General features: G+C 42.6%; 70 protein-coding genes, 1 pseudogene and 2 other annotated features. All 71 genes and pseudogenes read left to right on the forward strand.

Features of this window, described 5'->3' with window-relative positions; genetic code table 11:
- The first annotated feature begins 225 nt into the window (after positions 1-225).
- The 71 genes and pseudogenes from ctsR (at position 226) to MOC09_RS15335 (ending at position 55,294) form a co-directional block, all read left to right on the forward strand.
- Entirely contained in the window at positions 226-690 is a 465-nt protein-coding gene (gene ctsR, locus MOC09_RS14990; RefSeq protein WP_014475590.1) for a transcriptional regulator CtsR, read from the forward strand.
- Positions 691-703: 13 nt separating this feature from the next.
- The gene (gene mcsA, locus MOC09_RS14995) at positions 704-1,261 is read left to right on the forward strand and encodes a protein-arginine kinase activator protein McsA (protein WP_268371007.1); all 558 of its coding nucleotides are present in this window, start codon (positions 704-706) and stop codon (positions 1,259-1,261) included.
- The gene (locus MOC09_RS15000; protein ID WP_061188087.1) at positions 1,261-2,352 is read left to right on the forward strand and encodes a protein arginine kinase; all 1,092 of its coding nucleotides are present in this window, start codon (positions 1,261-1,263) and stop codon (positions 2,350-2,352) included. The genes mcsA and MOC09_RS15000 overlap by 1 nt, the downstream gene beginning before the upstream one ends.
- Complete coding sequence (clpC, locus tag MOC09_RS15005) at positions 2,349-4,781, forward strand: ATP-dependent protease ATP-binding subunit ClpC (RefSeq protein ID WP_268362008.1); 2,433 nt, start codon at positions 2,349-2,351, stop codon at positions 4,779-4,781. Before MOC09_RS15000 ends, clpC begins: the two co-directional genes overlap by 4 nt.
- Before the next feature lie 91 nt (positions 4,782-4,872).
- Positions 4,873-6,249, forward strand: a complete 1,377-nt coding sequence (gene radA / locus MOC09_RS15010; RefSeq protein ID WP_268371009.1) for a DNA repair protein RadA — start codon at positions 4,873-4,875, stop codon at positions 6,247-6,249.
- 3 nt (positions 6,250-6,252) lie between these two features.
- A complete protein-coding gene (gene disA, locus MOC09_RS15015; RefSeq protein ID WP_268371011.1) occupies positions 6,253-7,335 on the forward strand; it encodes a DNA integrity scanning diadenylate cyclase DisA in 1,083 nt (360 codons plus the stop codon).
- Between the two features lie 115 nt (positions 7,336-7,450).
- A complete protein-coding gene (locus tag MOC09_RS15020; RefSeq protein WP_268362010.1) occupies positions 7,451-8,551 on the forward strand; it encodes a PIN/TRAM domain-containing protein in 1,101 nt (366 codons plus the stop codon).
- A 14-nt stretch (positions 8,552-8,565) separates the two neighbouring features.
- On the forward strand, positions 8,566-9,264 hold the full coding sequence (gene ispD / locus MOC09_RS15025) for a 2-C-methyl-D-erythritol 4-phosphate cytidylyltransferase (RefSeq protein ID WP_268362011.1): 699 nt from the start codon (positions 8,566-8,568) through the stop codon (positions 9,262-9,264).
- Positions 9,257-9,733, forward strand: coding sequence for a 2-C-methyl-D-erythritol 2,4-cyclodiphosphate synthase (ispF, locus tag MOC09_RS15030; RefSeq protein WP_014475594.1), 477 nt, complete (start codon positions 9,257-9,259; stop codon positions 9,731-9,733). The genes ispD and ispF overlap by 8 nt, the downstream gene beginning before the upstream one ends.
- Positions 9,734-9,823: 90 nt before the next feature.
- Positions 9,824-11,275, forward strand: coding sequence for a glutamate--tRNA ligase (gltX, locus tag MOC09_RS15035; RefSeq protein WP_268362014.1), 1,452 nt, complete (start codon positions 9,824-9,826; stop codon positions 11,273-11,275).
- Positions 11,276-11,277: 2 nt separating this feature from the next.
- Positions 11,278-11,509: a binding site (T-box leader), on the forward strand.
- A 70-nt stretch (positions 11,510-11,579) separates the two neighbouring features.
- Positions 11,580-12,233: a serine O-acetyltransferase gene (gene cysE, locus MOC09_RS15040; RefSeq protein ID WP_003225749.1), complete on the forward strand. Its 654-nt coding sequence runs from the start codon at positions 11,580-11,582 to the stop codon at positions 12,231-12,233.
- On the forward strand, positions 12,230-13,630 hold the full coding sequence (gene cysS, locus MOC09_RS15045; protein ID WP_268362016.1) for a cysteine--tRNA ligase: 1,401 nt from the start codon (positions 12,230-12,232) through the stop codon (positions 13,628-13,630). Before cysE ends, cysS begins: the two co-directional genes overlap by 4 nt.
- Positions 13,631-13,633: 3 nt before the next feature.
- Complete coding sequence (locus MOC09_RS15050; RefSeq protein WP_268371013.1) at positions 13,634-14,065, forward strand: mini-ribonuclease 3; 432 nt, start codon at positions 13,634-13,636, stop codon at positions 14,063-14,065.
- Entirely contained in the window at positions 14,049-14,798 is a 750-nt protein-coding gene (gene rlmB, locus MOC09_RS15055) for a 23S rRNA (guanosine(2251)-2'-O)-methyltransferase RlmB (protein ID WP_268362019.1), read from the forward strand. Before MOC09_RS15050 ends, rlmB begins: the two co-directional genes overlap by 17 nt.
- A gap of 6 nt (positions 14,799-14,804) precedes the next feature.
- Entirely contained in the window at positions 14,805-15,317 is a 513-nt protein-coding gene (rae1, locus tag MOC09_RS15060) for a ribosome-dependent mRNA decay endonuclease Rae1/YacP (protein WP_268362022.1), read from the forward strand.
- A gap of 62 nt (positions 15,318-15,379) precedes the next feature.
- Positions 15,380-16,036, forward strand: a complete 657-nt coding sequence (gene sigH / locus MOC09_RS15065) for an RNA polymerase sporulation sigma factor SigH (protein WP_003225758.1) — start codon at positions 15,380-15,382, stop codon at positions 16,034-16,036.
- A 79-nt stretch (positions 16,037-16,115) separates the two neighbouring features.
- Complete coding sequence (gene rpmG, locus MOC09_RS15070; protein ID WP_003156421.1) at positions 16,116-16,265, forward strand: 50S ribosomal protein L33; 150 nt, start codon at positions 16,116-16,118, stop codon at positions 16,263-16,265.
- A gap of 33 nt (positions 16,266-16,298) precedes the next feature.
- Positions 16,299-16,478 (forward strand): preprotein translocase subunit SecE, encoded by a 180-nt coding sequence (secE, locus tag MOC09_RS15075; protein WP_003242024.1) that lies wholly within the window; start codon positions 16,299-16,301, stop codon positions 16,476-16,478.
- Positions 16,479-16,660: 182 nt separating this feature from the next.
- Positions 16,661-17,194 carry a transcription termination/antitermination protein NusG gene (gene nusG, locus MOC09_RS15080; protein WP_003225764.1) on the forward strand — a complete coding sequence of 178 codons (534 nt, stop codon included), beginning with the start codon at positions 16,661-16,663 and terminating at the stop codon, positions 17,192-17,194.
- A gap of 167 nt (positions 17,195-17,361) precedes the next feature.
- Complete coding sequence (gene rplK / locus MOC09_RS15085) at positions 17,362-17,787, forward strand: 50S ribosomal protein L11 (protein ID WP_003156430.1); 426 nt, start codon at positions 17,362-17,364, stop codon at positions 17,785-17,787.
- A 94-nt stretch (positions 17,788-17,881) separates the two neighbouring features.
- Complete coding sequence (gene rplA, locus MOC09_RS15090; protein WP_268362031.1) at positions 17,882-18,580, forward strand: 50S ribosomal protein L1; 699 nt, start codon at positions 17,882-17,884, stop codon at positions 18,578-18,580.
- Positions 18,581-18,625: 45 nt separating this feature from the next.
- Positions 18,626-18,766: a sequence feature (ribosomal protein L10 leader region), on the forward strand.
- A 65-nt stretch (positions 18,767-18,831) separates the two neighbouring features.
- Positions 18,832-19,332, forward strand: a complete 501-nt coding sequence (gene rplJ / locus MOC09_RS15095) for a 50S ribosomal protein L10 (RefSeq protein WP_014662526.1) — start codon at positions 18,832-18,834, stop codon at positions 19,330-19,332.
- A 45-nt stretch (positions 19,333-19,377) separates the two neighbouring features.
- Positions 19,378-19,749, forward strand: a complete 372-nt coding sequence (gene rplL, locus MOC09_RS15100; protein ID WP_003156436.1) for a 50S ribosomal protein L7/L12 — start codon at positions 19,378-19,380, stop codon at positions 19,747-19,749.
- A gap of 88 nt (positions 19,750-19,837) precedes the next feature.
- Complete coding sequence (locus tag MOC09_RS15105) at positions 19,838-20,443, forward strand: class I SAM-dependent methyltransferase (protein ID WP_268371014.1); 606 nt, start codon at positions 19,838-19,840, stop codon at positions 20,441-20,443.
- A 249-nt stretch (positions 20,444-20,692) separates the two neighbouring features.
- On the forward strand, positions 20,693-24,274 hold the full coding sequence (gene rpoB / locus MOC09_RS15110; RefSeq protein WP_268371016.1) for a DNA-directed RNA polymerase subunit beta: 3,582 nt from the start codon (positions 20,693-20,695) through the stop codon (positions 24,272-24,274).
- Between the two features lie 61 nt (positions 24,275-24,335).
- Positions 24,336-27,935 carry a DNA-directed RNA polymerase subunit beta' gene (gene rpoC, locus MOC09_RS15115; RefSeq protein WP_268367362.1) on the forward strand — a complete coding sequence of 1,200 codons (3,600 nt, stop codon included), beginning with the start codon at positions 24,336-24,338 and terminating at the stop codon, positions 27,933-27,935.
- Positions 27,936-28,113: 178 nt separating this feature from the next.
- On the forward strand, positions 28,114-28,362 hold the full coding sequence (locus MOC09_RS15120) for a 50S ribosomal protein L7ae-like protein (RefSeq protein ID WP_268367361.1): 249 nt from the start codon (positions 28,114-28,116) through the stop codon (positions 28,360-28,362).
- A gap of 113 nt (positions 28,363-28,475) precedes the next feature.
- Complete coding sequence (gene rpsL / locus MOC09_RS15125) at positions 28,476-28,892, forward strand: 30S ribosomal protein S12 (RefSeq protein WP_003225781.1); 417 nt, start codon at positions 28,476-28,478, stop codon at positions 28,890-28,892.
- A 41-nt stretch (positions 28,893-28,933) separates the two neighbouring features.
- On the forward strand, positions 28,934-29,404 hold the full coding sequence (gene rpsG / locus MOC09_RS15130) for a 30S ribosomal protein S7 (protein WP_003225784.1): 471 nt from the start codon (positions 28,934-28,936) through the stop codon (positions 29,402-29,404).
- Positions 29,405-29,457: 53 nt separating this feature from the next.
- The gene (gene fusA / locus MOC09_RS15135; RefSeq protein WP_268361319.1) at positions 29,458-31,536 is read left to right on the forward strand and encodes an elongation factor G; all 2,079 of its coding nucleotides are present in this window, start codon (positions 29,458-29,460) and stop codon (positions 31,534-31,536) included.
- A gap of 119 nt (positions 31,537-31,655) precedes the next feature.
- A complete protein-coding gene (tuf, locus tag MOC09_RS15140; protein ID WP_268361322.1) occupies positions 31,656-32,846 on the forward strand; it encodes an elongation factor Tu in 1,191 nt (396 codons plus the stop codon).
- Positions 32,847-32,944: 98 nt separating this feature from the next.
- On the forward strand, positions 32,945-33,904 hold the full coding sequence (locus MOC09_RS15145) for an alpha/beta fold hydrolase (RefSeq protein ID WP_268371017.1): 960 nt from the start codon (positions 32,945-32,947) through the stop codon (positions 33,902-33,904).
- 233 nt (positions 33,905-34,137) lie between these two features.
- On the forward strand, positions 34,138-34,446 hold the full coding sequence (rpsJ, locus tag MOC09_RS15150; RefSeq protein ID WP_003156464.1) for a 30S ribosomal protein S10: 309 nt from the start codon (positions 34,138-34,140) through the stop codon (positions 34,444-34,446).
- A 39-nt stretch (positions 34,447-34,485) separates the two neighbouring features.
- Positions 34,486-35,115 carry a 50S ribosomal protein L3 gene (rplC, locus tag MOC09_RS15155; RefSeq protein ID WP_268371019.1) on the forward strand — a complete coding sequence of 210 codons (630 nt, stop codon included), beginning with the start codon at positions 34,486-34,488 and terminating at the stop codon, positions 35,113-35,115.
- Between the two features lie 27 nt (positions 35,116-35,142).
- Positions 35,143-35,766 (forward strand): 50S ribosomal protein L4, encoded by a 624-nt coding sequence (gene rplD / locus MOC09_RS15160; RefSeq protein WP_004399658.1) that lies wholly within the window; start codon positions 35,143-35,145, stop codon positions 35,764-35,766.
- Positions 35,766-36,053, forward strand: coding sequence for a 50S ribosomal protein L23 (gene rplW, locus MOC09_RS15165; RefSeq protein ID WP_003156467.1), 288 nt, complete (start codon positions 35,766-35,768; stop codon positions 36,051-36,053). The genes rplD and rplW overlap by 1 nt, the downstream gene beginning before the upstream one ends.
- A 31-nt stretch (positions 36,054-36,084) precedes the next feature.
- Positions 36,085-36,918 (forward strand): 50S ribosomal protein L2, encoded by an 834-nt coding sequence (rplB, locus tag MOC09_RS15170; RefSeq protein WP_003225795.1) that lies wholly within the window; start codon positions 36,085-36,087, stop codon positions 36,916-36,918.
- A gap of 57 nt (positions 36,919-36,975) precedes the next feature.
- Entirely contained in the window at positions 36,976-37,254 is a 279-nt protein-coding gene (rpsS, locus tag MOC09_RS15175; protein WP_268361328.1) for a 30S ribosomal protein S19, read from the forward strand.
- Positions 37,255-37,270: 16 nt separating this feature from the next.
- Positions 37,271-37,612, forward strand: a complete 342-nt coding sequence (gene rplV, locus MOC09_RS15180) for a 50S ribosomal protein L22 (protein ID WP_003156475.1) — start codon at positions 37,271-37,273, stop codon at positions 37,610-37,612.
- A 3-nt stretch (positions 37,613-37,615) separates the two neighbouring features.
- Positions 37,616-38,272, forward strand: coding sequence for a 30S ribosomal protein S3 (rpsC, locus tag MOC09_RS15185; protein WP_003242001.1), 657 nt, complete (start codon positions 37,616-37,618; stop codon positions 38,270-38,272).
- 1 nt (position 38,273) lies between these two features.
- Complete coding sequence (gene rplP / locus MOC09_RS15190; protein ID WP_003225801.1) at positions 38,274-38,708, forward strand: 50S ribosomal protein L16; 435 nt, start codon at positions 38,274-38,276, stop codon at positions 38,706-38,708.
- Positions 38,698-38,898 carry a 50S ribosomal protein L29 gene (gene rpmC / locus MOC09_RS15195; RefSeq protein WP_003156482.1) on the forward strand — a complete coding sequence of 67 codons (201 nt, stop codon included), beginning with the start codon at positions 38,698-38,700 and terminating at the stop codon, positions 38,896-38,898. The genes rplP and rpmC overlap by 11 nt, the downstream gene beginning before the upstream one ends.
- Positions 38,899-38,920: 22 nt before the next feature.
- A complete protein-coding gene (rpsQ, locus tag MOC09_RS15200; RefSeq protein WP_003225804.1) occupies positions 38,921-39,184 on the forward strand; it encodes a 30S ribosomal protein S17 in 264 nt (87 codons plus the stop codon).
- 40 nt (positions 39,185-39,224) lie between these two features.
- On the forward strand, positions 39,225-39,593 hold the full coding sequence (rplN, locus tag MOC09_RS15205; RefSeq protein ID WP_003225805.1) for a 50S ribosomal protein L14: 369 nt from the start codon (positions 39,225-39,227) through the stop codon (positions 39,591-39,593).
- A 36-nt stretch (positions 39,594-39,629) separates the two neighbouring features.
- Entirely contained in the window at positions 39,630-39,941 is a 312-nt protein-coding gene (gene rplX / locus MOC09_RS15210; RefSeq protein ID WP_003156486.1) for a 50S ribosomal protein L24, read from the forward strand.
- A gap of 26 nt (positions 39,942-39,967) precedes the next feature.
- Complete coding sequence (gene rplE / locus MOC09_RS15215; RefSeq protein WP_003225809.1) at positions 39,968-40,507, forward strand: 50S ribosomal protein L5; 540 nt, start codon at positions 39,968-39,970, stop codon at positions 40,505-40,507.
- A gap of 22 nt (positions 40,508-40,529) precedes the next feature.
- A complete protein-coding gene (rpsN, locus tag MOC09_RS15220) occupies positions 40,530-40,715 on the forward strand; it encodes a 30S ribosomal protein S14 (protein WP_003156488.1) in 186 nt (61 codons plus the stop codon).
- A 31-nt stretch (positions 40,716-40,746) separates the two neighbouring features.
- Complete coding sequence (rpsH, locus tag MOC09_RS15225; protein ID WP_003241998.1) at positions 40,747-41,145, forward strand: 30S ribosomal protein S8; 399 nt, start codon at positions 40,747-40,749, stop codon at positions 41,143-41,145.
- Positions 41,146-41,174: 29 nt separating this feature from the next.
- Entirely contained in the window at positions 41,175-41,714 is a 540-nt protein-coding gene (gene rplF, locus MOC09_RS15230) for a 50S ribosomal protein L6 (RefSeq protein ID WP_004399690.1), read from the forward strand.
- A gap of 32 nt (positions 41,715-41,746) precedes the next feature.
- Positions 41,747-42,109 (forward strand): 50S ribosomal protein L18, encoded by a 363-nt coding sequence (gene rplR / locus MOC09_RS15235; protein WP_003225816.1) that lies wholly within the window; start codon positions 41,747-41,749, stop codon positions 42,107-42,109.
- Between the two features lie 24 nt (positions 42,110-42,133).
- Entirely contained in the window at positions 42,134-42,634 is a 501-nt protein-coding gene (gene rpsE / locus MOC09_RS15240; protein ID WP_100276429.1) for a 30S ribosomal protein S5, read from the forward strand.
- Between the two features lie 13 nt (positions 42,635-42,647).
- Positions 42,648-42,827 (forward strand): 50S ribosomal protein L30, encoded by a 180-nt coding sequence (gene rpmD, locus MOC09_RS15245; RefSeq protein WP_003156497.1) that lies wholly within the window; start codon positions 42,648-42,650, stop codon positions 42,825-42,827.
- 30 nt (positions 42,828-42,857) lie between these two features.
- Complete coding sequence (rplO, locus tag MOC09_RS15250) at positions 42,858-43,298, forward strand: 50S ribosomal protein L15 (RefSeq protein WP_003225819.1); 441 nt, start codon at positions 42,858-42,860, stop codon at positions 43,296-43,298.
- 1 nt (position 43,299) lies between these two features.
- Positions 43,300-44,595: a preprotein translocase subunit SecY gene (secY, locus tag MOC09_RS15255; protein WP_268362102.1), complete on the forward strand. Its 1,296-nt coding sequence runs from the start codon at positions 43,300-43,302 to the stop codon at positions 44,593-44,595.
- 54 nt (positions 44,596-44,649) lie between these two features.
- Positions 44,650-45,303, forward strand: a complete 654-nt coding sequence (locus tag MOC09_RS15260; protein WP_268371021.1) for an adenylate kinase — start codon at positions 44,650-44,652, stop codon at positions 45,301-45,303.
- The gene (gene map, locus MOC09_RS15265; RefSeq protein WP_003225828.1) at positions 45,300-46,046 is read left to right on the forward strand and encodes a type I methionyl aminopeptidase; all 747 of its coding nucleotides are present in this window, start codon (positions 45,300-45,302) and stop codon (positions 46,044-46,046) included. Before MOC09_RS15260 ends, map begins: the two co-directional genes overlap by 4 nt.
- A gap of 87 nt (positions 46,047-46,133) precedes the next feature.
- Positions 46,134-46,379 (forward strand): annotated as a pseudogene (locus tag MOC09_RS20180) (RNA-binding protein); the annotation flags it as partial.
- Positions 46,357-46,575: a translation initiation factor IF-1 gene (gene infA, locus MOC09_RS15270; RefSeq protein ID WP_003156508.1), complete on the forward strand. Its 219-nt coding sequence runs from the start codon at positions 46,357-46,359 to the stop codon at positions 46,573-46,575. The pseudogene MOC09_RS20180 and the gene infA, both read left to right, overlap by 23 nt.
- Positions 46,576-46,608: 33 nt before the next feature.
- Positions 46,609-46,722, forward strand: coding sequence for a 50S ribosomal protein L36 (rpmJ, locus tag MOC09_RS15275; RefSeq protein WP_003156543.1), 114 nt, complete (start codon positions 46,609-46,611; stop codon positions 46,720-46,722).
- Positions 46,723-46,744: 22 nt separating this feature from the next.
- A complete protein-coding gene (rpsM, locus tag MOC09_RS15280; RefSeq protein WP_003235095.1) occupies positions 46,745-47,110 on the forward strand; it encodes a 30S ribosomal protein S13 in 366 nt (121 codons plus the stop codon).
- Between the two features lie 20 nt (positions 47,111-47,130).
- Positions 47,131-47,526 carry a 30S ribosomal protein S11 gene (gene rpsK / locus MOC09_RS15285; protein ID WP_009966385.1) on the forward strand — a complete coding sequence of 132 codons (396 nt, stop codon included), beginning with the start codon at positions 47,131-47,133 and terminating at the stop codon, positions 47,524-47,526.
- 176 nt (positions 47,527-47,702) lie between these two features.
- The gene (locus MOC09_RS15290) at positions 47,703-48,647 is read left to right on the forward strand and encodes a DNA-directed RNA polymerase subunit alpha (RefSeq protein ID WP_003225835.1); all 945 of its coding nucleotides are present in this window, start codon (positions 47,703-47,705) and stop codon (positions 48,645-48,647) included.
- A gap of 77 nt (positions 48,648-48,724) precedes the next feature.
- The gene (gene rplQ / locus MOC09_RS15295) at positions 48,725-49,087 is read left to right on the forward strand and encodes a 50S ribosomal protein L17 (protein WP_003225836.1); all 363 of its coding nucleotides are present in this window, start codon (positions 48,725-48,727) and stop codon (positions 49,085-49,087) included.
- A 129-nt stretch (positions 49,088-49,216) separates the two neighbouring features.
- Complete coding sequence (locus MOC09_RS15300) at positions 49,217-50,062, forward strand: energy-coupling factor ABC transporter ATP-binding protein (protein ID WP_268371024.1); 846 nt, start codon at positions 49,217-49,219, stop codon at positions 50,060-50,062.
- Positions 50,038-50,907 carry an energy-coupling factor ABC transporter ATP-binding protein gene (locus MOC09_RS15305; protein ID WP_268371025.1) on the forward strand — a complete coding sequence of 290 codons (870 nt, stop codon included), beginning with the start codon at positions 50,038-50,040 and terminating at the stop codon, positions 50,905-50,907. Before MOC09_RS15300 ends, MOC09_RS15305 begins: the two co-directional genes overlap by 25 nt.
- Positions 50,904-51,701 carry an energy-coupling factor transporter transmembrane component T family protein gene (locus tag MOC09_RS15310; protein WP_268371026.1) on the forward strand — a complete coding sequence of 266 codons (798 nt, stop codon included), beginning with the start codon at positions 50,904-50,906 and terminating at the stop codon, positions 51,699-51,701. Before MOC09_RS15305 ends, MOC09_RS15310 begins: the two co-directional genes overlap by 4 nt.
- 9 nt (positions 51,702-51,710) lie before the next feature.
- Positions 51,711-52,454 (forward strand): tRNA pseudouridine(38-40) synthase TruA, encoded by a 744-nt coding sequence (truA, locus tag MOC09_RS15315; RefSeq protein WP_268362111.1) that lies wholly within the window; start codon positions 51,711-51,713, stop codon positions 52,452-52,454.
- A 161-nt stretch (positions 52,455-52,615) separates the two neighbouring features.
- On the forward strand, positions 52,616-53,053 hold the full coding sequence (gene rplM, locus MOC09_RS15320) for a 50S ribosomal protein L13 (RefSeq protein ID WP_003241966.1): 438 nt from the start codon (positions 52,616-52,618) through the stop codon (positions 53,051-53,053).
- A gap of 20 nt (positions 53,054-53,073) precedes the next feature.
- Positions 53,074-53,466, forward strand: coding sequence for a 30S ribosomal protein S9 (gene rpsI, locus MOC09_RS15325; RefSeq protein ID WP_004399691.1), 393 nt, complete (start codon positions 53,074-53,076; stop codon positions 53,464-53,466).
- Positions 53,467-53,910: 444 nt separating this feature from the next.
- Entirely contained in the window at positions 53,911-54,678 is a 768-nt protein-coding gene (locus MOC09_RS15330; protein WP_268362114.1) for a class I SAM-dependent methyltransferase, read from the forward strand.
- Between the two features lie 172 nt (positions 54,679-54,850).
- The gene (locus MOC09_RS15335) at positions 54,851-55,294 is read left to right on the forward strand and encodes a YbaK family protein (RefSeq protein ID WP_268362116.1); all 444 of its coding nucleotides are present in this window, start codon (positions 54,851-54,853) and stop codon (positions 55,292-55,294) included.
- Positions 55,295-55,309 lie beyond the last annotated feature (15 nt).

The raw sequence follows: 55,309 nt of genomic DNA on the forward strand, positions 1-55,309 counted from the left end.
TCATTGAGCTGGGTTTTTTGTATTCTGGTTTATTGGTATCATAAAACTTCATTTAATTGTATAATATAATAACTTTACACTCAATTTTAAATCGGCAATCAGGTTTTATGGGCCGGGAAAATGGAAATAATAAAGGATAGAGCGAGAAAGTTGAAAATTCTCGAGAAACGCCTTATAGTAAGATTAAAGTCAAATATAGTCAAAGTCAGTAAAGGAGGGGGTTGAGTGGGACATAATATTTCTGACATCATTGAACAATATTTAAAACAAGTGTTAGATCAAAACGGTAAGGAAATTTTAGAAATTAAACGAAGTGAAATTGCAGATAAATTTCAATGCGTTCCTTCCCAAATAAATTATGTCATCAACACCAGATTTACAAGCGAGAGAGGATATATTGTTGAAAGTAAACGCGGGGGCGGCGGTTACATCAGAATCATTAAAATTAAAATGAACAATGAAGTTGTCCTGATCAATAATATTATTTCTCAAATTAATACCCATTTATCTCAAGCAGCCTCTGACGACATTATTTTAAGGCTATTAGAAGACAAGGTGATTTCAGAAAGAGAAGCAAAAATGATGGTCAGCGTGATGGACCGCTCTGTATTACACATTGACTTGCCTGAACGTGATGAATTAAGAGCGAGAATGATGAAGGCTATGCTGACTTCTTTAAAATTAAAATAAGCGGGTGAAAAGATTGATTTGTCAAGAGTGCCACGAGAGACCAGCCACTTTTCACTTTACAAAGGTTGTTAACGGAGAAAAAATAGAAGTTCATATTTGTGAACAATGTGCCAAAGAAAATAGTGATTCATATGGTATAAGTGCAAATCAAGGTTTCTCTATTCATAATTTACTTTCGGGTTTGCTGAACATGGATTCTTCATTCCAAAAAGCAGGAACTCAAATGTTCAGTCACTCGGAGCAAATATCTGCGTGTCCGAAATGCGGAATGACCTTTCAGCAATTTAGGAAAATCGGCCGTTTTGGATGTTCTGAATGTTATAAAACATTTCAGACCAACATTACACCTATCTTACGCAAAGTGCACAGCGGAAACACTGTGCATGCTGGAAAAATACCAAAACGTATAGGCGGTAATCTCCATGTCAGACGGCAGATTGAAATGCTGAAAAGAGAATTAGAATCCTTAATCCATCAAGAAGAATTTGAAACCGCAGCTCATGTGAGAGATCAAATCCGTTCATTAGAACAATCACTCAAAAGTACAGATAGTGAGGAGGAACAGGAGTAATGTCGCTCAAGCATTTTATTCAGGACGCACTAAGCAGTTGGATGAAGCAGAAAGGACCTGAAAGTGACATTGTACTCAGCAGCCGCATACGTTTAGCTAGGAACTTTGAACATATAAGATTTCCTACGCGGTATTCCAATGAAGAAGCCTCATCCATCATACAACAATTTGAAGATCAGTTTTCTGAACAAGAAATTCCCGGAATCGGCAAATTTGTTTTGATTAGAATGAATGATGCACAGCCTTTAGAAAAGCGTGTACTTGTTGAAAAGCATCTCATCAGTCCGAATCTGACAGAGTCTCCTTTCGGCGGCTGTTTGCTTTCTGAAAATGAGGAAGTAAGCGTCATGTTAAATGAGGAGGATCATATTAGAATTCAATGTCTTTTTCCTGGGTTTCAGCTCTTAGAGGCAATGAAGGCCGCAAATCAGGTCGATGACTGGATTGAAGAAAAAGTTGATTATGCATTCAATGAGCAAAGAGGATACTTAACCAGTTGTCCTACAAATGTAGGTACGGGTCTAAGGGCTTCAGTCATGATGCATCTGCCGGCACTGGTTTTAACTAGGCAAATAAATCGAATTATACCGGCAATTAATCAATTAGGCTTAGTTGTTAGAGGAATTTATGGGGAAGGCAGCGAAGCAGTAGGGAATATCTTTCAAATTTCAAATCAGATCACGCTTGGCAAGTCAGAGCAGGATATTGTGGATGACCTTAACAGTGTTGCTGCCCAGCTGATTGAACAAGAACGATCTGCCCGAGAAGCGCTTTATCAAACCTCTAAGATTGAGCTTGAGGATAAGGTGTATCGGTCTTATGGGGTCTTGTCCAATTGCCGGATGATAGAATCGAAAGAAACTGCAAAGTGCCTTTCAGATGTCCGGTTAGGCATAGATCTAGGAATTATTAAAGGACTTTCAAGCAATATACTTAACGAACTAATGATTTTGACACAGCCAGGATTTTTACAGCAGTACTCGGGAGGCGCTTTGCGTCCGAATGAAAGGGACATTCGAAGAGCGGCTCTCATCAGAGAACGGCTTCACTTAGAAATGAACGGGAAAAGACAGGAGGATGAATCGATATGATGTTTGGAAGATTTACAGAACGAGCTCAAAAAGTATTGGCGCTTGCACAGGAAGAAGCACTTCGTCTCGGTCATAATAACATTGGCACTGAGCATATTTTATTAGGACTGGTACGAGAAGGAGAAGGAATTGCTGCTAAAGCTCTTCAAGCGCTTGGGCTTGGTTCAGATAAAATTCAAAAAGAAGTTGAAAGTTTAATCGGCCGCGGACAGGAAATGTCTCAAACGATTCATTATACTCCAAGAGCTAAAAAAGTCATTGAGCTTTCAATGGATGAGGCAAGAAAACTCGGTCATTCTTATGTAGGAACAGAACATATTCTTCTTGGCCTGATTCGCGAGGGTGAAGGCGTTGCTGCAAGAGTTCTGAATAACCTCGGTGTCAGCTTAAATAAGGCAAGACAGCAAGTGCTCCAGCTTCTTGGAAGCAATGAAACAGGTTCATCAGCGGCAGGAACAAACAGCAATGCGAATACGCCTACGCTTGACAGCTTGGCAAGAGACTTAACTGCTATTGCGAAGGAAGACAGTCTTGATCCTGTTATCGGCAGAAGCAAGGAAATCCAGCGTGTAATCGAAGTGCTAAGCCGCAGAACGAAAAACAATCCTGTTCTCATTGGTGAACCAGGTGTAGGTAAAACAGCTATCGCAGAGGGTTTGGCACAGCAAATTATTAATAATGAAGTTCCGGAAATCTTGCGCGATAAACGCGTGATGACGTTAGACATGGGAACAGTAGTTGCCGGCACAAAATATCGCGGGGAATTTGAGGACCGCCTGAAGAAGGTCATGGATGAAATTCGCCAGGCAGGAAACATCATACTCTTCATTGATGAGCTTCATACATTGATTGGAGCGGGCGGAGCAGAAGGTGCAATTGATGCATCTAACATTTTAAAACCTTCACTTGCTCGCGGCGAACTTCAATGTATCGGAGCGACAACTCTTGACGAGTACCGTAAATATATTGAAAAAGATGCTGCGTTGGAACGGCGTTTTCAGCCGATCCAGGTTGATCAGCCATCTGTAGATGAAAGTATTCAAATTTTAAAAGGTCTGCGTGACAGATACGAAGCTCATCACCGCGTTTCAATTACTGATGATGCCATTGAAGCTGCGGTTAAGCTTTCTGACAGATATATTTCTGATCGCTTCCTTCCGGACAAAGCCATTGACTTGATCGATGAAGCGGGCTCAAAGGTGAGACTTCGCTCCTTTACAACGCCTCCTAATTTAAAAGAGCTTGAACAGAAGCTTGATGAGGTTCGCAAAGAGAAGGACGCGGCAGTACAAAGCCAGGAGTTTGAAAAAGCTGCTTCCCTGCGTGATACTGAGCAGCGTCTGCGCGAGCAAGTAGAGGATACGAAGAAATCATGGAAAGAGAAGCAAGGGCAGGAAAACTCAGAGGTTACTGTTGATGATATTGCGATGGTTGTCTCCAGCTGGACTGGGGTGCCTGTATCGAAAATCGCTCAAACTGAAACAGATAAGCTTCTCAATATGGAAAGCATTCTTCACTCCCGTGTTATCGGCCAGGATGAGGCAGTTGTAGCTGTTGCAAAAGCAGTCAGACGTGCAAGAGCAGGGTTAAAAGACCCTAAACGCCCAATCGGCTCATTCATTTTTTTAGGCCCTACAGGCGTAGGCAAAACAGAGCTTGCGCGCGCACTTGCTGAATCTATTTTCGGCGATGAAGAATCCATGATTAGAATTGATATGTCTGAATACATGGAAAAACACTCTACTTCAAGACTTGTCGGTTCACCTCCGGGATATGTGGGATACGACGAAGGCGGCCAATTAACAGAGAAAGTCAGAAGAAAACCTTACTCTGTTGTGCTTCTTGATGAGATTGAGAAAGCGCACCCTGACGTATTCAATATTTTATTGCAAGTTCTTGAAGACGGACGATTGACTGATTCTAAAGGGCGTACAGTCGATTTCCGCAATACCATTCTGATCATGACGTCAAACGTCGGAGCAAGTGAGCTGAAACGCAATAAATATGTCGGCTTTAACGTTCAGGATGAGACGCAAAATCATAAAGACATGAAAGATAAAGTGATGGGTGAGCTGAAACGTGCATTCAGACCGGAGTTCATCAACCGTATCGATGAAATCATCGTCTTCCATTCACTTGAGAAAAAACATCTCACTGAAATCGTGTCATTAATGTCTGATCAATTAACGAAACGCCTGAAAGAACAGGATCTTTCTATCGAATTGACAGATGCTGCAAAAGCGAAAGTCGCGGAAGAGGGCGTAGACTTGGAATACGGTGCCCGTCCGTTAAGAAGAGCGATCCAAAAACATGTCGAGGATCGTTTATCTGAAGAACTCCTTAGAGGAAATATTCATAAAGGACAGCATATTGTTCTCGATGTAGAAGATGGCGAATTTGTCGTAAAAACGACTGCCAAAACGAATTAATATAGAAGACGGAAATGAGGCATACAGCATGTAAGTGTATGCCTCACTTTCATATCAAGAAATAGAACAAGGGAGAGGTCTTACACTATATATGGCTAAAACAAAATCGAAATTCATCTGCCAATCCTGCGGTTACGAGTCTCCAAAATGGATGGGGAAATGTCCGGGCTGCGGTGCTTGGAATACCATGGTGGAAGAAATGATTAAAAAAGCACCGGCCAATCGGAGAGCGGCTTTTTCTCATTCTGTTCAAACTGTACAGAAACCTTCACCTATTACATCAATCGAAACATCAGAAGAACCCCGAGTAAAAACCCAGCTTGGCGAATTTAACAGAGTGCTCGGCGGGGGCGTTGTTAAAGGGTCCCTCGTTTTAATCGGCGGCGATCCCGGTATCGGAAAGTCAACGTTATTACTGCAGGTTTCCGCTCAATTATCAGATTCATCGAATAGTGTACTGTATATTTCGGGAGAAGAATCAGTCAAACAAACGAAACTGAGAGCAGACCGTCTCGGCATAAATAATGCGTCGCTGCACGTTTTATCTGAAACCGATATGGAGTATATTTCGTCTGCTATACAAGAGATGAATCCATCATTTGTTGTTGTTGACTCTATTCAAACGGTTTACCAAAGCGATATCACATCAGCTCCGGGCAGTGTGTCACAGGTCAGAGAATGTACGGCTGAGCTGATGAAAATTGCAAAAACAAAAGGCATTCCGATTTTTATCGTAGGGCACGTGACGAAAGAAGGGTCTATTGCAGGTCCGAGACTGTTGGAGCATATGGTTGACACTGTTTTATATTTTGAAGGTGAACGTCATCATACGTTCCGTATTTTGCGGGCTGTAAAAAACCGTTTCGGATCAACAAACGAAATGGGCATTTTCGAAATGCGGGAAGAGGGGCTCACAGAGGTTATGAATCCTTCAGAAATTTTCTTGGAAGAACGCTCTGCGGGTTCTGCAGGCTCGAGCATAACAGCTTCTATGGAAGGCACAAGACCGATTCTCGTTGAAATCCAGGCGCTCATCTCGCCAACAAGCTTTGGCAATCCGCGGCGTATGGCAACGGGAATAGACCATAACAGGGTTTCACTGTTAATGGCTGTATTAGAAAAAAGAGTCGGGCTGCTGCTGCAAAATCAGGATGCTTATTTGAAAGTGGCCGGCGGCGTTAAGCTTGATGAACCGGCAATTGACCTTGCTATCGCGATCAGTATCGCGTCAAGCTTTAGAGATACACCTCCAAATCCTGCAGATTGTTTTATAGGAGAAGTGGGATTAACCGGAGAGGTCCGGCGGGTTTCAAGAATTGAACAGCGTGTAAAAGAAGCGGCTAAGCTTGGTTTTAAACGCATGATCATACCCGCAGCAAATCTGGATGGATGGACAAAACCAAAAGGGATTGAGGTTATCGGAGTAGCAAATGTTGCAGAGGCGCTTCGTACTTCATTAGGAGGATAATAGATGGAAAAAGAGAAAAAAGGGGCGAAACACGAGTTAGACCTGTCATCTATATTGCAGTTTGTTGCTCCGGGTACACCGCTCAGAGCGGGAATGGAAAACGTCTTGAGAGCAAATACAGGCGGTCTGATTGTTGTTGGATATAACGATAAAGTAAAAGAAGTGGTCGACGGCGGCTTTCACATCAACACGGCTTTTTCTCCGGCCCATTTATATGAGCTGGCTAAAATGGATGGGGCGATCATTTTAAGTGATTCAGGCCAAAAAATCCTCTACGCCAATACACAACTGATGCCGGATGCCACAATTTCTTCGTCAGAAACAGGAATGCGGCACCGCACTGCCGAAAGAGTAGCTAAGCAAACTGGCTGTCTCGTGATCGCTATTTCAGAAAGAAGAAATGTTATAACGTTATATCAGGAAAACATGAAGTATACACTAAAAGATATAGGCTTTATTTTAACCAAAGCGAACCAAGCCATTCAAACACTTGAAAAATATAAAACAATCCTCGACAAAACAATTAACGCACTGAATGCATTAGAGTTTGAGGAGCTTGTCACCTTCAGCGATGTCTTGTCTGTCATGCACCGTTATGAAATGGTGCTGCGAATCAAAAACGAAATCAACATGTATATCAAAGAACTGGGGACAGAAGGCCATCTGATCAAACTGCAAGTCATTGAATTGATTACGGATATGGAAGAAGAGGCCGCATTATTTATTAAGGATTATGTGAAAGAAAAAATCAAAGATCCATTTGTTCTCTTGAAAGAGCTGCAGGACATGTCCAGTTATGATCTGCTTGATGATTCCATTGTTTATAAGCTGCTCGGTTATCCAGCTTCTACAAATCTTGATGATTATGTATTGCCTAGAGGATACAGGCTGTTAAATAAAATACCGCGTCTTCCGCTGCCGATTGTTGAAAATGTTGTAGAAGCATTCGGAGTCCTTCCAAGGATTATTGAGGCGAGTGCAGAAGAATTAGATGAAGTAGAGGGAATCGGTGAAGTACGAGCCCAAAAGATCAAAAAAGGACTAAAACGCCTGCAAGAGAAGCATTATTTAGACAGACAGCTGTGATTTCGGTTAAAACCTTATGAATACGGGTATATTAATGATGGTTTTTGTTTATTCTGATATTCGTAGGATGCATAAAACCTTGTGAAATAAAATGTTAAAAAAGGAGGTGGGGGGTATGTTAAAACGAATAGTTCAGGCGTTCTTCATTATCTTTGGCGGCGTTGTTGGTATATTTTTAATACCTGAATTGTTTGTACTGTTAAGTTTACAGGACATACCTTTAATAACAAACGCATATACGTCTGCGGCAATAGGTGCAATTATCTTTTTTCTCATCAGTATATGGGGTACAGATTACGTTGTGAACTGGGTGAAGTGGATAGAGGATTCATTGTTAAAAGCGCCGGTTCCAGATTTGTTATTTGGAAGTCTTGGCCTAGTTTTTGGACTTATAATCGCTTATCTTATCGTAAATGTTATTCCTTTAGACAATATACCTTACCGCATATTCAGTACAATTATCCCTGTATTTTTAGCATTCTTCCTCGGTTATCTCGGCTTCCAGGTGGGCTTTAAGAAAAAGGATGAACTGATCAACCTGTTCTCTATTTCCTCCAGAATGCAAAAGAAAAAAGGAACAGCCGATGAAGAACACGAGGTTCAGGACAAGAAGCTGAAAATTTTGGACACAAGTGTTATTATTGATGGAAGAATAGCAGATATTTGTCAGACTGGTTTTTTAGAAGGAGTTATCGTGATTCCGCAGTTTGTCCTTGAGGAATTGCAGCATATTGCTGACTCTTCAGATGTTTTAAAACGAAACAGAGGACGCCGCGGCCTTGATATCCTGAATCGCATTCAAAAGGAATTAGACATTGAAGTTGAGATTTACGAAGGCGACTTTGAAGATATACAGGAGGTTGACAGCAAGCTCGTCAAACTCGCTAAGCTGACTTCCGGGGTCGTCGTGACAAATGATTTTAATTTAAATAAAGTATGCGAGCTTCAGAAGGTAGCAGTATTAAACATTAATGACCTTGCCAATGCAGTTAAGCCTGTTGTGCTTCCTGGCGAGGAAATGAATGTTCAGGTCATTAAGGACGGGAAAGAGCATAATCAGGGAGTTGCCTACTTGGATGACGGTACGATGATTGTCGTTGAAGAAGGACGCAATTATATCGGCAAGCATATTGATGTACTCGTTACAAGTGTGCTGCAGACAGCAGCGGGACGAATGATTTTTGCTAAGCCTAAGCTGTTGGAGAAGGCGCTGTAAAGGGAGAAAAAACAATGAGTTATGATGTGGTCATTCCTGCAGCCGGACAGGGAAAACGGATGAAAGCAGGGAGAAATAAACTGTTCATTGAGCTGAAAGGAGATCCGGTGATCATTCACACGTTAAGAGTGTTTGACAGCCACCGGCCGTGTGAAAAAATCATTTTGGTGATTAACGAGCGCGAGCGGGAGCACTTTCAGCAATTGCTCACCGACTATCCGTTTCAAACCGCTATTGAGCTTGTGGCAGGCGGAGATGAACGCCAGCACAGTGTGTATAAGGGGCTGAAAGCCGTGAAACAAGAAAAGATAGTCCTTGTTCACGACGGCGCCCGGCCTTTTATAAAGCATAAACAAATTGACGAACTAATCGCTGAAGCGGAACAGACAGGAGCGGCTATCCTCGCTGTCCCGGTAAAAGATACGATTAAACGCGTTCAAGATCTCCAAGTCAGTGAGACGATTGAACGTTCAAGCTTGTGGGCTGTCCAAACGCCACAAGCTTTTCGTCTTTCTTTATTGATGAAGGCACATGCTGAGGCCGAGCACAAGGGATTTTTAGGGACGGATGACGCCAGTCTCGTTGAACAGATGGAAGGCGGTTCGGTCCGTGTTGTAGAAGGCAGCTATACAAATATTAAGCTGACGACACCAGACGATTTGACGTCAGCTGAAGCTATCATGGAATCAGAAAGTGGGAATAAACATGTTTAGAATTGGACAAGGATTTGATGTGCATCAATTAGTGGAGGGCCGTCCTTTGATTATTGGCGGAATTGAAATCCCTTATGAAAAAGGGCTGCTCGGCCATTCTGATGCGGACGTATTGCTGCATACCGTCGCTGACGCCTGCCTCGGAGCTGTGGGAGAAGGCGACATCGGCAAGCATTTTCCTGATACGGATCCTGAGTTCAAGGACGCTGACTCTTTCAAATTACTTCAGCATGTCTGGGGGATTGTGAAACAGAAGGGATATGTCCTTGGAAACATTGACTGCACCATCATTGCGCAGAAGCCGAAGATGCTGCCGTATATAGAAGATATGAGAAAAAGAATTGCTGAAGGGCTTGAGGCAGAGGTTTCTCAAGTGAATGTAAAAGCAACAACGACAGAAAAGCTTGGATTTACAGGCCGAGCGGAAGGAATAGCGGCTCAGGCGACAGTGCTGATACAAAAAGGCTAACTTGTTTTGATGCCGGGTCTATTTGGTGGTAGAATAGATTCATACATTTTTGCATGAGGCCATACATGACATGAAAGGAAGTATTTGAAAATGGGAAACGAAGTACGCGTCCGTTATGCACCGAGTCCAACCGGACATTTGCATATTGGAAATGCCAGAACGGCGCTTTTTAATTATTTATTTGCCCGCAATCAAGGCGGTAAGTTCATTATTCGTGTTGAGGACACTGATAAAAAGCGCAACATTGAGGGCGGAGAACAAAGCCAGCTGAATTATCTGAAGTGGCTTGGTATCGACTGGGATGAGAGTGTGGATGTCGGCGGTGAGTACGGCCCATACCGTCAGTCAGAGCGTAATGATATCTACAAAGTGTACTATGAAGAGCTTCTTGAAAAAGGGCTTGCTTATAAATGTTACTGTACGGAAGAAGAGCTTGAAAAAGAGCGTGAAGAACAGATTGCCCGCGGAGAAATGCCGCGTTATTCCGGAAAACACAGAAATCTGACTCAGGAAGAACAGGAGAAGTTTATTGCTGAAGGCAGAAAACCAAGTATTCGTTTCCGCGTGCCGGAAGGAAAAGTGATTGCCTTTAACGATATCGTAAAAGGTGAAATTTCTTTCGAATCAGATGGCATTGGCGACTTTGTTATTGTGAAAAAGGACGGAACGCCGACTTACAACTTCGCGGTAGCTATTGATGACTACTTAATGAAAATGACACACGTGCTGCGCGGTGAGGATCATATTTCTAACACACCGAAACAGATTATGATTTATCAAGCATTCGGATGGGATATTCCTCAGTTCGGACACATGACGCTGATCGTAAATGAAAGCCGTAAAAAGCTCAGCAAACGCGATGAGTCCATTATTCAATTCATTGAGCAGTATAAAGAGCTTGGCTACTTGCCAGAAGCGCTGTTCAACTTTATCGGCCTGCTTGGCTGGTCACCGGTTGGAGAAGAAGAGCTTTTCACTAAAGAACAGTTTATTGACATTTTTGATGTAAACCGTTTATCTAAATCACCAGCTTTGTTTGATATGCATAAGCTAAAATGGGTTAACAACCAATACGTGAAGAAGCTGGATCTTGATCAGGTTGTTGAACTTACTCTGCCGCATTTGCAAAAAGCCGGCAAAGTAGGCACTGAGCTTTCTGCTGAAGAACAAGAATGGGTTCGTAAACTGATTTCCCTGTATCATGAGCAATTAAGCTACGGTGCGGAAATTGTTGAGTTGACTGATTTGTTCTTTACGGATGAGATCGAGTATAATCAAGAGGCGAAAGCTGTTCTGGAAGAAGAACAGGTTCCTGAAGTGCTCAGCGCATTCGCTGCAAAGCTTGAAGAGCTTGAGGAGTTCACTCCGGATAACATCAAAGCAGCAATCAAAGCAGTGCAGAAAGAAACTGGCCATAAAGGGAAAAAACTGTTTATGCCGATCCGTGTCGCTGTAACAGGGCAAACTCACGGTCCGGAACTGCCGCAATCAATTGAATTGATCGGTAAAGAGACTGCAATTCAGCGTTTAAAAAACATCTAAATAGATGATTGTTGACAGGGAAGAGTATAAAGCTTAAGGCCATTACAGAAAGGATCTTCATTGGCTGAGAGAGATCCATGAGCCGGGTTTTAGAAGTGCGCCCTTAAGACCTTTGAAGAACGTTTTTTCAAAATCAGTATTCAAAGGCGGCCGCCGCCGTTACAGGCTGAAGTTGGGAGAGCAGAAGTCTGCTTTTCAAACAGAGTGGAACCGCGCGGTTAAAGCGTCTCTGTCATGTTTTCATGCAGAGGCGCTTTTTTTATTGGGTGAAGAGGAAATCAGATAGAGAAATGGGGGGAAGCATGTGTTTTTTAGAATGCTCAAAGAAGACATTGATACTGTGTTCGATCAAGATCCTGCAGCAAGAAGCTATTTTGAAGTGATTTTAACTTATTCCGGTTTACATGCTATATGGGCGCATCGGATTGCACATGCTTTATATAAACGAAAATTTTATTTCCTTGCACGCCTTATATCTCAGGTAAGCCGATTTTTTACCGGAATAGAAATACACCCCGGCGCTACAATCGGGAGAAGATTTTTCATAGACCATGGTATGGGGGTTGTCATTGGGGAGACATGTGAAATCGGCAATAACGTAACCGTTTTTCAGGGGGTTACCCTCGGGGGAACGGGGAAAGAAAAGGGAAAAAGGCACCCAACCATTAAAGATGACGCATTGATAGCCACAGGTGCTAAAGTGCTCGGTTCAATTACTGTCGGTGAGGGCTCAAAGATTGGCGCTGGATCAGTAGTGCTGCACGATGTTCCTGATTTTTCAACAGTTGTCGGCATCCCTGGACGGGTCGTTGTACAAAATGGGAAAAAAGTAAGACGCGATTTAAACCACCAGGATTTGCCCGATCCGGTTGCTGATCGCTTTAAGTCTTTGGAACAGCAGATTTTAGAGCTGAAGGCAGAACTTGAAGACAGAAAAGAAAGGATCAATCAAAAATGACAATCACACTTTATAATACATTGACTAGACAGAAGGAAACGTTTGTTCCTCTTGAAGAGGGGAAAGTAAAAATGTACGTGTGCGGACCGACGGTTTACAATTACATTCACATTGGGAACGCACGTCCGGCTATCGTTTACGATACGATTCGAAACTATCTGGAGTATAAAGGCTATGATGTGCAATACGTCTCTAACTTTACTGATGTAGACGATAAATTAATTAAAGCGGCAAATGAACTTGGTGAGGATGTACCTACCATTTCAGAGCGTTTTATTAAAGCATACTTTGAAGATGTAGGTGCGCTCGGCTGCCGAAAAGCCGATCTTCATCCGCGAGTGATGGAAAACATGGATGCGATTATCGAATTCGTAGATCAGCTCGTGAAAAAGGGTTACGCTTATGAATCAGAAGGCGACGTTTATTTCAAAACAAGAGCATTTGAAGGATACGGAAAGCTTTCTCAGCAATCAATTGATGAACTGAGATCAGGTGCACGCATCCGGGTCGGCGAGAAAAAAGAAGATGCTCTTGATTTCGCGCTGTGGAAAGCGGCGAAAGAAGGAGAAATCTCTTGGGATAGCCCTTGGGGAAAAGGACGTCCGGGCTGGCACATTGAATGCTCAGCGATGGTGAAAAAGTATCTGGGTGACCAGATTGATATCCATGCGGGCGGACAGGATTTAACCTTCCCGCACCATGAAAACGAAATTGCACAATCTGAGGCGCTGACAGGCAAAACGTTTGCGAAATACTGGCTCCATAATGGCTATATCAATATTGATAACGAAAAAATGTCAAAATCACTAGGCAACTTTGTGCTTGTGCATGACATCATTAAACAGCATGATCCGCAGCTTTTGAGATTCTTTATGCTTTCGGTTCATTATCGTCATCCGATTAACTATTCTGAAGAACTTCTGGAGAATACAAAAAGCGCGTTTAACCGTTTAAAAACGGCGTACAGCAACCTTCAGCACCGTCTGAACAGCAGTACGAATTTAACGGAAGATGACGATCAATGGCTGGAGAAGGTCGAAGAGCACCGCAAAGCATTCGAAGAAGCGATGGACGATGATTTTAATACGGCGAATGCCATTTCTGTCTTGTTCGACTTAGCGAAGCATGCCAATTACTATCTTCAGAAAGATCATACGGCTGATCATGTGATTAAGGCGTTTATTGAAATGTTTGACCGCATTGTTTCTGTCCTCGGGTTTTCATTGGGTGAGCAGGAGCTGCTCGATCAAGAGATTGAAGACTTAATCGAAAAAAGAAATGAAGCGCGCCGGAATCGCGATTTTGCATTGTCAGATCAGATCCGCGACCAGCTGAAAAGCATGAATATCATTCTTGAAGATACGGCTCAAGGCACTCGCTGGAAACGGGGAGAATAACGAATGCTTGATTTTGAGACGATAAAAGATTCAAAGCAGCTTAACGGTCTTGCACTTGCTTATATAGGTGATGCCATTTTTGAAGTGTATGTCAGGCATCACCTGCTTAAGCAGGGTTTTACCAAACCAAATGATCTTCATAAGAAATCTAGCCGGATCGTTTCGGCAAAGTCACAGGCTGAGATCCTTTTCTTTCTGCAGGATCAATCATTTTTTACGGTAGAAGAGGAAGCGGTGCTGAAAAGAGGCAGAAATGCCAAGTCGGGAACAACACCTAAAAATACAGATGTTCAGACGTACCGCTATAGTACAGCATTTGAAGCGCTGCTGGGCTACCTTTTTCTAGAGAAAAAAGAGGAAAGACTTAGTCAGCTCGTTGCCGAAGCCATACAATTCGGGACGTCAGGGAGGAAAACTAATGAGTCAGCAACATGATTACGTCATAGGGAAAAATGCAGTGATCGAGACGTTAAAGTCAGATCGTAAGCTGTATAAGCTGTGGATGGCGGAAAACACCGTAAAGGGGCAAGCACAGCAGGTGATTGAACTTGCGAAAAAGCAGGGAATTACAATTCAATATGTCCCGAGAAAAAAACTCGACCAAATGGTGACAGGGCAGCATCAAGGCGTAGTGGCACAGGTTGCAGCGTATGAATATGCGGAGCTGGATGATTTATATAAAGCAGCCGAAGAAAGAAATGAACAGCCTTTCATCCTCATTCTGGACGAGCTTGAAGACCCTCATAATCTTGGCTCCATTATGAGAACAGCTGATGCGGTCGGCGCCCATGGCATCGTGATTCCAAAACGGAGAGCTGTCGGGCTGACAACAACAGTGGCAAAAGCTTCAACAGGGGCAATTGAGCACATTCCTGTAGCAAGAGTCACTAATTTAGCACGGACGTTAGAAGAGATGAAAGAGCGGGGAATCTGGGTTGTCGGAACGGATGCATCCGCGCGTGAAGATTACCGCAATATGGACGGCAATATGCCTTTGGCTTTAGTCATTGGAAGTGAAGGAAAAGGGATGGGCCGTCTCGTTAAAGAAAAATGTGATTTTCTCATTAAACTCCCGATGGCCGGGAAGGTAACTTCACTGAATGCATCTGTCGCGGCTGGTCTATTGATGTATGAAGTCTACCGGAAACGAAACCCTTTGGGAGAATAAAGACCCATGGATATCCTGTTAGTAGACGGATACAACATGATTGGAGCCTGGCCGCAGCTGAAGGATTTAAAAGCGAACAGTTTTGAAGAGGCGCGAGACGTACTGATTCAGAAAATGGCGGAATATCAATCGTATACAGGAAACAGGGTGATTGTTGTTTTTGACGCACATCTCGTTAAAGGGCTTGAGAAAAAACAGACCAACCACAGAGTTGAAGTGATTTTCACAAAAGAAAATGAGACGGCTGATGAGCGGATAGAAAAGCTTGCTCAGGCTTTGAATAATGTGGCGACTCAAATTCATGTTGCGACCTCTGACTACACTGAGCAGTGGGCGATTTTCGGACAAGGGGCATTGCGGAAATCGGCCCGGGAGCTTTTGAGAGAGGTAGAAGCAATTGAAAGGCGAATAGAGAGACGAGTAAGGAAAATCACTTCCGAAAAGCCGGCGGGTAAAATTGCTTTATCGGAAGAGGTTTTGAAAACGTTTGAAAAGTGGAGGCGTGGGGACTTAGATTAAGTTGACGCTTTTTTGCCCAATACTGTATAATATTTCTATCTACGTGCGCCGGGGGGATCGGAGTGAATCTACAGAACAACAAGGGAAAATTCAACAAAGAGCAGTTTTGCCAGTTGGAGGACGAGCAGGTCATTGAAAAGGTTCATGTTGGGGACAGTGATGCGTTAGATTACTTGATTACGAAGTACCGAAACTTTGTTCGGGCAAAAGCAAGATCCTATTTTTTAATAGGAGCGGACAGAGAGGATATTGTTCAGGAAGGTATGATAGGCCTCTATAAGTCTATTCGTGACTTCAAAGAGGACAAGCTTACCTCATTCAAAGCTTTCGCAGAATTATGTATTACCCGCCAAATTATTACCGCAATAAAGACAGCTACTCGCCAGAAACACATTCCTTTGAATTCCTACGTCTCATTAGATAAGCCGATTTTTGATGAAGAATCGGACCGAACGCTGCTTGATGTCATTTCAGGAGCGAAAACCTTAAATCCTGAAGAAATGATTATCAATCAAGAAGAATTTGATGATATTGAAATGAAAATGGGCGAACTATTAAGTGATTTAGAGAGAAAAGTACTCGTCTTATATCTTGACGGAAGAAGTTACCAGGAGATTTCCGATGAACTGAACAGGCATGTGAAATCAATCGACAATGCCCTTCAGCGGGTGAAACGCAAGCTGGAGAAGTACTTGGAAATTCGCGAAATCAGTTTGTAATAGGGATTTATGCTATATTGACAGTATTTTTCTGACTATGATATGTTACTAAAGATAAACTAGAAAAAGGTGTAATGACATGAGAAAAAAGATTACGCTAGCATGCAAGACATGCGGAAACCGTAATTATACGACAATGAAGAGCTCTGCATCAGCGGCTGAGCGATTAGAAGTAAAGAAATACTGCAGTACTTGCAATTCACATACAGCTCATCTTGAAACAAAATAGTTTTTGCGCTTTTAAATTGTGGAGGTCTTTTACATGCGTATTATGAGATTCTTTAAAGATGTTGGGAAAGAAATGAAAAAGGTAAGCTGGCCTAAAGGAAAAGAGTTAACGCGTTATACCATTACGGTGATTTCAACAGTTATCTTTTTTGTTATCTTTTTTGCCCTCCTTGACACAGGAATTTCTCAATTAATTCGTTTAATAGTTGAATAATGATCAGCAATACGTGCTATAATAGATCATAATATCACTTGCCAAAACCCGTTCAGCGGGTTTTTTATTGTGGCTTAAAATGAAAGTTATCATAGGCTTGCCGCCTATTTTTTGCTTGAAGCGTTATGGTCATTCACTAAAACCAAATGCGGGGAGGGAAGGACTGGACAGTCCTGAAGAGAATGGAAAAGAATTGGTATGTTGTTCACACGTACTCTGGTTATGAGAATAAAGTAAAAGCCAACTTGGAAAAACGTGTTGAATCAATGGGGATGCAGGATAAAATTTTCCGTGTAGTCGTACCTGAAGAAGAAGAAACGGATATCAAAAACGGCAAGAAGAAAGTCGTGAAAAAGAAAGTATTCCCTGGTTATGTGCTTGTTGAAATTGTAATGACAGACGACTCTTGGTATGTTGTGCGCAACACGCCGGGCGTTACTGGATTCGTAGGATCTGCCGGCTCTGGTTCAAAACCGACGCCGCTGCTTCCTGGCGAAGCAGAAACCATTCTGAAGAGAATGGGCATGGATGAACGCAAAACTGATATTGACTTTGAACTGAAAGAAACAGTGAAAGTAATAGACGGGCCTTTTGCGAACTTTACCGGATCAATTGAAGAGATTGATTATGATAAAAGCAAGGTCAAAGTTTTCGTTAATATGTTCGGCCGTGAAACCCCGGTTGAGCTGGAATTTACCCAAATCGATAAATTGTAATGTGAAAAAACTTGAAATTGCTATATATAAATGATAATATAGCAAAGGTACGTCTTGGACTTATCCAAGGCAACTAGCTTGATATTTCGTCATTCATATAAAGAATGAAACCTTGAGTGGGAGGGTTTACCCTATTACCACATCACGGACTTAAGGAGGTGTGTCTCGTGGCTAAAAAAGTAGTAAAAGTTGTAAAATTGCAAATTCCTGCTGGAAAAGCTAACCCAGCGCCACCAGTTGGACCTGCACTTGGTCAAGCCGGTGTTAACATCATGGGATTCTGTAAGGAGTTTAACGCTCGTACAGCTGACCAAGCTGGTTTAATCATTCCTGTTGAAATTTCGGTTTACGAAGACCGTTCATTTACATTTATTACAAAAACTCCACCTGCTGCAGTATTGCTTAAAAAAGCAGCTGGAATTGAGTCTGGTTCTGGTGAACCAAACCGTAATAAAGTGGCAACCGTTAAGCGCGATAAAGTACGCGAAATCGCTGAAACGAAAATGCCTGACTTAAACGCAGCAGACGTTGAAGCGGCAATGCGCATGGTTGAAGGTACTGCCCGCAGTATGGGTATTGTAATCGAGGATTAATTTGTTTCTTGTCGGGTTGCGAGTTTTCACAAGTTCGCAACCCTTATTCGTGGGAGGTTATTCCGCTATAACCACATAAGGAGGAAATTTTAAAATGGCTAAAAAAGGTAAAAAGTACGTTGAAGCTGCTAAGCTTGTAGACCGTTCAAAAGCTTACGACGTTTCTGAAGCAGTAGCTCTCGTTAAAAAAACAAACACAGCTAAATTCGACGCTACAGTTGAAGTAGCTTTCCGTCTAGGGGTTGACCCTCGTAAAAACGACCAGCAAATCCGTGGAGCAGTTGTTCTTCCAAACGGAACTGGTAAAACTCAGCGCGTTCTCGTTTTCGCAAAAGGCGAAAAAGCGAAAGAAGCTGAAGCTGCTGGTGCAGATTTCGTTGGCGATACTGACTACATCAACAAAATTCAACAAGGCTGGTTCGATTTTGATGTAATCGTAGCTACACCTGACATGATGGGTGAAGTTGGTAAAATCGGTCGTGTACTTGGACCAAAAGGTTTAATGCCAAACCCTAAAACTGGTACAGTTACTTTCGAAGTTGAAAAAGCTGTTAATGAAATCAAAGCTGGTAAAGTTGAATACCGTGTTGATAAAGCTGGAAACATCCATGTTCCTATCGGTAAAGTTTCTTTCGAGGATGAAAAACTTGTTGAGAACTTCACAACAATGTACGATACAATCCTGAAAGCTAAACCTGCTGCAGCAAAAGGCGTATACGTGAAAAACGTTGCTGTAACTTCTACTATGGGACCTGGTGTTAAAGTAGACGCTTCAACTTTCAACGTAAAATAATATTGACATGACATCAACATTCTGATATGATTCAAAATGTTGTAAAATAGAATATCATTTATACCGTAGACAGTAGGGGCCTAACCGCTTAATCATCCTACCGAGGTGTATATTATCACAGCTATTACGTTACGTATGCTTGTATATACAGCCTCCATGTCTCATGGAGGCTTTTTATATGGAATCCGTCGTCTCAGTCGTGATCACCTAACGGTATAAGTGTTACACAAGAATCTACAGGAGGTGTAACCATGAGCAGCGCAATTGAAACAAAAAAAGTTGTTGTTGAAGAAATTGCTTCTAAACTGAAAGAAAGTAAATCAACGATCATCGTTGACTATCGCGGACTTAACGTTTCTGAAGTAACAGAACTTCGTAAACAGCTTCGCGAAGCTAACGTTGAGTTCAAAGTTTACAAAAATACGATGACTCGCCGTGCGGTTGAACAAGCTGAGCTTAATGGTTTGAATGATTTTCTAACTGGACCGAACGCGATCGCATTCAGCACTGAAGATGTTGTCGCTCCGGCTAAAGTTCTTAATGACTTCGCTAAAAATCACGAAGCTCTTGAAATCAAAGCTGGCGTTATCGAAGGTAAAGTTTCTACTGTTGAAGAAGTGAAAGCTCTTGCTGAACTTCCATCACGCGAAGGCTTGCTTTCTATGTTGCTTAGCGTACTTCAAGCTCCAGTTCGCAACTTTGCTCTTGCTGCAAAAGCTGTGGCAGAACAAAAGGAAGAACAAGGCGCTTAATCTAATCAGTTTTTCATAAATTAAAACAAAATGGAGGAATTACAAATGGCTTTAAATATCGAAGAAATCATTGCTTCCGTTAAAGAAGCAACTGTACTTGAATTGAACGACCTAGTAAAAGCAATCGAAGAAGAATTTGGCGTAACTGCTGCTGCACCTGTAGCTGTAGCTGGCGGAGCTGCTGCAGGCGGCGCTGCTGAAGAGCAAAGCGAATTCGACCTTATCCTTGCTGGTGCAGGTTCTCAAAAAATCAAAGTTATCAAAGTTGTACGTGAAATCACTGGTCTTGGCTTGAAAGAAGCTAAAGAACTTGTTGACAACACTCCAAAACCACTTAAAGAAGGTATTGCTAAAGAAGAAGCTGAAGAGCTTAAAGCTAAACTTGAAGAAGTTGGCGCTTCTGTAGAAGTTAAGTAATCTTCACTTACCTGTAGGGGAAGCTCGCTTTTATGAGGCGGGCTTTTTCTTTGCCATTCTTTAAGCCATAAAAAAGGAGGTTCTAATAATGAGTGAGCATTATTATTCAGAAAAACCTTCAGTACAAAGCAACAGGCAAACCTGGTCTTTCCGGCTTCGTAATAAAGATTTCACGTTTACCAGCGACAGCGGGGTTTTTTCGAAAAAGGAAGTTGATTTCGGCTCCCGTCTGCTGATCGATTCTTTTGAAGAGCCTGAAGTTGAGGGCAGCTTTCTGGATGTAGGCTGCGGATACGGCCCAATTGGTTTATCACTGGCTAGCGACTTTAAAGACCGGACCATCCACATGATTGACGTTAATGAGAGAGCCGTAGAGCTATCAAATGAAAATGCGGAACAAAACGGAATAACAAACGTTAAGATTTATCAGAGTGATTTGTTTTCGAACGTTGATTCTGCTCAAACATTTGCTTCTATTCTTACAAATCCCCCAATCCGAGCCGGAAAAAAAGTTGTCCATGCTATCTTTGAGAAAAGCGCTGAACACTTAAAAGCTTCAGGTGAGTTGTGGATCGTCATACAGAAAAAGCAAGGCGCGCCTTCTGCCATTGAAAAGCTCGAGGAATTGTTCGATGAAGTTTCAGTCGTTCAAAAAAAGAAAGGCTATTATATCATAAAAGCAAAAAAAGTTTGACTCGGTATTTTAGCTATGTTAATATTATAAAATGCCAATGTATATATTTTGCTTGATATGATGAAATGTCAATATCTATGTATAAATTATACAAGTATGGAAATGCTAATAAAATCGGTATTTGTTTTTGGATGTGGTTTTCTTAATTAGAAACCCTTTTTTCTTTTGTCTTGTAAAAGTATTTTCTTTCTTAGAAAGAAGAAAATGCTTATTACACATATAATACGCATGATTTGAGGGGTGAATCAGTTGACAGGTCAACTAGTTCAGTATGGACGACACCGCCAGCGCAGAAGCTATGCTCGCATTAGCGAAGTGTTAGAATTACCAAATCTCATTGAAATTCAAACCTCTTCTTATCAGTGGTTTCTTGATGAGGGTCTTAGAGAGATGTTTCAAGACATATCGCCAATTGAGGATTTCACTGGTAACCTCTCTCTTGAGTTCATTGATTATAGTTTAGGTGAGCCTAAATATCCTGTAGAGGAATCAAAAGAACGTGATGTGACTTACTCAGCTCCGCTAAGAGTGAAGGTTCGTTTAATTAACAAAGAAACTGGAGAGGTAAAAGACCAAGATGTCTTCATGGGAGATTTCCCTATTATGACAGACACAGGTACTTTTATCATTAACGGTGCGGAACGCGTTATCGTTTCCCAGCTTGTTCGGTCTCCAAGTGTATATTTCAGTGGTAAAGTAGACAAAAACGGTAAAAAAGGTTTTACCGCAACTGTCATTCCAAACCGTGGCGCATGGTTAGAATACGAAACTGATGCGAAAGATGTTGTTTATGTCCGCATTGATCGCACACGTAAGTTGCCGGTTACGGTTCTTTTGCGTGCTCTCGGCTTCGGCTCCGATCAAGAGATTCTTGATCTCATAGGAGAAAATGAATACCTGCGAAATACGCTTGATAAAGATAACACAGAAAACAGCGACAAAGCGCTGCTTGAAATTTACGAGCGCCTCCGTCCTGGAGAGCCGCCTACAGTAGAAAATGCGAAAAGCTTGCTTGATTCTCGTTTCTTTGATCCGAAACGATACGATCTTGCCAATGTAGGACGCTATAAAATTAATAAAAAACTTCATATTAAGAATCGCCTCTTTAATCAGAGACTTGCTGAAACGCTTGTTGACCCAGAAACAGGAGAAATCCTGGCTGAAAAAGGTCAGATTCTTGATAGAAGAACACTTGATAAAGTACTGCCATACTTAGAAAACGGAATCGGTTTCAGAAAGCTGTATCCGAATGGCGGCGTTGTTGAAGATGAAGTAACCCTTCAATCAATTAAAATCTTTGCTCCGACTGATCAAGAAGGAGAACAGGTTATTAATGTAATCGGCAATGCTTACATTGAAGAAGAGATTAAAAACATTACACCTGCTGATATTATTTCTTCTATCAGCTACTTCTTCAATCTGCTGCACGGAGTAGGCGACACTGATGATATTGATCATCTTGGAAACCGCCGTTTACGTTCTGTAGGCGAGCTTCTCCAGAACCAATTCCGTATCGGTTTAAGCCGTATGGAGCGTGTGGTTCGTGAGAGAATGTCAATTCAAGATACGAATACAATTACGCCTCAGCAGCTGATCAATATTCGTCCTGTTATTGCGTCCATTAAAGAGTTCTTTGGAAGCTCTCAGCTTTCTCAATTCATGGATCAGACGAACCCGCTTGCTGAATTAACGCACAAGCGCCGTCTGTCAGCATTAGGACCGGGCGGATTGACACGTGAGCGTGCCGGAATGGAAGTGCGTGACGTTCACTACTCCCACTATGGCCGTATGTGTCCGATTGAAACGCCTGAGGGCCCGAACATCGGTTTGATCAACTCACTTTCATCTTATGCAAAAGTAAACCGTTTTGGCTTCATTGAAACGCCGTATCGCCGCGTTGACCCAGAAACAGGGAAGGTAACGGGCAGAATCGATTACTTAACTGCTGATGAAGAGGATAACTACGTTGTCGCTCAAGCGAACGCTCGTCTTGATGACGAAGGCGGATTTATTGATGACAGTATCGTAGCCCGTTTCCGCGGGGAGAACACCGTTGTTTCCAGAAACCGTGTGGACTACATGGATGTATCGCCTAAGCAGGTTGTTTCTGCTGCGACAGCATGTATCCCGTTCTTAGAAAACGATGACTCCAACCGTGCCCTCATGGGAGCGAACATGCAGCGTCAGGCTGTGCCTTTGATGCAGCCGGAAGCGCCATTCGTTGGAACTGGTATGGAATACGTATCAGGTAAAGACTCTGGTGCCGCTGTTATTTGTAAACACCCTGGTATCGTTGAACGCGTAGAAGCGAAAAACGTTTGGGTTCGCCGTTATGAAGAAGTAGACGGTCAAAAAGTTAAAGGAAACCTGGATAAATACAGCCTGCTGAAATTTGTCCGCTCTAACCAAGGTACGTGCTACAACCAGCGCCCGATCGTAAGTGTCGGCGATGAAGTGGTAAAAGGAGAAATCCTTGCTGACGGTCCTTCTATGGAGCTTGGTGAACTTGCACTTGGCCGTAACGTAATGGTCGGCTTCATGACATGGGATGGCTACAACTATGAGGATGCCATCATCATGAGTGAACGCCTTGTGAAGGATGATGTTTATACATCTATCCACATTGAAGAATATGAATCAGAAGCACGTGATACGAAACTTGGACCTGAAGAAATCACTCGTGATATACCAAACGTCGGTGAAGATGCGCTTCGCAATCTTGATGACCGCGGAATCATCCGTATTGGGGCAGAAGTAAAAGACGGAGATCTTCTTGTTGGTAAAGTAACGCCTAAAGGCGTAACTGAACTGACTGCAGAAGAACGCCTGCTTCACGCCATCTTTGGTGAAAAAGCCCGCGAGGTTCGTGATACTTCTCTTCGTGTGCCTCACGGCGGCGGCGGAATTATTCACGACGTTAAAGTCTTCAACCGTGAAGAAGGAGATGAACTTCCTCCAGGTGTTAACCAGTTGGTGCGCGTATATATCGTTCAGAAACGTAAGATTTCTGAAGGGGATAAAATGGCCGGTCGTCACGGTAACAAAGGTGTTATCTCTAAGATTCTTCCTGAAGAGGATATGCCTTACCTTCCTGACGGCACACCAATTGATATCATGCTTAACCCGCTGGGCGTACCATCTCGTATGAACATCGGGCAGGTATTGGAGCTTCATATGGGTATGGCCGCTCGTTATCTCGGCATTCACATCGCATCTCCTGTATTTGACGGAGCGCGTGAAGAGGATGTCTGGGAAACACTTGAAGAGGCCGGCATGTCTCGTGACGCCAAAACAGTGCTTTACGACGGACGTACTGGTGAACCGTTTGATAACCGTGTATCTGTCGGTATCATGTACATGATCAAACTGGCCCACATGGTTGACGATAAACTTCATGCACGTTCTACTGGTCCTTACTCACTTGTTACGCAGCAGCCTCTTGGCGGTAAAGCGCAATTTGGCGGACAGCGTTTCGGTGAGATGGAGGTTTGGGCACTTGAAGCTTACGGTGCGGCTTACACTCTTCAAGAAATTCTGACTGTTAAGTCTGATGACGTGGTTGGACGTGTGAAAACATATGAAGCCATCGTTAAAGGCGACAACGTTCCTGAACCAGGTGTTCCGGAATCATTCAAAGTATTAATCAAAGAACTTCAAAGCTTAGGTATGGATGTCAAAATCCTCTCCAGTGATGAAGAAGAAATAGAAATGAGAGATTTAGAAGACGAAGAAGATGCGAAACAAGCTGACGGCCTGGCATTATCAGGTGATGAAGAGCCGGAAGAAACAGCATCTGCAGACGTTGAACGCGATGTAGTAACAAAAGAATAATCTCTAGTTATAAAGGCAAGTGACATCGGTTAATCCGAAGATAAAAAGGGAGGTAGGCCCCTTGCTAGATGTGAACAATTTTGAGTATATGAACATCGGTCTTGCTTCACCGGATAAAATCCGTTCATGGTCTTTTGGTGAAGTGAAAAAGCCTGAAACGATAAACTATCGTACGTTAAAACCTGAAAAGGACGGTCTATTCTGCGAACGCATTTTCGGACCGACTAAGGACTGGGAATGTCATTGCGGGAAGTACAAGCGAGTTCGTTATAAAGGCGTAGTTTGTGACCGCTGCGGAGTCGAAGTAACACGGGCTAAAGTCCGTCGTGAGAGAATGGGGCACATTGAACTGGCTGCCCCAGTTTCCCACATTTGGTATTTCAAAGGTATTCCAAGCCGTATGGGTCTTGTGCTGGATATGTCACCTCGTGCTTTAGAGGAAGTCATTTACTTTGCTTCTTACGTTGTAACTGATCCGGCAAACACACCGCTTGAAAAGAAACAGCTTCTGTCTGAGAAGGAATACCGTGCTTATCTTGATAAATACGGTAATAAATTCCAAGCGTCTATGGGTGCAGAAGCGATTCACAAACTTCTTCAAGATATCGATCTTGTAAAAGAAGTGGATATGTTAAAAGAAGAGCTGAAAACATCACAAGGTCAGCGTCGTACTCGTGCGATCAAACGCCTTGAAGTTTTAGAAGCCTTCCGTAACTCAGGAAACAAGCCTTCTTGGATGATCCTTGATGTGCTGCCTGTTATTCCTCCTGAGCTTAGACCGATGGTTCAGCTAGATGGCGGACGTTTTGCGACTTCTGATTTGAACGACCTTTATCGTCGTGTCATTAACCGTAACAATCGTTTGAAACGCCTTCTGGACCTTGGTGCGCCTAGCATCATCGTTCAAAACGAAAAACGTATGCTTCAAGAGGCTGTCGATGCCCTAATTGACAACGGCCGCCGCGGACGTCCTGTAACAGGTCCTGGTAACAGACCGTTAAAATCTCTTTCTCACATGCTGAAAGGGAAGCAAGGTCGTTTCCGTCAAAACCTTCTTGGTAAACGTGTCGATTACTCCGGACGTTCTGTAATCGTCGTTGGTCCTCATTTAAAAATGTACCAATGCGGATTACCGAAGGAAATGGCGCTTGAACTTTTCAAACCTTTCGTTATGAAAGAGCTTGTTGAAAAAGGTCTTGCTCACAACATTAAGAGTGCGAAACGCAAAATTGAGCGCGTACAGCCTGAAGTATGGGATGTACTGGAATCAGTTATTAAGGAGCATCCGGTACTTCTGAACCGTGCCCCTACACTTCACAGATTGGGTATCCAAGCGTTTGAACCAACACTTGTTGAAGGACGCGCAATCCGTCTTCACCCGCTCGTATGTACAGCTTATAACGCTGACTTTGACGGTGACCAAATGGCGGTACACGTACCATTATCTGCTGAAGCACAAGCTGAGGCACGCATCTTGATGCTTGCTGCCCAAAACATCTTGAACCCTAAAGATGGTAAACCGGTTGTAACGCCGTCTCAGGATATGGTACTGGGTAACTACTACCTGACTCTTGAGCGTGCCGGTGCTGTCGGTGAAGGTATGGTCTTCAAGAATACTGATGAAGCGCTTCTCGCGTATCAAAACGGATATGTTCACCTTCATACGAGAGTGGCTGTTGCAGCGAACTCCCTTAAGAATGTGACATTTACCGAAGAACAGCGCTCAAAATTGTTAATTACAACTGTCGGTAAGCTGATCTTCAATGAAATTCTTCCGGAATCATTCCCTTACATGAATGAACCAACGAAGAGCAATATTGAAGAGAAAACACCTGACCGTTTCTTCTTAGAAAAAGGTGCTGATGTTAAAGCTATCATTGCACAGCAGCCAATCAATGCACCATTTAAAAAAGGTATTCTGGGTAAAATCATCGCGGAAATCTTTAAACGATTCCATATCACGGAAACGTCTAAAATGCTTGACCGCATGAAAAACCTAGGTTTCAAATATTCAACAAAAGCTGGTATTACAGTTGGGGTTTCTGACATCGTCGTACTCGATGATAAACAAGAAATTCTTGAGGAAGCGCAAAGCAAAGTTGATAACGTTATGAAGCAGTTCCGCCGCGGTCTTATTACAGAAGAAGAGCGCTATGAGAGAGTCATCTCTATCTGGAGTGCTGCAAAAGACGTTATCCAAGGCAAACTGATGAAATCACTTGATGAACTCAACCCGATCTACATGATGAGTGACTCTGGTGCCCGTGGTAACGCGTCTAACTTTACGCAGCTTGCCGGAATGCGCGGTCTGATGGCCAACCCGGCTGGACGTATCATTGAGTTGCCGATCAAATCAAGTTTCCGTGAAGGTCTGACAGTATTGGAGTACTTTATCTCCACTCACGGTGCGCGTAAAGGTCTTGCCGATACCGCCCTTAAAACTGCTGACTCAGGTTACCTTACACGCCGTCTCGTTGACGTTGCGCAAGATGTTATCATTCGTGAAACTGATTGTGGAACTGACCGAGGCATCCTTGCTAAGCCTCTTAAAGAAGGAACTGAAACCATTGAGCGTTTAGAAGAACGCTTAGTCGGCCGTTTTGCACGAAAACAAGTGAAGCACCCTGAAACAGGTGAAGTGCTTGTTAATGAAAACGAACTGATCGATGAAGATAAGGCTTTAGAAATTGTGGAAGCTGGAATTGAAGAAGTGTGGATCCGTTCTGCCTTCACATGTAATACGCCTCATGGTGTATGTAAACGATGCTATGGCCGAAATCTTGCAACTGGATCCGATGTTGAAGTCGGTGAAGCTGTCGGTATCATTGCTGCCCAATCAATCGGTGAGCCTGGTACGCAGTTAACAATGCGTACATTCCATACAGGCGGGGTTGCCGGAGACGATATCACACAGGGTCTTCCGCGTATTCAAGAGCTTTTCGAAGCACGTAATCCGAAAGGTCAGGCAACAATTACAGAGATCGACGGTACAGTCGTTGAGATCAATGAAGTTCGTGATAAGCAACAGGAAATTGTGGTTCAAGGCGCAGTAGAAACACGTTCTTATACGGCACCTTATAACTCCCGCTTGAAAGTAGCGGAAGGAGATAAAATTACTCGAGGCCAAGTACTGACAGAAGGTTCAATCGATCCGAAAGAGCTTCTCAAAGTGACTGACCTGACTACTGTTCAAGAGTATCTTCTCCATGAGGTTCAAAAGGTTTACCGTATGCAGGGTGTTGAAATTGGTGATAAACACGTAGAGGTAATGGTTCGCCAGATGCTTCGCAAAGTCCGCGTGATTGACGCTGGTGACACTGATGTGCTTCCAGGTACATTGCTTGATATTCACCAATTTACTGAAGCGAACAAAAAGGTATTGCTTGAAGGCAATCGTCCTGCTACAGGGCGTCCTGTCTTGCTCGGTATTACAAAAGCATCTCTTGAGACAGATTCATTCTTATCTGCTGCTTCCTTCCAGGAAACCACACGTGTCCTTACAGATGCAGCAATTAAAGGTAAGCGTGACGAGCTTCTCGGCTTGAAAGAGAATGTTATCATCGGTAAGCTTGTTCCAGCTGGTACAGGTATGATGAAATACCGTAAAGTAAAGCCAGTTTCAAATGTTCAGCCAACTGAAGACATGGTGCCGGTTGAATAATTGATTTAAAACTGCTGAAAGACTGCCAAAACAGTCTTTCAGCAGATATATTTAATAAAAAATCACTCTATGAGATGAGCGAAACTAAAAAATGTCATACATTGTTGACATTCGTCTCCTAGAATGATAATATAACCAAGGTGCTCGAAATAAACCTGTTACTTTGGAGGATATGTTTATGTCTTATGATAAAGTATCACAGGCCAAATCAATTATTATTGGTACGAAGCAAACAGTGAAAGCTCTAAAACGAGGTTCAGTAAAGGAAGTAGTCGTTGCAAAAGACGCAGATCCGGTACTCACGTCAAGTGTAGTTTCACTTGCGGAAGATCAAGGGATCTCTGTCTCAATGGTTGAATCCATGAAAAAGCTCGGCAAAGCCTGCGGAATTGAGGTAGGAGCAGCCGCTGTTGCCATTATTTTATAACGTACTTTTGTTTTTGCGTAAGATTTCATCTTGTGTAAAGACATTGTTTTTTGCCTTTTGATGAACCACCTGGGTATGTGGGTTATAAAACGCAATGAAGGGAGGAAAATAATATGCCTACAATTAATCAGCTAATTCGCAAAGGACGCGTGAGTAAAGTAGAAAACTCAAAGTCTCCTGCACTTAACAAAGGATACAACAGCTTTAAAAAAGAGCACACTAACGTATCTTCTCCACAAAAACGCGGGGTATGTACTCGTGTTGGTACAATGACACCGAAAAAACCGAACTCAGCACTTCGTAAATATGCTCGTGTTCGTTTAACTAACGGAATCGAGGTTACTGCTTACATTCCTGGTATCGGTCACAACCTGCAAGAGCACAGTGTTGTACTTATCCGCGGCGGACGTGTAAAGGACTTACCAGGGGTACGTTACCACATCGTTCGTGGTGCGCTTGACACTGCTGGAGTTGAAAACCGTGCGCAAGGCCGTTCTAAATACGGTACGAAAAAACCTAAAGCAAAATAATAAACGAAAATACGCATAATTGATGAAGGGAGGATATTCAGATGCCACGTAAAGGTCCTGTAGCAAAAAGAGACGTTTTACCTGATCCGATTTACAACTCTAAGCTTGTATCTCGTCTAATCAACAAAATGATGATCGATGGTAAAAAAGGTAAGTCTCAAACAATCCTATACAAGTCATTCGATATCATTAAAGAACGTACTGGCAATGATGCAATGGAGGTTTTCGAACAAGCATTGAAAAACATCATGCCTGTACTTGAAGTAAAAGCACGCCGTGTAGGTGGTGCGAACTACCAAGTTCCTGTAGAAGTTCGTCCTGAACGTCGTACGACTCTTGGACTTCGCTGGTTAGTTAACTACGCTCGTCTTCGCGGTGAAAAAACGATGGAAGAGCGTTTAGCTAACGAAATCCTTGACGCAGCTAACAACACTGGTGCTGCTGTTAAGAAACGTGAAGACACTCATAAGATGGCTGAAGCAAACAAAGCATTTGCTCACTATCGCTGGTAGGATTTATATATTAACAAAACACAATTTCCTAATAAGGAAGGAGAAATTACCCAATGGCAAGAGAGTTCTCCTTAGAAAAAACTCGTAATATCGGAATCATGGCTCACATCGATGCCGGTAAAACGACTACTACAGAACGTATCTTGTTCTATACTGGTCGTATCCACAAGATTGGTGAAACTCACGAAGGAGCTTCACAAATGGACTGGATGGAGCAGGAACAAGAACGTGGTATCACAATCACTTCCGCTGCGACAACTGCACAGTGGAAAGGATACCGCGTAAACATCATCGATACTCCAGGACACGTAGACTTCACAGTTGAAGTTGAACGTTCTCTTCGTGTACTTGATGGTGCTGTTGCTGTACTTGACGCTCAATCAGGCGTTGAGCCTCAAACAGAAACTGTTTGGCGTCAGGCAACAACTTACGGAGTACCTCGTATCGTTTTTGTTAACAAAATGGACAAAATCGGTGCGGACTTCCTTTACTCTGTAGGAACTTTAAGAGACCGTCTTCAAGCAAACGCTCATGCAATTCAATTGCCGATCGGTGCTGAAGATAACTTCGAAGGTATCATCGACCTTGTAGAAAACGTTGCGTATTTCTATGAAGATGACCTTGGAACTCGCTCTGATGCGAAAGAAATCCCTGAAGAGTACAAAGAGCAAGCTGAAGAGCTTCGCAACAGTCTTATTGAAGCTGTATGTGAGCTTGATGAAGAGCTTATGGATAAATACCTTGAGGGTGAAGAAATCACGATTGACGAGTTAAAAGCAGGTATTCGTAAAGGTACATTAAATGTTGAGTTCTACCCTGTTCTTGTTGGTTCTGCCTTCAAAAACAAAGGTGTTCAACTAGTACTTGATGCTGTTCTTGACTACCTTCCTGCACCAACAGACGTTGCTGCAATCAAAGGTGTTCGTCCTGATACAAATGAAGAGATTGAGCGTCATTCTTCTGATGAAGAGCCATTCTCTGCATTAGCATTTAAAGTTATGACTGACCCTTACGTTGGTAAGCTGACGTTCTTCCGTGTGTACTCTGGAACACTTGATTCCGGTTCATACGTGAAAAACTCTACTAAAGGCAAACGTGAGCGTGTTGGACGTATTCTTCAAATGCACGCTAACAGCCGTGAAGAAATCTCTACTGTTTACGCAGGGGATATCGCAGCTGCTGTAGGTCTAAAAGATACTACTACTGGAGATACTCTATGTGATGAGAAGGATCTTGTTATCCTTGAGTCAATGGAATTCCCAGAACCAGTTATCGACGTCGCTATTGAGCCTAAATCAAAAGCTGACCAAGATAAAATGGGTATCGCTTTAGCGAAACTTGCTGAAGAAGACCCTACATTCCGTACTCAAACAAACCCAGAAACTGGCCAAACGATCATCTCTGGTATGGGTGAACTTCACCTTGATATCATTGTTGACCGTATGAAACGCGAATTTAAAGTAGAAGCCAATGTTGGTGCTCCTCAGGTTGCGTACCGTGAAACATTCCGTACCGGTGCAAAAGTTGAAGGTAAATTCGTACGTCAGTCTGGTGGACGCGGTCAGTTCGGACACGTTTGGATCGAATTCGAACCAAACGAAGAAGGCGCTGGCTTTGAATTTGAAAATGCGATTGTCGGTGGGGTTGTTCCTCGTGAATACATCCCAGCTGTTCAAGCAGGTCTGGAAGATGCACTTGAAAATGGTGTACTAGCAGGCTTCCCGCTTATCGACATTAAAGCTAAACTTTTCGACGGTTCTTACCATGATGTTGACTCAAACGAAATGGCATTTAAAGTTGCTGCTTCTATGGCATTGAAAAATGCAGTCAGCAAATGTAACCCAGTTCTTCTTGAACCAATCATGAAAGTAGAAGTGGTTATTCCAGAAGAATACATGGGAGATATCATGGGTGATATCACTTCACGTCGCGGACGCGTAGAAGGTATGGAAGCACGCGGTAACGCTCAAGTTGTTCGTGCTATGGTTCCTCTTGCTGAAATGTTCGGTTACGCTACTGCACTTCGTTCTAACACGCAAGGTCGCGGTACGTTCACTATGCACATGGATCACTACGAAGAAGTGCCGAAGAGCGTCGCAGAAGAAATTATCAAAAAAAATAAAGGCGAATAATTGATTTTGCCACTTAACTCAAGTATAACTACTATTGTAAGATGAGGAAGTGAAAGCTTTCTTTCACTTCCTATCACTCTATACATTACTAATTAAAAGCTCTTAAGGAGGATTTTAGAATGGCTAAAGAAAAATTCGACCGTTCCAAATCACATGCCAATATTGGTACAATTGGACACGTTGACCATGGTAAAACAACTTTAACTGCTGCTATCACAACAGTACTTCATAAGAAATCTGGTAAAGGTACAGCTATGGCGTACGATCAAATTGATGGTGCACCAGAAGAACGCGAGCGCGGTATCACAATCTCTACTGCACACGTTGAGTACGAAACTGAAACTCGTCACTATGCACACGTTGACTGCCCAGGACACGCTGACTATGTTAAAAACATGATCACTGGTGCTGCGCAAATGGACGGAGCTATCCTTGTAGTATCTGCTGCTGATGGCCCAATGCCACAAACTCGTGAGCACATCCTTCTTTCTAAAAACGTTGGTGTGCCATACATCGTTGTATTCTTAAACAAATGCGACATGGTAGACGACGAAGAGCTTCTTGAACTAGTTGAAATGGAAGTTCGCGATCTTCTTAGCGAATATGACTTCCCTGGTGATGATGTACCAGTTGTTAAAGGTTCTGCTCTTAAAGCTCTTGAAGGAGATGCTGAGTGGGAAGCAAAAATCTTCGAACTTATGGATGCGGTTGATGAGTACATCCCAACTCCAGAACGTGACACTGAAAAACCATTCATGATGCCAGTTGAGGACGTATTCTCAATCACTGGTCGTGGTACAGTTGCTACTGGCCGTGTAGAACGCGGACAAGTTAAAGTCGGTGACGAAGTTGAAATCATCGGTCTTCAAGATGAGAACAAGAAAACAACTGTTACAGGTGTTGAAATGTTCCGTAAGCTTCTTGATTACGCTGAAGCTGGTGACAACATTGGTGCCCTTCTTCGCGGTGTATCTCGTGAAGAAATCCAACGTGGTCAAGTACTTGCTAAACCAGGTACAATCACTCCACACAGCAAATTCAAAGCTGAAGTTTACGTTCTTTCTAAAGAAGAGGGTGGACGTCATACTCCATTCTTCTCTAACTACCGTCCTCAGTTCTACTTCCGTACAACTGACGTAACTGGTATCATCCAACTTCCAGAAGGCGTAGAAATGGTTATGCCTGGAGACAACACTGAAATGAACGTTGAACTTATCTCTACAATCGCTATCGAAGAAGGAACTCGTTTCTCTATTCGTGAAGGCGGACGTACTGTTGGTTCAGGCGTTGTTTCTACAATCACTGAGTAATAGTATCATGATAAACGAGACCCCTGCGGGTCTCGTTTTTTGTTTACTTATCTTTTTCTTGTATAGTAAGAGCTATCATATTTGAGGGGCTAATTTTTATGATTCCTGAAAAGAGATCAATCGCTATCATGAAAGAACTGAACATTGAAAATACCAAGCAAATGCTGATGATTAATGGAACTGATGTGAAGAATCCATTGCTGCTTTTTTTACATGGCGGTCCGGGGACACCCCAAATCGGATATGTTAGGCATTATCAAAAAGAACTGGAACAGCATTTTACAGTAGTACATTGGGATCAAAGAGGTTCAGGGCTTTCTTATTCAAAGAGAATTCCCCATCACTCCATGAACATTCAACATTTTATTAATGATGCAATTCATGTCACTCAATGGCTTCTAGCTCATTTTTCAAAAACAAAATTATATCTTGTCGGCTATTCGTGGGGCTCCCTACTAGCACTTTATGTACTGCAGCAGCGTCCGGATTTGTTTTACGCGTACTATGGAATTAGCCAGGTTGTTAACCCTCACTATGAAGAATCAGCTTCCTACCAATATCTACGCGAAATCTCTGATGCAAAGAGTGCAAGTATAATTTCTCCGCTCATACGCTTCATCGGCCCCCCGCCTTGGGAAAAGGATATCCAGCATCTTATTTATCGGTTTTGTGTCGAGGTGAGCAGGGGAGGATTCACTTACCATCGTCGTCATATCTTTTCCGTATTTTTTCAAATGCTCACTGGCAGTGAGTATGGAATAAAAAACATGCACAAATTCCTGAAAGGACAGCGATTTGCCAAAAAACATTTAACTGATGAGTTGTACAGGTTTAATGCATTCACATCAGTTCCTTCTATTAAAGTACCATGTTATTTTATTTCGGGAAGACACGATTTAATTGTTCCTGCAGAAATTTCGAAACAGTATTATCGAAGGCTTGAGGCACCTGAAAAGCGCTGGCTTCAATTTGAGAATTCTGCTCATGCGCCGCATATCGAGGAGCCGTCATTATTTGCGAGCACACTAAATCTCCACGCATTGCACCACTTATGTTAGAGCCTTGATAAATAAGAAAAACACCTGTATAATAAAAAAAGTGTGCAAACCATGCATATATTAAATAAGTCTTGCAACATACGTCTATTTTCTGTATAATGGTGTATGTTGGTCTTTGACTGCGATGAAGTGAGAGGTTGCTGACACACCCGGCCGCTTTGCCATGGCAAGGTGTTCAGGTTTTTCTCACGGAGAACTGTCTAACGTGATGTAGGCGAAAAGGAGGGAAAATAATGGCAAAACAAAAAATTCGTATTCGTTTGAAAGCATATGATCATAGAATCCTTGATCAATCTGCAGAGAAGATTGTTGAAACGGCAAAACGTTCTGGTGCCAGCGTATCTGGTCCGATCCCATTGCCAACTGAAAAATCAGTTTACACAATCCTTCGTGCGGTGCACAAATACAAAGATTCTCGTGAGCAATTTGAAATGCGTACACATAAACGTTTAATCGACATTGTGAACCCAACACCACAAACTGTTGATGCTCTCATGCGATTAGATTTACCATCTGGTGTCGATATCGAAATTAAACTTTAATTCTAAAATATAGAATGATCTTAATAGGAGGTGTGACGAATGACCAAAGGAATCTTAGGAAGAAAAATTGGTATGACGCAAGTATTCGCTGAAAATGGTGATCTTATTCCGGTAACTGTTATTGAAGCTGCTCCAAACGTTGTTCTTCAAAAGAAAACAACTGAAAACGACGGTTATGAAGCAATCCAGCTTGGTTTTGATGACAAGCGTGAAAAGCTTTCTAACAAACCTGAAAAAGGACACGTTGCAAAAGCGGAAACTGCTCCTAAGCGCTTCGTTAAAGAATTACGCGGAGTGGAAATGGATGCGTATGAAGTTGGTCAGGAAGTCAAGGTTGAAATTTTCTCTGCTGGAGAAATCGTAGATGTAACAGGAGTATCTAAAGGTAAAGGTTTCCAAGGTGCAATCAAGCGCCACGGACAATCTCGCGGACCTATGTCTCACGGTTCACGCTACCACCGTCGTCCTGGTTCAATGGGACCTGTAGATCCTAACCGTGTATTCAAAGGTAAATTATTACCTGGACGTATGGGCGGAGATCAAATCACTGTTCAAAACCTTGAAGTCGTAAAAGTTGATGCAGAACGCAATCTTCTTTTGATCAAAGGTAACGTACCTGGTGCGAAGAAATCTTTAATCACTGTTAAAAGTGCTGTTAAATCTAAATAACTCTCTTAGGAAAGGAGGAAATTGATCATGCCAAAAGTAGCATTATACAACCAAAACGGTTCTACTGCTGGTGACATCGAATTAAACGCTTCTGTATTTGGTATCGAGCCAAATGAGAGTGTTGTATTCGACGCTATTCTTATGCAAAGAGCTTCCTTACGTCAAGGAACTCACAAAGTAAAAAATCGTTCTGAAGTACGCGGCGGAGGTCGTAAACCATGGCGTCAAAAAGGTACTGGACGTGCCCGTCAAGGTTCTATCCGTTCACCGCAATGGCGCGGAGGTGGTGTCGTATTCGGCCCAACACCACGCAGCTATTCTTATAAATTACCTAAAAAAGTTCGCCGCTTGGCAATCAAATCAGTATTGTCTTCTAAAGTGATCGACAACAACATCATCGTTCTTGAAGATCTTACTCTTGATACGGCTAAAACAAAAGAAATGGCAGCTATCCTTAAAGGGTTATCTGTTGAGAAAAAAGCTTTAATCGTAACTGCGGATGCTAACGAAGCAGTAGCTTTATCTGCTCGCAACATTCCTGGAGTTACTGTAGTTGAAGCTAACGGAATCAACGTTTTAGACGTTGTCAACCACGAGAAGCTTCTGATTACAAAAGCAGCGGTTGAAAAAGTAGAGGAGGTGCTTGCATAATGAAAGATCCTCGTGATGTTCTAAAGCGCCCCGTCATTACTGAACGTTCTGCTGATTTAATGACTGAAAAGAAATATACTTTTGAAGTCGATGTAAGAGCTAACAAAACAGAAGTGAAAGACGCTGTTGAAAGCATCTTTGGAGTGAAAGTTGACAAAGTCAACATCATGAACTACAAAGGTAAATCAAAACGTGTCGGACGCTACACTGGTATGACTAGCCGTCGCAGAAAAGCGATCGTAAAACTTACTGCAGACAGCAAAGAAATCGAAATTTTTGAAGCTTAATTATCTGTAAAAAGAAGGAGGGAAATTCAAAATGGCGATTAAAAAGTATAAACCGACCTCTAATGGACGTCGTGGCATGACAACTTCAGATTTTGCTGAAATCACGACTGACAAGCCGGAAAAATCCTTGCTTGCTCCCCTTCACAAAAAAGGCGGACGTAACAACCAAGGTAAATTGACTGTACGTCACCAAGGTGGCGGACATAAACGCCAATACCGTGTTATCGACTTCAAACGCGATAAAGATGGTATACCTGGACGCGTTGCTACAGTTGAATACGATCCAAACCGTTCAGCTAACATCGCTCTAATCAACTATGCAGACGGAGAAAAACGTTACATTCTTGCTCCTAAAGGAATTCAAGTGGGTACTGAAATCATGTCAGGTCCTGAAGCTGACATTAAAGTAGGTAATGCACTTCCACTTATCAACATCCCTGTTGGTACAGTTGTGCATAACATTGAATTAAAACCTGGTAAAGGCGGACAGCTTGTACGTTCAGCTGGTACATCTGCTCAGGTTCTTGGTAAAGAAGGTAAATACGTTCTTGTACGTCTTAACTCTGGTGAAGTTCGCATGATTCTTTCTGCTTGCCGTGCTTCTATCGGTCAAGTAGGTAACGAACAGCACGAACTTATCAACATTGGTAAAGCTGGACGTTCTCGCTGGAAAGGCATCCGCCCTACAGTTCGTGGTTCTGTAATGAACCCTAACGATCACCCACACGGTGGTGGTGAAGGACGTGCGCCAATCGGACGTAAATCACCAATGTCTCCATGGGGTAAACCAACTCTTGGATTCAAGACACGTAAGAAAAAGAACAAATCTGATAAATTTATCGTACGTCGTCGTAAAAATAAATAACGGGGTTGTCTACGGTTCTCTTCGGACCGTAGTGCAATCACGAAGGGAGGTTCCAAAATGGCTCGCAGCTTGAAAAAAGGACCATTTGTTGATGGACACTTGATGACAAAAATCGAGAAATTAAATGAAGCAGACAAGAAACAAGTCGTAAAAACTTGGTCTCGTCGTTCTACTATTTTCCCACAGTTTATTGGTCACACAATTGCAGTCTATGACGGACGTAAACACGTGCCTGTATTCATCTCTGAAGATATGGTAGGGCACAAGTTGGGTGAATTCGCTCCAACTCGTACGTACAAAGGTCATGCTAGTGATGACAAAAAAACAAGACGCTAAGAGAGGAGGCTTTTAAATGCAAGCTAAAGCTGTTGCAAGAACAGTCCGTATTGCTCCTCGTAAAGCACGTCTAGTAATGGACCTGATTCGAGGCAAGCAAGTAGGTGAGGCAGTATCAATCTTGAACCTTACACCAAGAGCTGCTTCTCCAATTATTGAGAAAGTATTAAAATCCGCTATTGCAAATGCTGAGCATAACTATGAAATGGACGCTAACAACCTGGTTATTTCTCAAGCATTCGTTGACGAAGGCCCTACGTTAAAAAGATTCCGCCCACGTGCTATGGGACGTGCGAGCCAAATCAACAAACGTACGAGCCACATTACAATCGTTGTATCAGAAAAGAAGGAGGGATAAGTAGTGGGTCAAAAGGTAAATCCAGTCGGTCTTCGTATCGGAGTCATTCGTGATTGGGAATCTAAGTGGTACGCTGGTAAAGATTACGCTGACTTCCTGCACGAAGATTTAAAAATTCGTGAATACATTAGCAAACGCCTTTCTGACGCTTCTGTTTCTAAAGTAGAAATCGAGCGTGCAGCAAACCGCGTTAACATTACGATCCACACAGCTAAGCCTGGTATGGTTATCGGTAAAGGCGGTTCAGAAGTTGAAGCACTTCGCAAAGCCCTTAACAGCCTTACTGGCAAGCGTGTACACATTAACATTCTTGAAATCAAAAGAGCAGATCTTGATGCACAGCTAGTTGCTGACAACATCGCTCGTCAATTAGAAAACCGTGTTTCTTTCCGCCGTGCGCAGAAACAACAAATCCAACGTACTATGCGTGCTGGAGCACAAGGTGTGAAAACAATGGTTTCTGGTCGTCTTGGCGGTGCAGATATCGCTCGTTCTGAATATTACAGTGAAGGAACTGTTCCATTGCACACATTGCGTGCGGACATTGACTATGCAACATCTGAAGCTGACACTACTTACGGTAAGCTTGGTGTAAAAGTCTGGATCTATCGTGGAGAGGTTCTTCCTACTAAGAAGAAAACTGAGGAAGGAGGAAAATAATATGTTATTACCAAAACGCGTTAAATATCGCAGAGAGCATCGCGGAAAAATGCGTGGCCGTGCGAAAGGCGGTACTGAAGTACATTTCGGTGAATTCGGTATCCAAGCTCTAGAGGCTTCATGGATCACTAACCGTCAAATCGAAGCTGCACGTATTGCGATGACTCGTTACATGAAACGTGGCGGTAAAGTTTGGATCAAAATTTTCCCTTCTAAACCTTACACTGCTAAACCGCTTGAGGTACGTATGGGATCCGGTAAAGGGGCTCCAGAAGGTTGGGTAGCTGTTGTAAAACCGGGCAAAGTTTTATTTGAAATTTCTGGTGTGTCTGAAGAGGTTGCTCGTGAAGCGCTTCGTCTTGCATCTCACAAATTGCCAATTAAAACGAAGTTCGTAAAACGTGAAGAAATTGGTGGTGAATCAAATGAAAGCTAATGAAATTCGTGACCTTACCACTGCTGAAATTGAACAAAAAGTAAAGTCTCTTAAAGAAGAACTTTTCAATCTTCGCTTTCAATTAGCGACAGGACAACTTGAAAATACTGCTCGCATTCGTGAAGTGCGCAAAGCTATCGCGCGCATGAAAACTGTGATTCGTGAAAGAGAAATTGCTGCTAATAAATAATCACTGAGGGGAGGTCGTGAGCATGAGCGAACGTAACCAGCGCAAAGTTTACCAAGGCCGTGTTGTTTCTGACAAAATGGATAAAACCATCACTGTTGTTGTTGAAACATACAAAAAACATACACTTTACGGTAAACGCGTAAAATACTCAAAAAAATTCAAAGCACATGATGAAAATAATCAAGCTAAAATCGGTGACATCGTAAAGATCATGGAAACTCGTCCATTGTCTGCAACTAAGCGTTTCCGTCTAGTTGAAGTTGTCGAAGAAGCTGTTATTATCTAATAAAGTTCGGAATTCTTTTTCCGAAGGGAGGTAACAAATAATGATTCAACAAGAGACTCGTTTAAAAGTAGCTGACAACTCTGGCGCACGTGAAGTACTTACTATTAAAGTTCTTGGTGGTTCTGGACGTAAAACAGCTAACATTGGTGATGTAATTGTTTGCACGGTTAAACAAGCAACACCAGGAGGCGTTGTCAAAAAAGGTGAAGTCGTAAAAGCTGTTATCGTTCGCACGAAAAGCGGAGCGCGCAGAAGTGACGGTTCATACATCAGCTTCGATGAGAATGCATGTGTTATCATCCGTGACGACAAGAGCCCACGCGGAACTCGTATCTTCGGACCAGTTGCTCGTGAATTGCGTGAAAACAACTTTATGAAAATTGTTTCTCTAGCTCCAGAAGTTATCTAATGAAATAAATGCCTTAGTCAAGGAGGTGCGATCAGGATGCATGTAAAAAAAGGCGATAAAGTTATGGTTATCTCTGGTAAAGATAAAGGCAAACAAGGAACAATCCTTGCTGCTTTCCCTAAAAAGGACCGCGTTTTAGTTGAAGGTGTTAACATGGTGAAGAAACACTCTAAACCAACTCAAGCTAACCCTCAAGGCGGTATTTCTAATCAAGAGGCGCCAATTCATGTATCAAACGTTATGCCGCTCGATCCTAAAACAGGTGAAGTGACTCGCGTAGGATACAAAGTGGAAGATGGCAAAAAAGTTCGTGTAGCAAAAAAATCTGGGCAAGTTCTAGATAAATAGTATTAAAAGGAAGGGAGGTCTATCTCATGAACCGCCTTAAAGAAAAGTACAATAAAGAAATTGCACCTGCTTTAATGACTAAATTCAACTATGATTCAGTCATGCAAGTGCCTAAAATCGAAAAAATCGTAATCAACATGGGTGTTGGTGACGCTGTTCAAAACGCGAAAGCAATCGACAGTGCTGTTGAAGAATTAACGTTTATCGCAGGTCAAAAACCTGTCGTTACTCGTGCGAAGAAATCAATTGCTGGATTCCGTCTTCGTGAGGGAATGCCTATCGGTGCGAAAGTAACTCTTCGCGGAGAGCGCATGTATGATTTCCTTGATAAACTTATTTCTGTATCTTTACCGCGTGTACGTGACTTCCGCGGGGTTTCTAAAAAATCTTTCGACGGTCGCGGTAACTACACACTTGGTATCAAAGAACAGTTAATCTTCCCTGAAATTGACTACGATAAAGTAACAAAGGTTCGAGGAATGGACATCGTTATCGTAACAACTGCTAATACTGACGAAGAAGCTCGTGAGCTATTAACTCAAGTAGGTATGCCGTTCCAGAAATAATCAATGAAAGGGAGGCGAAATCGTGGCTAAAAAGTCTATGATTGCGAAACAACAACGTACACCAAAGTTTAAAGTACAAGAGTACACACGCTGTGAACGCTGCGGACGTCCGCATTCAGTCATTCGTAAATTTAAACTTTGCCGTATTTGTTTCCGTGAGCTTGCATATAAAGGACAAATTCCTGGCGTGAAAAAAGCCAGCTGGTAATCCCCAAGAAAGGGAAGGAGGTAATTATATAATGGTTATGACAGATCCAATTGCAGATATGCTAACTCGTATTCGCAATGCAAACATGGTACGTCATGAGAAGCTTGAAATTCCTGCTTCTAAATTGAAAAGAGAAATTGCTGAAATTTTAAAGCGTGAAGGTTTCATTCGTGACGTTGAGTTCGTAGAAGACAGCAAACAAGGTATCATCCGCGTTTTCTTGAAATACGGACAAAACAACGAGCGCGTTATCACTGGTCTTAAAAGAATCAGCAAGCCTGGTTTGCGTGTTTATGCTAAATCTAATGAAGTACCTCGTGTACTTAACGGTCTTGGAATCGCGATTATTTCTACATCACAAGGTGTTTTAACGGACAAAGAAGCCCGTGCAAAACAAGCTGGTGGAGAAGTTCTAGCATACGTTTGGTAAGAAGTTTAACATGAATGGAGGTGTTTGGTATGTCTCGTGTAGGTAAGAAGCTACTTGAGATTCCTTCTGATGTTACAGTAACGTTAAACGATAACAATACTGTAGCTGTGAAAGGACCAAAAGGAGAATTAACTCGTACGTTTCACCCTGATATGGAGATTAAAGTAGAGGACAATGTGCTTACAGTCGCTCGTCCTTCTGATCAGAAAGAGCACCGTGCACTGCATGGTACGACTCGCAGTCTGCTTGGCAACATGGTTGAAGGTGTATCTAAAGGATTTGAAAGAGGTTTGGAATTAGTCGGTGTCGGTTACCGTGCGTCTAAATCCGGAAATAAACTTGTTTTAAACGTTGGATACTCTCACCCTGTTGAGATCGTTCCTGAAGAAGGCATCGAAATCGAAGTTCCTTCTCAAACTAAAGTAGTTGTAAAAGGTACAGACAAAGAACGTGTAGGAGCTATTGCTGCTAACATCCGCGCTGTACGTTCTCCAGAGCCTTACAAAGGTAAAGGAATCCGCTACGAAGGTGAAGTTGTTCGCCGTAAAGAAGGTAAATCTGCTAAGTAAGATCGCTTAAAGTGAAGAAAGGAGTGACCTAGATGATTACGAAAACTAGCAAAAATGCTGCTCGTCTTAAAAGACACGCTCGTGTTCGCGCTAAACTTTCCGGTACTGCTGAAAGACCGCGTCTGAACGTTTTCCGTTCTAACAAGCACATTTACGCTCAAATCATCGATGATGTAAATGGTGTTACACTTGCTAGTGCATCTACTCTCGATAAAGACTTGAACGTTGAAAGCACTGGAGATACTTCTGCTGCTACTAAAGTTGGAGAATTAGTTGCAAAACGCGCCGCTGAAAAAGGCATCTCTGACGTAGTATTTGACCGTGGCGGATACTTATACCATGGACGTGTAAAAGCTTTGGCTGATGCCGCTCGTGAAGCTGGACTTAAATTTTAATAAAAGAAGGAGGGACACATGATTATGCGTCGTATTGACCCAAGCAAATTAGAGTTAGAAGAACGCTTAGTTACGGTTAACCGCGTAGCGAAAGTTGTTAAAGGTGGTCGTCGTTTCCGCTTCGCAGCTCTAGTCGTTGTCGGTGACAAAAACGGACACGTAGGATTCGGTACTGGTAAAGCACAAGAAGTACCAGAAGCGATCCGCAAAGCTGTTGAAGATGCGAAAAAGAATTTGATTGAAGTACCAATGGTTGGAACTACAATTCCACATGAAATCATCGGACGTTTCGGTGCAGGTAACATCTTGTTAAAACCTGCTTCTGAAGGTACTGGAGTTATCGCTGGAGGCCCTGTACGTGCGGTACTTGAGCTTGCTGGTGTATCTGACATCCTTTCTAAGTCTTTAGGTTCTAACACACCGATCAACATGATTCGTGCAACACTTCAAGGCTTAAGTGAACTTAAGCGTGCTGAAGACGTTGCGAAGCTTCGTGGAAAATCTGTAGAAGAACTGTTAGGATAAGGAGGGAACATTAATGGCTAAATTAGAAATTACCCTCAAACGAAGTGTAATCGGTCGCCCGGAAGATCAACGCGTTACTGTAAGAACACTTGGTTTAAAGAAAACAAACCAAACTGTTGTACATGAAGACAACGCTGCGATCCGTGGCATGATTAATAAAGTATCTCATTTAGTTTCTGTTAAAGAACAATAAAAATATTTGATCGGATAAGGAGGTGTCCTAATGAAACTTCATGAATTAAAACCTTCAGAAGGTTCACGCAAAACGCGTAATCGCGTAGGTCGTGGTATTGGTTCTGGCAACGGTAAAACAGCTGGTAAAGGTCACAAAGGTCAAAACGCTCGTTCTGGCGGCGGTGTACGTCCAGGATTCGAGGGGGGACAAATGCCTTTATTCCAACGTCTTCCTAAACGCGGTTTCACTAACATCAACCGCAAGGAATACGCTGTAGTCAACCTAGACAAATTGAACGGTTTTGCAGAAGGAACGGAAGTCACTCCTGAACTTCTTCTTGAGACTGGTGTAATTAGCAAACTTAATGCAGGAGTAAAGATTCTTGGCAACGGTAAATTAGAGAAAAAATTAACTGTAAAAGCCAATAAATTCTCTGCTTCTGCGAAAGAAGCTGTTGAAGCTGCTGGCGGTACAGCTGAGGTGATCTAACTTGTTTAAAACAATCTCCAACTTTATGCGTGTGAGTGATATCAGGAATAAAATCATATTCACTTTACTCATGCTTATCGTCTTTCGCATAGGTGCGTTTATTCCTGTGCCATATGTTAACGCTGAGGTGTTACAGGCACAGTCTCAAATGGGTGTTTTTGATCTCCTTAATACATTTGGCGGCGGTGCGCTTTACCAATTTTCCATTTTTGCAATGGGAATCACTCCTTATATCACGGCTTCAATCATCATTCAGCTGCTTCAGATGGATGTTGTGCCGAAGTTTACCGAGTGGTCTAAGCAAGGTGAAGTTGGCCGCCGTAAATTAGCTCAGTTCACAAGGTACTTTACGATTGTGCTTGGTTTTATCCAGGCGTTAGGTATGTCTTACGGATTTAACAATCTGGCAAACGGTATGCTGATCGAAAAATCCGGTGTATCCACATATCTCATCATTGCTTTAGTGCTCACTGGCGGAACTGCCTTTTTAATGTGGCTTGGAGAACAAATTACGTCTCATGGAGTAGGCAACGGAATATCGATCATTATCTTCGCGGGGATTGTGGCTAGTATTCCAAAAACGATTGGACAAATATATGAGACTCAATTTGTTGGCAGCAACGATCAGTTGTTTATTCATATTGTGAAAGTCGCACTTCTTGTGATTGCGATTTTAGCAGTTATTGTTGGAGTTATTTTCATTCAGCAAGCCGTACGGAAAATTGCGATTCAATATGCTAAAGGAACAGGTCGTTCACCTGCTGGCGGAGGTCAGTCTACACACCTTCCATTGAAAGTGAACCCTGCAGGGGTTATTCCGGTAATCTTTGCGGTTGCGTTTTTGATAACGCCGCGGACGATCGCGTCATTCTTTGGAACAAACGATGTGACGAAGTGGATTCAAAACTACTTTGATAATACGCATCCGGTGGGTATGGCGATATATGTTGCATTGATTATTGCCTTTACGTACTTTTATGCTTTTGTACAGGTGAATCCTGAACAAATGGCTGATAACCTTAAAAAACAGGGTGGCTATATCCCGGGGGTTCGTCCAGGGAAAATGACTCAAGATAGAATTACGAGCATTTTGTATCGACTTACGTTTGTGGGTTCTATATTCTTAGCCGTGATTTCCATTCTTCCTATCTTTTTCATTCAATTCGCTGGATTGCCTCAAAGTGCACAAATTGGCGGAACATCTTTGTTAATTGTTGTCGGGGTAGCCTTGGAGACAATGAAACAACTAGAAAGCCAGTTGGTGAAACGAAACTACCGTGGATTTATGAAAAACTAGAGGAAATGGATTTATCCATTCCCTCTTAATAAAGAGAGGACGGGGGAAATCCGAATGAACTTAGTCTTAATGGGGCTTCCTGGTGCCGGTAAAGGTACACAGGGCGAACGAATTGTTGAGGATTATGGGATTCCTCATATCTCAACAGGAGATATGTTCCGTGCTGCTATGAAAGAAGAGACACCACTCGGACTCGAAGCAAAATCTTATATTGATAAGGGAGAGCTCGTACCTGACGAAGTCACAATCGGAATTGTAAAAGATAGACTTGGCAAAGACGATTGTGAAAGAGGTTTTCTTCTGGACGGATTTCCGCGAACAGTCGCTCAAGCCGAAGCTCTTGAAGAAATTCTTGAGGAATACGGCAAGCCGATTGATTATGTCATTAACATTGAAGTCGACAAAGATGTTCTGATGGAACGTCTGACTGGACGCAGAATTTGCAGTGTTTGCGGCACAACCTATCATTTAGTCTTTAATCCGCCAAAAACGCCGGGTGTTTGTGATAAAGACGGAGGCGAACTCTATCAACGGGCAGATGATAATGAGGAAACAGTCTCTAAACGGCTTGAGGTTAACATGAAGCAAACTCAGCCTTTACTCGATTTCTATTCTGAGAAAGGTTATCTTGTAAACGTGAATGGCCAACAGGACATTCAAGACGTTTATGCAGATGTGAAGGATCTTCTTGGAGGATTAAAAAAATGATTATCTGTAAAACCCCACGTGAACTTGGTATCATGCGGGAAGCAGGGCGAATCGTGGCTTTAACTCATGAAGAGCTAAAAAAGCACATTAAACCAGGAATCTCGACAAAAGAATTGGATCAAATTGCCGAACGTTTTATTAAGAAGCAGGGTGCAATCCCATCTTTTAAGGGGTATAATGGGTTTCGCGGGAGCATTTGCGTATCAGTTAATGAAGAACTCGTTCATGGCATTCCTGGCAGCAGGGTGCTGAAGGACGGTGACATCATCAGTATTGATATCGGTGCTAAATTAAATGGTTATCATGGTGACTCTGCATGGACATATCCGGTAGGAAACATCAGCGATGATGACAAAAAACTTCTGGAAGTGACAGAGGAGTCTTTATATAAAGGCTTGCAGGAAGCAAAACCAGGTGAACGTTTGTCGAATATTTCCCACGCAATACAAACGTATGTCGAAAATGAGCAGTTTTCAGTTGTTAGGGAGTATGTCGGACATGGTGTTGGTCAAGACTTGCATGAGGACCCGCAAATTCCTCATTACGGTCCGCCCAACAAAGGACCACGGCTCAAACCTGGCATGGTTCTCGCTATTGAACCTATGGTGAACGCTGGCAGCCGCTACGTGAAAACATTGGCTGATAACTGGACGGTTGTAACGGTAGATGGGAAAAAGTGTGCTCATTTTGAACATACAATTGCGATTACGGAAACGGGTTTTGATATACTGACGAGAGTCTAGGTGATGTAAACGTTCCGAAGGCAGGTGTTTTTCCGGCTTGATAGGGCAGAAAGTTTGGATGAACATTGGCAGGACCGAATTCATCTTGCCGTTGTCATAGGAATTGTTGACCATCATCAATGTACTAACAGCAGACGGAGAAATGCGTACATTACATTCTCCTAAGAATAAGAATATCAATCATTTAACCCTTTATGATTGCGTATCTCCGGAAGTTCAGAACAGTATAAACGAAACAGGGCGTGTGACAAACTTCTTTTGAAATTTGTCAGAAAGCAAGTTACTGATTTGAAGAAGGGAGAACACTTGAATGGCGAAAGACGATGTAATTGAAGTGGAAGGTACTATAGTCGAAACACTGCCAAACGCGATGTTCAAAGTTGAACTTGAAAATGGCCACACTGTTTTGGCTCACGTATCTGGTAAAATCCGCATGCACTTCATTCGCATTTTACCTGGAGACAAAGTTACGGTAGAATTATCTCCATATGACTTAACTCGTGGCAGGATTACGTACCGTTACAAATAAAGCACTCCGGAAACTGAAGGAGGTTGGAAACACATGAAAGTGAGACCATCAGTTAAACCAATCTGCGAAAAATGTAAAGTTATTCGCAGAAAAGGAAAAGTAATGGTGATCTGTGAAAATCCAAAGCATAAACAAAAACAAGGATAATTTATAAGGAGGTGCCCAGAGAATGGCTCGTATTGCTGGTGTAGATATCCCACGTGACAAACGTGTTGTTATTTCTTTAACATACATCTTCGGAATTGGCCGCACAACGGCTCAGCAAGTTTTAAAAGAAGCTGGAGTTTCAGAAGATACTCGTGTGCGCGATCTTACTGAAGAAGAACTTGGTAAAATCCGTGATATTATTGACAAACTGAAAGTAGAAGGTGACCTTCGCCGTGAAGTTTCTCTTAATATCAAACGTCTGATTGAAATCGGAAGCTACCGCGGAATCCGTCATCGCAGAGGATTACCTGTTCGCGGACAAAACTCTAAAAACAACGCGCGTACTCGTAAAGGTCCGCGTCGTACTGTAGCTAACAAGAAAAAATAAGTAAGGGAGGTTCTTAAACAATGGCTGCTGCTCGTAAATCTAACACGCGTAAACGTCGCGTGAAAAAGAATATTGAGTCTGGAATTGCTCATATTCGTTCAACTTTCAATAACACGATCGTTACGATCACTGATACTCATGGTAATGCTATTTCTTGGTCTAGTGCCGGAGCTTTAGGATTCAGAGGTTCTCGTAAATCTACTCCTTTTGCTGCGCAAATGGCTGCAGAAACAGCTGCTAAAGGTTCAATCGAACATGGTCTTAAAACTCTAGAGGTTACTGTTAAAGGACCTGGTTCAGGCCGTGAAGCTGCAATCCGTGCACTTCAAGCTGCTGGACTAGAAGTCACTGCTATCAGAGACGTAACTCCTGTTCCTCATAACGGATGCCGTCCACCAAAACGTCGCCGCGTGTAATTTGTTTGTATAGATTTTGTGTCCCTGTCAATAATGGGTTATGATACAGTTATTTATGAAACGAATGCACCGACTCGTTGCCTGAGCACATACGGGACTAAACAATGGGGAATTTCGGATGGAATCTCATATGATTCTATTCGAGGTTTCGACGTTTTGAAGGAGGGTTTTAAGTAATGATCGAGATTGAAAAACCAAAAATCGAAACGGTTGAAATCAGCGACGATGCCAAATTTGGTAAGTTTGTCGTAGAGCCACTTGAGCGTGGATATGGTACAACTCTGGGTAACTCCTTACGTCGTATCCTCTTATCCTCACTCCCTGGTGCCGCTGTAACATCAATCCAGATAGATGGTGTACTGCACGAATTCTCGACAATTGAAGGCGTTGTGGAAGATGTTACAACGATTATCTTACACATTAAAAAGCTTGCATTGAAAATCTACTCTGATGAAGAGAAGACGCTAGAAATTGATGTACAGGGTGAAGGAACTGTAACGGCAGCTGATATTACACACGATAGTGATGTAGAGATCTTAAATCCTGATCTTCATATCGCGACTCTTGGTGAGAATGCGAGTTTCCGAGTTCGCCTTACTGCTCAAAGAGGACGTGGGTATACGCCTGCTGACGCAAACAAGAGAGACGATCAGCCAATCGGCGTGATTCCGATCGATTCTATCTATACGCCAGTTTCTCGTGTATCTTATCAGGTAGAGAACACTCGTGTAGGCCAAGTTGCAAACTATGATAAACTTACACTTGATGTTTGGACTGATGGAAGCACTGGACCGAAAGAAGCCATTGCGCTTGGTTCAAAGATTTTAACTGAACACCTTAATATATTCGTTGGTTTAACTGACGAAGCTCAGCATGCTGAAATCATGGTTGAAAAAGAAGAAGATCAAAAAGAGAAAGTTCTTGAAATGACAATTGAAGAATTAGATCTTTCTGTTCGTTCTTACAACTGCTTAAAGCGTGCGGGCATTAACACGGTTCAAGAGCTTGCGAATAAGACGGAAGAAGATATGATGAAAGTTCGTAACCTAGGACGCAAATCACTTGAAGAAGTGAAAGCAAAACTAGAAGAACTTGGACTCGGACTTCGCAAAGACGATTGACTAGTTTCCCTTGTGAACTAGGATTTTCGTGTGTTTATTATTCAGAAACAGCATTCCAATAAAGGAGGGGACATCACATGTCATACAGAAAACTAGGACGTACGAGTGCACAGCGTAAAGCTATGCTTCGTGATCTTACAACTGATTTGATCATCAACGAAAGAATCGAAACAACTGAAACACGTGCGAAAGAACTTCGCTCTGTAGTTGAAAAAATGATCACGCTTGGCAAACGCGGTGATCTTCACGCTCGCCGTCAAGCTGCTGCATACATCCGCAACGAGGTTGCAAACGAAGAAAATAACCAAGATGCACTTCAAAAATTATTCTCTGACATTGCAACTCGTTACGAGGAGCGCCAAGGTGGATACACACGTATTATGAAGCTTGGTCCTCGCCGTGGTGACGGAGCACCAATGGCAATTATCGAATTGGTTTAATCACATATTTTTGTGTATCTAAAGAAGGGCGGGACAGTTTCTAACTGGATCTATGCCCTTTTTTTAGATACTGCAACTTTTTAGATAGAGAGAAAAGCAGAGCATGAGCTGAGAGGAGGCCGGTTTTCCATGAATCAAAATCAGTTGATATCGGTAGAGGATATCGTATTTCGATATCGGAAAGACGCAGAAAGACGAGCACTAGACGGCGTCTCCCTGCAGGTGTATGAGGGTGAATGGCTTGCAATTGTAGGTCATAACGGTTCTGGGAAATCAACACTGGCACGGGCATTGAACGGTTTAATCCTTCCTGAATCAGGCGACATCAAGGTTGCCGGGATTCAATTAACAGAGGAATCGGTTTGGGAAGTGCGTAAGAAGATAGGTATGGTCTTTCAAAATCCGGATAACCAATTTGTCGGAACGACTGTTCGCGATGATGTGGCTTTTGGTTTAGAAAACAATGGTGTACCGCGGGAAGAAATGATTGAGAGAGTAGACTGGGCAGTAAAACAGGTGAATATGCAAGATTTTCTCGATCAAGAGCCGCACCATCTCTCCGGAGGCCAAAAGCAGAGAGTTGCGATTGCGGGGGTTATTGCCGCACGTCCTGATATTATTATCTTAGATGAAGCAACATCTATGCTTGACCCGATCGGGCGAGAAGAAGTGCTTGAAACGGTAAGACATTTAAAGCGGCATGGCATGGCGACTGTCATTTCCATCACTCATGATCTGGATGAGGCTGCAAAAGCAGACAGAATCATTGTCATGAATGGCGGTAAAAAATACGCCGAAGGGCCGCCTGAAGAGATTTTTAAATTGAATAGGGAACTTGTTCAAATCGGGCTTGATTTACCCTTCTCATTCCAGCTAAGCCAGCTTTTAAGAGAAAATGGACTAGCTTTGGAAGAAAATCATCTGACTCAGGAAGGGCTGGTGAAAGAGCTATGGACATTACAATCAAAGATGTAGAGCATCGTTATCAGATGAAGACGCCTTTTGAGCGCCTTGCACTGTATGATATCAATGCATCGATTAAAGAAGGCAGCTATGTAGCCGTTATTGGGCATACAGGCTCCGGCAAGTCCACTCTTCTTCAGCACCTGAATGGTCTCCTGAAGCCGACGAAGGGGCAGATATCACTAGGCAGCACTGTCATTCAGGCAGGGAAAAAGAATAAAGAGCTAAAAGCCCTTCGTAAAAAAGTCGGAATCGTTTTCCAATTTCCTGAGCATCAATTATTCGAAGAAACAGTTCTTAAAGATATCTCGTTCGGACCGATGAACTTTGGTGTAAAAAAAGAAGATGCAGAACGAAAGGCGAGAGAGATGCTGAAGCTTGTAGGTTTATCTGAAGAGCTTCTGGACAGATCACCTTTTGAATTAAGCGGGGGGCAAATGCGCAGAGTTGCAATTGCCGGCGTACTTGCAATGGATCCTGAAGTGCTTGTTCTTGATGAACCGACTGCAGGATTGGATCCAAGAGGGCGAAAAGAGATTATGGACATGTTCTATGAGCTTCATCAACGGGGGAACCTGACGACGATCCTTGTGACACACAGCATGGAGGATGCGGCTGCATACGCTGATGAAATGATTGTCATGCATAAAGGCACGATCCAAGCATCAGGCAGTCCGCGTGATTTGTTTTTAAAAGGCGAAGAGATGGCCGGCTGGGGGCTGGATCTTCCGGAAACGATAAAATTCCAAAAGCAGCTGGAAGCTGCGCTTGGTGTCAGATTCAAAGAGCCGATGCTTACAATTGAAGATGCCGCAGCTGAAATCCATGCTCTTTTTCAGGGGGAGAAAACCTTATGATGGACAGCATGATTATCGGCAAGTATGTACCGGGCTCCTCACTTGTGCACCGGCTTGACCCCAGAACAAAACTCATCACGATCTTTTTATTTGTCTGCATTGTATTCTTAGCCAATAATGTTCAGACATATGCGTTGCTTGGTTTATTTACAATTGGCGTCGTTTCTTTAACAAGAGTCTCCTTTTCTTTTTTAATGAAAGGGTTAAAGCCTATCATCTGGATTGTCCTCTTTACGTTCCTTCTTCATATTTTCATGACACATGAAGGGCCGGTTATCTTTTCTTTAGGTGTTTTCAAAGTCTATGAGGGCGGTTTGGTTCAAGGGATATTCATTTCTCTTAGATTCGTCTATCTGATTTTAATTACAACGTTATTAACGTTGACAACAACTCCGATTGAAATTACTGATGGAATGGAACAGCTGCTGAATCCGCTGAAAAAATTAAAACTTCCTGTTCACGAGCTGGCGCTTATGATGTCAATTTCTTTAAGGTTTATTCCGACCTTGATGGAGGAGACAGATAAGATTATGAAGGCTCAGATGGCCCGAGGCGTTGATTTTACAAGCGGACCTGTCAAAGACAGAGTGAAGGCTATTGTCCCGCTTCTTGTTCCTCTCTTCGTCAGTGCATTCAAACGCGCTGAGGAGCTCGCAGTGGCAATGGAAGCCAGAGGCTATCAAGGCGGAGAGGGACGTACGAAATACAGAAAGCTTGTTTGGACAGGAAAAGACACTTCTGTCATTGTCAGCTTGGTGATATTAGCTGCTTTGCTATTTTTCTTAAGAGCTTAGAGGTGCTGTATGAGACTGAAATGCACGATTTCTTATGACGGACATTTGTTTAATGGTTATCAGGTTCAGCCAGGTAAAAGAACGGTTCAGGATGAACTGGAGAAGGCTTTGGCTGTCCTGCATAAGTCGAAAGACAGAGTTCCGGTCGTTTCGTCAGGAAGAACAGACAGCGGGGTTCACGCAGCCGGACAGGTGATTCATTTTGACACTCCGCTGTCTATCCCTGTTGAGAGATGGCCGTATGCCTTAAATGCACTGCTTCCGGACGATATCGCAGTTAAAAAGGCAGAAATTGCGGATGATGGGTTCCATGCACGATTTAGCGCAGTCAAAAAAGAATATCGCTATTTTGTATACACGGAGAAATACCCGGACGTATTTAAACGGCATTACGCTTACCATTTTTCATATCGCCTTAATGTGCAGAACATGAGAGAAGCGGCAAAGCATCTTTTAGGGACACATGATTTTACGAGCTTTTGCGCGGCTAAAACAGAGGTGCAGGACAAGGTAAGGACGATTTACGAACTTGATTGGACTGAGACGGCTGACGGCCTGCAAATGCGGATCACAGGCAGCGGTTTCTTATATAATATGGTCAGAATTATTGCGGGCACTTTGCTGGATGCAGGTATTGGAAAAATTTCTCCCGATGACGTGAAATGGATGCTGGAAGCGAAGGACCGCGAAGCGGCAGGGCGCACAGCACCGGGGCACGGGCTATATTTATGGAACGTTTACTATGACAACTAAACCAGGTGTATAATATTTTCTTGACAGAGTCTGCATAAAGTTATAAGATATCATATGGTATGTATTTCAACCCCACGATAAGCCCCGGAACTTATTGTGTTGTGAAATAGAACGTAATCGAAGTTTATTGAAAATGACAGATCATTTAGGAGGGAAATTCAATGCGTACAACACCTATGGCTAACGCAAGTACTATTGAACGCAAGTGGTTAGTTGTTGATGCTGCTGGCAAGACTTTAGGTCGTCTTTCTTCAGAAGTTGCAGCTATCCTTCGCGGAAAACACAAACCAACTTACACACCACACGTTGATACTGGAGATCATGTGATCATCATCAACGCTGAAAAAATCGAGTTAACTGGTAAAAAGTTAACTGACAAAATCTACTACCGTCATACTCAACATCCAGGCGGATTAAAATCAAGAACTGCTCTTGAAATGCGTACAAACTACCCTGAGAAAATGCTTGAGCTTGCTATCAAAGGCATGCTTCCAAAAGGTTCTCTAGGTCGTCAAATGTTCAAAAAATTGAACGTATACCGTGGTTCTGAGCATCCACACGAAGCACAAAAACCTGAAGTTTACGAACTTCGCGGTTAATTAAAAAGGAGGTTACCAATTTGGCACAGGTTCAATATTACGGTACTGGCCGTCGTAAAAGCTCTGTAGCGCGTGTGCGTTTAGTTCCAGGAGAAGGTCGTATCGTCGTTAATAATCGTGAAATCAGCGAACACATCCCATCTGCAGCTTTAATCGAAGATATCAAACAACCATTAACTTTGACTGAAACAGCTGGCACTTATGATGTTTTAGTAAACGTACATGGAGGCGGCTTATCTGGTCAAGCTGGAGCAATCCGTCACGGTATCGCTCGTGCTTTGCTTGAAGCAGATCCAGAATACCGTACAACTCTTAAACGTGCAGGTCTTCTGACTCGTGACGCTCGTATGAAAGAACGTAAAAAATACGGTCTTAAAGGCGCTCGTCGTGCACCTCAGTTCTCAAAACGTTAATTTTGCGTTTTCAAAAAGCTCTCGACCTTGTGTTGGGAGCTTTTTTGTGTTTTAATATAACGCCGATATACAATTTCTTGGTACACTGCATACATCTAAGCAAATTGCTTGCTTCTAAACAGTCCTGTTGTAATAATCATTGTATCTTTCATTTCTTTACCAGCTCATTTAATTGAATGAAGCTTGGAAAGCTGGTCAAAGTGTTTTAATAGGCATGTCGTCAATCCAGTTCAATTAAAAACTGATCACCTACCTGTTAAATCTCACAGCTGATTTTCCAACTGTCCGGATGACATTATTTATGAGATCTGTTGACGTAAATCACATATTTCCTTTGTGGTTTTTTTGCGTTTTTATGAATTTCTTCTAAATACGCAGAGGGAAAGCGATTTCAATCTAGAAATATTTGTTATACTCTATACATTAAAGTAAGGAGAACGATTCATGAATGTATTAGTAGATCATAATAGCAAAGCCTGGGATCAAAAAGTAGAAACAGGCAATGAATGGACTGTTGCTGTTGAGCAGCCTGTCATCGAACAAGCGAAAAAAGGTAATTGGGATATAAGGGTGACACCAATGAAAAATGTACCGAAGGATTGGTTTCCCCCTATCAAAGGGCTGAAGGTGCTCTGTTTAGCATCAGGTGGCGGTCAACAAGGCCCGATTTTGGCGGCTGCAGGCGCTGATGTCACTGTATTAGATAACTCAGAAAGACAGCTGGATCAGGACAGAATGGTTGCTGAGCGCGACGGTCTCACAATACATACTGTCAAAGGAAGCATGGATGATCTCAGTCAGTTTAATGATGAATCTTTTGATGTCATTGTACATCCTGTTGCCAATGTTTTTGTTGAGAATGTCCTCCCGGTCTGGAAGGAAGCGTACCGTGTGCTGAAAACAAACGGCGTTCTCATTTCCGGGTTTGTCAATCCAGTCGTGTTCCTGTTTGATGTAGAATTGGAACAGCAAGGCATTTTAAAAGTAAAACACTCCATTCCATATGCCGACTCAGAGGATCTTCCAAAACATAAAGTGAAAAAATTGATTGAAAATCAGGAGGCTCTGGAATTCGGACATTCTCTAGAAGACCAAATCAAAGGCCAAATTGATGCCGGTTTTGTCGTCACAGGTTTTTATGAAGATAAAGGCGGATTTGTATTGGACCAGTATATTCATACATATTCTGCAACAAGAAGCGTGAAATTATGAAAAAGCAGCGACCTATTAAAGGGGCTGCTTTTTTAATTATTGTCTGCAGAACATTTGTTCCTTCCCTGTGTTATCAGTCTCTGCACCTTCATTTGGGCGAATTTCCATCCGAATTCGGGCATGGTTTCACCATCCAAACCTCAAAATATCGGTAAAAGGAGAGTGAATTTGTATGGCAGAGGTACTGTCTTTTATGGATGTGAAACGCCAAAAGGATTTTGAATTAGAAAAGAACTTGCTTAAAGAACTCTCGCTAAGGCAAATTATTCAGTCTGTTAAGGACTGTCTGGAACCATTATTCCCGTTTTTACACGATGAAAGAGATATTATTAGCGAAGGCTGTATTGATTTTGCTATAGAGGCTTATTTGTTAGGCGGACGTTTTGGGATATTCGGCTATTACGGAGAATCCATGCAGAGCATCAGTGCCCGCTCTGCAAGAGAAGAAGAAGAGCTTCGTCTGGAGTTTTTTGATTATCTCTATAATTGGATACATGAGCAATACGCAACATTTGATAAAAACACGGTTTACGAAGCAGCACACAAGTTTATTAAAGATTGGTGGACAGCAGGATTTGTCCAAAGAGAAAAACAATGTAAGCTACGCATGCGATAATCATATTTCCCGGCC

The sequence above is a fragment of the Bacillus sp. N12A5 genome (assembly GCF_026790125.1).
Lineage (GTDB): Bacteria > Bacillota > Bacilli > Bacillales > Bacillaceae > Bacillus.

Bases quoted from the DNA above. Each gene is read 5' to 3' on its own strand.
- MOC09_RS15000 (WP_061188087.1), top strand. From the start codon at position 1,261: ATGTCGCTCAAGCATTTTATTCAGGACGCACTAAGCAGTTGGATGAAG.
- clpC (WP_268362008.1), top strand. From the start codon at position 2,349: ATGATGTTTGGAAGATTTACAGAACGAGCTCAAAAAGTATTGGCGCTT.
- radA (WP_268371009.1), top strand. From the start codon at position 4,873: ATGGCTAAAACAAAATCGAAATTCATCTGCCAATCCTGCGGTTACGAG.
- disA (WP_268371011.1), top strand. From the start codon at position 6,253: ATGGAAAAAGAGAAAAAAGGGGCGAAACACGAGTTAGACCTGTCATCT.
- MOC09_RS15020 (WP_268362010.1), top strand. From the start codon at position 7,451: ATGTTAAAACGAATAGTTCAGGCGTTCTTCATTATCTTTGGCGGCGTT.
- ispD (WP_268362011.1), top strand. From the start codon at position 8,566: ATGAGTTATGATGTGGTCATTCCTGCAGCCGGACAGGGAAAACGGATG.
- ispF (WP_014475594.1), top strand. From the start codon at position 9,257: ATGTTTAGAATTGGACAAGGATTTGATGTGCATCAATTAGTGGAGGGC.
- gltX (WP_268362014.1), top strand. From the start codon at position 9,824: ATGGGAAACGAAGTACGCGTCCGTTATGCACCGAGTCCAACCGGACAT.
- cysS (WP_268362016.1), top strand. From the start codon at position 12,230: ATGACAATCACACTTTATAATACATTGACTAGACAGAAGGAAACGTTT.
- MOC09_RS15050 (WP_268371013.1), top strand. From the start codon at position 13,634: ATGCTTGATTTTGAGACGATAAAAGATTCAAAGCAGCTTAACGGTCTT.
- rlmB (WP_268362019.1), top strand. From the start codon at position 14,049: ATGAGTCAGCAACATGATTACGTCATAGGGAAAAATGCAGTGATCGAG.
- rae1 (WP_268362022.1), top strand. From the start codon at position 14,805: ATGGATATCCTGTTAGTAGACGGATACAACATGATTGGAGCCTGGCCG.
- rpmG (WP_003156421.1), top strand. From the start codon at position 16,116: ATGAGAAAAAAGATTACGCTAGCATGCAAGACATGCGGAAACCGTAAT.
- secE (WP_003242024.1), top strand. From the start codon at position 16,299: ATGCGTATTATGAGATTCTTTAAAGATGTTGGGAAAGAAATGAAAAAG.
- nusG (WP_003225764.1), top strand. From the start codon at position 16,661: ATGGAAAAGAATTGGTATGTTGTTCACACGTACTCTGGTTATGAGAAT.
- rplA (WP_268362031.1), top strand. From the start codon at position 17,882: ATGGCTAAAAAAGGTAAAAAGTACGTTGAAGCTGCTAAGCTTGTAGAC.
- rplJ (WP_014662526.1), top strand. From the start codon at position 18,832: ATGAGCAGCGCAATTGAAACAAAAAAAGTTGTTGTTGAAGAAATTGCT.
- rplL (WP_003156436.1), top strand. From the start codon at position 19,378: ATGGCTTTAAATATCGAAGAAATCATTGCTTCCGTTAAAGAAGCAACT.
- MOC09_RS15105 (WP_268371014.1), top strand. From the start codon at position 19,838: ATGAGTGAGCATTATTATTCAGAAAAACCTTCAGTACAAAGCAACAGG.
- MOC09_RS15120 (WP_268367361.1), top strand. From the start codon at position 28,114: ATGTCTTATGATAAAGTATCACAGGCCAAATCAATTATTATTGGTACG.
- rpsL (WP_003225781.1), top strand. From the start codon at position 28,476: ATGCCTACAATTAATCAGCTAATTCGCAAAGGACGCGTGAGTAAAGTA.
- rpsG (WP_003225784.1), top strand. From the start codon at position 28,934: ATGCCACGTAAAGGTCCTGTAGCAAAAAGAGACGTTTTACCTGATCCG.
- fusA (WP_268361319.1), top strand. From the start codon at position 29,458: ATGGCAAGAGAGTTCTCCTTAGAAAAAACTCGTAATATCGGAATCATG.
- tuf (WP_268361322.1), top strand. From the start codon at position 31,656: ATGGCTAAAGAAAAATTCGACCGTTCCAAATCACATGCCAATATTGGT.
- MOC09_RS15145 (WP_268371017.1), top strand. From the start codon at position 32,945: ATGATTCCTGAAAAGAGATCAATCGCTATCATGAAAGAACTGAACATT.
- rpsJ (WP_003156464.1), top strand. From the start codon at position 34,138: ATGGCAAAACAAAAAATTCGTATTCGTTTGAAAGCATATGATCATAGA.
- rplC (WP_268371019.1), top strand. From the start codon at position 34,486: ATGACCAAAGGAATCTTAGGAAGAAAAATTGGTATGACGCAAGTATTC.
- rplD (WP_004399658.1), top strand. From the start codon at position 35,143: ATGCCAAAAGTAGCATTATACAACCAAAACGGTTCTACTGCTGGTGAC.
- rplW (WP_003156467.1), top strand. From the start codon at position 35,766: ATGAAAGATCCTCGTGATGTTCTAAAGCGCCCCGTCATTACTGAACGT.
- rplB (WP_003225795.1), top strand. From the start codon at position 36,085: ATGGCGATTAAAAAGTATAAACCGACCTCTAATGGACGTCGTGGCATG.
- rpsS (WP_268361328.1), top strand. From the start codon at position 36,976: ATGGCTCGCAGCTTGAAAAAAGGACCATTTGTTGATGGACACTTGATG.
- rplV (WP_003156475.1), top strand. From the start codon at position 37,271: ATGCAAGCTAAAGCTGTTGCAAGAACAGTCCGTATTGCTCCTCGTAAA.
- rplP (WP_003225801.1), top strand. From the start codon at position 38,274: ATGTTATTACCAAAACGCGTTAAATATCGCAGAGAGCATCGCGGAAAA.
- rpmC (WP_003156482.1), top strand. From the start codon at position 38,698: ATGAAAGCTAATGAAATTCGTGACCTTACCACTGCTGAAATTGAACAA.
- rpsQ (WP_003225804.1), top strand. From the start codon at position 38,921: ATGAGCGAACGTAACCAGCGCAAAGTTTACCAAGGCCGTGTTGTTTCT.
- rplN (WP_003225805.1), top strand. From the start codon at position 39,225: ATGATTCAACAAGAGACTCGTTTAAAAGTAGCTGACAACTCTGGCGCA.
- rplX (WP_003156486.1), top strand. From the start codon at position 39,630: ATGCATGTAAAAAAAGGCGATAAAGTTATGGTTATCTCTGGTAAAGAT.
- rplE (WP_003225809.1), top strand. From the start codon at position 39,968: ATGAACCGCCTTAAAGAAAAGTACAATAAAGAAATTGCACCTGCTTTA.
- rpsH (WP_003241998.1), top strand. From the start codon at position 40,747: ATGGTTATGACAGATCCAATTGCAGATATGCTAACTCGTATTCGCAAT.
- rplF (WP_004399690.1), top strand. From the start codon at position 41,175: ATGTCTCGTGTAGGTAAGAAGCTACTTGAGATTCCTTCTGATGTTACA.
- rplR (WP_003225816.1), top strand. From the start codon at position 41,747: ATGATTACGAAAACTAGCAAAAATGCTGCTCGTCTTAAAAGACACGCT.
- rpsE (WP_100276429.1), top strand. From the start codon at position 42,134: ATGCGTCGTATTGACCCAAGCAAATTAGAGTTAGAAGAACGCTTAGTT.
- rpmD (WP_003156497.1), top strand. From the start codon at position 42,648: ATGGCTAAATTAGAAATTACCCTCAAACGAAGTGTAATCGGTCGCCCG.
- rplO (WP_003225819.1), top strand. From the start codon at position 42,858: ATGAAACTTCATGAATTAAAACCTTCAGAAGGTTCACGCAAAACGCGT.
- MOC09_RS15260 (WP_268371021.1), top strand. From the start codon at position 44,650: ATGAACTTAGTCTTAATGGGGCTTCCTGGTGCCGGTAAAGGTACACAG.
- map (WP_003225828.1), top strand. From the start codon at position 45,300: ATGATTATCTGTAAAACCCCACGTGAACTTGGTATCATGCGGGAAGCA.
- infA (WP_003156508.1), top strand. From the start codon at position 46,357: ATGGCGAAAGACGATGTAATTGAAGTGGAAGGTACTATAGTCGAAACA.
- rpmJ (WP_003156543.1), top strand. From the start codon at position 46,609: ATGAAAGTGAGACCATCAGTTAAACCAATCTGCGAAAAATGTAAAGTT.
- rpsM (WP_003235095.1), top strand. From the start codon at position 46,745: ATGGCTCGTATTGCTGGTGTAGATATCCCACGTGACAAACGTGTTGTT.
- rpsK (WP_009966385.1), top strand. From the start codon at position 47,131: ATGGCTGCTGCTCGTAAATCTAACACGCGTAAACGTCGCGTGAAAAAG.
- MOC09_RS15290 (WP_003225835.1), top strand. From the start codon at position 47,703: ATGATCGAGATTGAAAAACCAAAAATCGAAACGGTTGAAATCAGCGAC.
- rplQ (WP_003225836.1), top strand. From the start codon at position 48,725: ATGTCATACAGAAAACTAGGACGTACGAGTGCACAGCGTAAAGCTATG.
- MOC09_RS15300 (WP_268371024.1), top strand. From the start codon at position 49,217: ATGAATCAAAATCAGTTGATATCGGTAGAGGATATCGTATTTCGATAT.
- MOC09_RS15305 (WP_268371025.1), top strand. From the start codon at position 50,038: ATGGACATTACAATCAAAGATGTAGAGCATCGTTATCAGATGAAGACG.
- MOC09_RS15310 (WP_268371026.1), top strand. From the start codon at position 50,904: ATGATGGACAGCATGATTATCGGCAAGTATGTACCGGGCTCCTCACTT.
- truA (WP_268362111.1), top strand. From the start codon at position 51,711: ATGAGACTGAAATGCACGATTTCTTATGACGGACATTTGTTTAATGGT.
- rplM (WP_003241966.1), top strand. From the start codon at position 52,616: ATGCGTACAACACCTATGGCTAACGCAAGTACTATTGAACGCAAGTGG.
- MOC09_RS15330 (WP_268362114.1), top strand. From the start codon at position 53,911: ATGAATGTATTAGTAGATCATAATAGCAAAGCCTGGGATCAAAAAGTA.
- MOC09_RS15335 (WP_268362116.1), top strand. From the start codon at position 54,851: ATGGCAGAGGTACTGTCTTTTATGGATGTGAAACGCCAAAAGGATTTT.